Here is a 57,671-nt window from a genome sequence, read left to right as displayed (position 1 = left end):
ATAATGATTGGTTCGCGAAAAACCGTACCTCCTATTATATTACGGATAGTACCATTGGGAGATTTCCACATTTTTTTCAAACCGAACTCTTCAACACGCGCTTCGTCCGGAGTTATGGTAGCACACTTCACCGCTACATTGTATTTTTTTGTTGCTTCGGCACTATCTATCGTCACCTGATCGTTCGTTAGATCACGATTTTGAATACTAAGATCATAATATTTCAGATCTACATCAACGTATGGGAGAATAAGTTTTTCCTTGATGAATTCCCAGATTATACGAGTCATTTCATCACCATCCATCTCCACAATTGGATTTAGCACCTTTATCTTTGTCATAATATTCAATATTTACGATTATATAATCTTTGAGTTCTTCAAATATAGCAACAAACAGCCAAAACGACAAACAATCATTGATTTTTAGAACAAAAAGAACAAACACACAATAGAATTACTTCAAATTAGTCATTTATGTCATATTCATTGCTTTTTTGTATCTTTATAGCTTCAAAAAGCAAGAATATAAAATAAACAAAAATATATGAAAACAGTAGTTAGCGGAATCCGCTCAACCGGAGAATTACACTTAGGAAATTACTATGGTGCTTTACGCAATTTCGTAAAGATGCAAAACGAGAACAAATGCTTCTTCTTTATTGCAGACTACCATTCACTTACAACACATCCAGATCCATCACAGCTCCACACAAATGTCAAGAGCGTGTTGACTGAATATCTGGCTGCGGGTATCGACCCAGAGAAATCAACAATCTATGTACAAAGTGATGTACCGGAAGTATGCGAATTATACTTGCTTCTGAATATGCATGCTTATATGGGCGAGCTAGCAAAAACAGCTTCGTTCAAAGACAAGGCTCGTAAAAATCCTGAGAATGTAAATGCAGGTTTACTTACATATCCGACACTGATGGCTGCTGATATTTTGATGCACAATGCCGATCAGGTTCCTGTAGGAAAAGATCAGGAACAACACCTTGAAATGACTCGTAAATTCGCCCGTCGTTTCAATAATATATATGGAGAAGAAATATTCAAAGAACCTACCGTTTATCTTGAAGAAGGTCAAGAATTAATAAAGATCCCTGGATTGGATGGTAGCGGCAAGATGGGTAAATCGGAAGGCAATTGTATCTACTTGATAGATGAGCCGAAAGCTATAGAGAAAAAAGTAAAACGTGCTCTTACCGACGAAGGTCCGAAAGCTCCAAATTCAGAAAAGCCTGATTATATTGAGAATTTATTTACTCTACTAAAAGTGGTTTCGACTCAAGATGTCGTAGAACATTTCGAGGACAAATGGAACACATGTGATATCAGATATGGTGATCTAAAAAAACAGTTGGCTGAAGATATCATCAAAACGACATCACCTATACGCGAACGTATACTTGACATCCGTAACAATGAAGAATATCTAAGCAAGGTTACAAAAATGGGAGCAGAAAAAGCACGTGAAAGTGCTCGCAAAACGCTGGAAGAAGTTCGCCGAGTGATGGGCTTCCGAAAATTCTAAATCATTAACCCTAGAATAATAAAAAAGCACAGTTCAGGGACTGTGCTTTTATTTTATTGCTCAAACCTTATCTCTGAGACTTTTCTTTAATAATACGTCCGTCTGAGTCTTTGAAATTTCCTGTTATAATCATTATCAAGTCAATCAAAGCCCAAATACCACAACCTCCTCCGGTGAGCAATTGAATAACTCCAATTGCAATATGACCAGTATAGAATCGGTGAACTCCCAGACATCCAGTCAAAATAGCTAGTAACAGTGTAGTTAACCAATCTTTATCAGAATATATCTGATCATAATTTACATTTTGTGAGTAAGGTGCTGAATGTGGAGGCGGAGGAGGTGGTGTAGACACTACTTGAGGTTCACCGCAACCAGGGCAAATCGTAGCATCATTACTCATACTTTGTCCGCATTTTGGGCAATATTTTACTGTTCTCTCTTCCATAATATAATCTGTTATATAATTTTACTAATTGTTTCTTTATCTATTAGACGCACATAGACGAATAAAGTTACATTTATTTCCTACAATTATACATTTTACCATAAAAAAGTAGGAGTCCCTTTTAAAAAGGGACTCCTACTCATATTATCATAAGATACGATTATTCTACAGTATCAAAATCAACAACTGTTTTACGAGTTGCGTTCATACGATCGAAATCTTCTTTTGTTCCTACAATTAGTTTATCAAACTCACGCTGACCTGTTCCCGCTGGAATCAAGTGACCACAGATAACGTTTTCTTTCAAACCTTCTAGTCTATCAACTTTACCATTGATTGCAGCATCATTCAATACTTTTGTTGTTTCCTGGAACGAAGCAGCTGACATAAAGCTTGTCGTTTGAAGAGCAGCACGTGTAATACCTTGAAGTATCTGGCTAGCAGTTGCAGGAAGTGCATCACGTACTTCTACCGGACGTAAGTCGCGACGTTTCAACATTGAGTTTTCTTCTCTCAGTTTACGAGCTGTAACTATTTGTCCTGGCTCGAACACATTAGAGTCTCCAGCGTCGATAACGACTTTCTTACCCCAAATACGGTCATTTTCTTCCATTACATCGTATTTGTCAACAGTTTGTTGCTCTAAGAAACGAGTATCTCCCGGATCAACAACTTCAACTTTACGCATCATCTGACGAACAATTACCTCGAAGTGCTTATCATTGATCTTCACACCTTGCAGACGATATACATCTTGAACTTCGTTCACGATATATTCCTGAACAGCAGTTGGTCCCATGATCGATAGGATATCAGAAGGAGTAGTTGCTCCGTCTGACAACGGCATACCTGCACGAACGAAGTCGTTTTCTTGTACAAGCAATTGTTTAGATAGAGGAACTAGATATTTCTTAACTTCACCTAATTTTGAAGTTACTACTACTTCACGGTTACCTCTCTTAATCTTACCGAATGATACTTCACCGTCGATTTCAGATACTACAGCCGGATTAGATGGATTACGCGCCTCGAACAATTCAGTTACACGAGGCAAACCACCCGTAATGTCACCAGCTTTACCTACAGCACGTGGTATCTTAACAAGAGTCTCACCAGCAGCCATTGTATCTCCGTCGTTTTTCACTAAGTGGGCACCCAATGGTAAACTGTATGTCTTAACGATGTTACCTTTTTCGTCCAAAACTTGAGCTTCAGGAGCTTTCGTTTTATCACGAGATTCGATAATGATCTTTTCTTTCAATCCGGTTTGCTCATCCGACTCAACTTTGTAAGTTACCCCTTCGATAACATTTACAAATTTGATACGTCCTGCAGCTTCAGAAATAATAACCGCGTTAAATGGATCCCATTCACAGATAAGGTCATCTTTCTTAACTTTTGCTCCGTCTTTGAAATATAGTTTCGAACCGTAAGGTACGTTATGCGTTTGAAGTACAATCTTAGTATTAGGATCGACCAAGCGAAGCTCAACCAAACGGCTTACCACGATTTGAGTTTTCTTAGAAGATTCGTCTGCTACATCAACTACACGCAATTCGTCCATCTCGATGATACCATCATATTTTGCAGTAATGTTACTTTCCGCAGCAATATTCGAAGCGATACCCCCAACGTGGAAAGTACGTAGTGTCAACTGTGTACCCGGCTCACCGATTGACTGTGCAGCAATTACACCCACAGCTTCACCTTTCTGAACCATACGGCCTGTAGCCAAGTTACGTCCGTAACATTTAGCACAAACTCCTTTTTTAGACTCACAAGTCAATACTGAACGAATTTCAACGCGTTCGATTGGAGAATTTTGAATAGCTTTAGCTTCATCTTCTTTGATTTCTTCACCCGCTTGTACGATAATTTCGCCAGTCAACGGATGTTGAATATCGTGAACAGATACACGTCCTAAAATACGTTCGTATAGAGACGCAACTGTTTCTTCGTTATTCTTAAGCTCGGTAGCTACAAGTCCACGTAATGTTCCACAGTCTTCTTCGTTGATGATAACATCTTGAGAAACGTCAACAAGACGACGAGTCAAGTAACCGGCATCGGCTGTTTTCAAAGCAGTATCGGCAAGACCTTTACGCGCACCGTGGGTAGAGATAAAGTACTCTAGTACCGAAAGACCTTCCTTAAAGTTAGACAAGATCGGGTTCTCGATAATTTGTCCGCCTTCAGCACCACTCTTCTGAGGTTTAGCCATCAAACCACGCATACCAGACAACTGACGGATCTGTTCTTTCGAACCACGGGCTCCCGAATCCAACATCATATATACTGAGTTAAATCCTTGGTCGTCTTCTGTCAATTGTTTCATCAGGATATTAGACAATTTCGAGTTGATATGTGTCCATGTATCGATGATCTGATTGTAACGTTCGTTGTAAGTGATGAATCCCATATTATAGTTACCTATAATTTGTTCTACTTCATCATAACCTTGTTTTACCAAAGCTTCTTTTTCTTCCGGAATAATTACATCTTCAAGGTTGAACGACAGCCCTCCACGGAATGCCATTTGGTAACCTAGTTCTTTAATATCATCCAGACATTGAGCTGTTTTAGCAACTCCAGCTACTTTGATGATATGACCGATAATATCACGAAGTGATTTCTTAGAAAGGACTTCGTTGACATAACCTGCCTCGATTGGAATTCTTTCATTAACAATAACACGACCTACCGAAGTTTCGCGCATTACAGTTACTTCATTTCCATTTTCATCAAGGTCCTGAACATATACTTGTATCGGAGCATGAATATCTACTGCACCTTCGTTGTAAGCGATAATAGCTTCTTCAGGTCCGTAGAATCTTAGGCCTTCACCTTTTGCTCCTTTACGGATTTTTGTAATATAATACAATCCTAGAACCATGTCTTGAGAAGGGACCGTAATAGGTGCTCCATTAGCAGGGTTAAGGATGTTATGAGATCCAAGCATCAACAATTGCGCTTCAAGAATAGCGTCATTACCTAGCGGTAAGTGAACAGCCATCTGGTCACCGTCGAAGTCGGCATTGAACGCCGTACAAGCAAGTGGGTGCAATTGAATAGCTTTACCTTCAATCATTTTAGGTTGGAATGCCTGAATACCTAAACGGTGAAGAGTCGGAGCACGGTTGAGTAGTACCGGGTGTCCTTTCATTACATGTTCAAGGATATCCCATACAACTGGCTCTTTACGATCAACGATCTTCTTCGCCGATTTAACGGTTTTCACGATTCCACGCTCGATCAATTTACGAATAACGAACGGTTTGTAAAGCTCGGCTGCCATATCTTTAGGGATACCACATTCGTGCATTTTCAATTCCGGTCCAACGACAATTACCGAACGAGCTGAATAGTCAACACGTTTACCTAACAAGTTCTGACGGAAACGTCCTTGCTTACCTTTCAAGCTATCTGAAAGCGATTTCAATGGGCGGTTAGCATCTGTCTTAACTGCACTAGATTTACGTGAGTTATCGAATAGTGAATCGACAGCTTCCTGAAGCATACGTTTTTCGTTACGTAGAATTACTTCCGGAGCCTTGATATCGATTAGTCTTTTAAGACGGTTGTTACGTATAATAACACGACGATACAAGTCATTCAAATCCGAAGTTGCGAAACGACCGCCATCTAGTGGGACTAGCGGACGAAGTTCTGGTGGAATAACCGGAACGATCTTAACAACCATCCACTCTGGTTTATTCTTACCTTTCGAGCCACGGAAAGCTTCAACAACTTGAAGTTGTTTCAATGCTTCGTTTTTACGTTGTTGAGATGTATCAGTATTTGCCTTATGGCGAAGGTTATTAGCCAAAGAATCAAGATTGATACGAGCTAGCAAATCATAGATTGCTTCAGCACCCATCTTAGCGATAAACTTGTTAGGGTCTGTATCATCCAACATTTGGTTTTCTTTAGGAAGTGTATCTAATATTTTTAGATATTCTTCTTCAGTCAACAAATCTTTTTCTGCAATACCTTCTTCAGCTGCTAGACCCGATTGAATTACTACATAACGTTCGTAGTAAATAATTGTGTCTAGTTTTTTTGTTGGTATTCCTAACAAATAACCTATTTTATTAGGTAATGAACGGAAATACCAGATATGAGCAACAGGAACAACAAGGTGAATGTGTCCTGTACGTTCACGACGAACTTTTTTCTCAGTAACTTCAACACCGCATCGGTCACAAACGATTCCTTTATAACGGATACGCTTGTATTTACCACAGTGACACTCATAGTCTTTTACTGGACCGAAAATACGTTCACAGAAAAGGCCATCGCGCTCTGGTTTATAAGTACGGTAGTTGATAGTTTCGGGTTTTAGAACCTCACCATGTGAAGCCTCTAGAATTTCTTCTGGAGAAGCTAAGCTTACGGTGATTTTCGAAAAACTACTCTTTACTTTATTTTCTTTTCTAAAAGCCATCTTATATTGTTATATAAAGAGTTATTATATTTATAGTCGAGCCCTTTGAGGGGTTATATTAATTAAGTCATCAGCAGGATAGAATTCCTGCCGATAACTCTATAAAACTTTAATCAAGCGTTACACTTAATCCCAAACCACGCATTTCGTGAAGCAATACGTTAAGAGATTCAGGTATACCTGATTGTGGCATAGGTTCCCCTTTAACGATAGCTTCGTAGGTTTTCGAACGTCCCATTACGTCATCCGACTTAACAGTCAGAATTTCGCGAAGGATATTTGCTGCACCGAATGCTTCAAGTGCCCAAACCTCCATCTCTCCGAAACGTTGTCCCCCGAATTGAGCTTTACCTCCTAGAGGTTGTTGTGTAATCAACGAGTAAGGACCGATTGAACGAGCATGCATCTTATCTTCAACCATGTGACCAAGTTTCAGCATGTAGATAACACCTACTGTTGCGTGTTGGTCGAAGATTTCTCCTGTACCACCATCACACAAACGTACTTTACCATAACGAGGTACACCTGCTTTATCAGTCCATGCATTCAAGTCATCAAGGCTAGCACCGTCAAAGATCGGAGTCGCAAATTTCACTCCCAGCTCTTTTCCTGCCCATCCTAATACTGTCTCGAATATCTGTCCAAGGTTCATACGTGAAGGTACCCCTAGTGGGTTCAACACGATATCAACCGGCGTTCCATCAGGTAAGAACGGCATATCCTCTTGACGAACGATACGTGATACGATACCCTTGTTACCATGTCGACCTGCCATTTTATCCCCAACTTGTACTTTACGTTTCTTAGCAACATAAACTTTTGCAATTTGGATGATACCTGTTGGAAGCTCGTCACCGATAGTCAAGTCGAAACGTTTACGTTTCAATTCAGCATCAAGTTCTTTAAATTTACGTAGGAAGTTAACGATTACATCTTTGATCAATTCGTTTTTGTGTTCGTCTGTTGTCCATCCGCTCACTTGAACCGATTCGTAATCTAAGTTTTCTAGTACTCCTTTTGTAAATTTCGCACCTTTAGGGATAATATCTACATTCAGATAATCTTTTACTCCTTGCGAAGTTTTACCTTCAGTAAGTTTCAATAGTTTATCTACTAGAATTGTTTTTACAGCTGCAATTTTAGCATCATATTCTTCATCTAGTTTAGGCAATAATGCTTTAGCCGACAATTTAGTTTTTCCTTTCTTATTCGCTTTCGAGAACAAGTTAGTTCCAATAACCACACCTTTCAATGATGGAGAAGCTTTCAATGAAGCATCTTTCACGTCACCCGCTTTATCACCGAAGATTGCACGAAGCAGTTTTTCTTCAGGAGAAGGATCTGATTCACCTTTTGGTGTAATTTTACCGATAAGAATATCACCAGGACCTACGCGTGCACCGATACGTACTATACCTCTTTCGTCTAGATCTTTTGTAGCTTCTTCACTAACGTTAGGGATATCAGAAGTCAATTCTTCAACACCACGTTTTGTATCACGCACTTCAAGAGAGAACTCTTCTACGTGAATAGAAGTAAAGACATCTTCGCGAACGATACGTTCGTTTAATACGATAGCATCCTCAAAGTTATATCCTTTCCATGGCATGAATGCTACTTTCAAGTTTTTACCGATAGCAAGTTCACCATTTTCGGTTGAATAACCTTCTGTTAAGATTTCACCTTCTACAACACGTGCTCCTTTTTTACAAATAGGACGCAAGTCGATTGTAGTATTCTGGTTAGTCTTACGGAATTTAGGAATAACATATGTCTTAACTGCATCATCGAAGCTTACAAATTCTTCGTCTGGTGTACGGTCATATTTAATTTTGATTGTATCAGCATCTACATAAACAACCTCTCCTGCTCCTTCGGCAACAATTTGCGTACGAGAATCTTTGATCAATTGTCCTTCGATACCTGTACCTACGATCGGAGCTTCGGTACGAAGTAGTGGAACAGCCTGGCGCATCATGTTCGATCCCATCAGCGCACGGTTAGCGTCATCATGCTCTAGGAATGGAATCAACGAAGCTGCAATAGATGCAATTTGCGTAGGCGATACGTCCATCAATTCAACCTCTTCTGGAGCCACTACCGGATAGTCTGCATCCTGACGTGCTTTGACACGAGGGTTGATAAATGTTCCATCATCATTCAATGGTGCATTACCCTGTCCGATGATTTTATCTTCTTCTTCTTCAGCTGCAAGGTATACAATACCTTCTGGCGACAAATCTACTTTTGCGTTTTCTACTTTACGATATGGAGTTTCGATGAATCCAAGATCGTTAATTTTAGCATAAACACAAAGTGATGAAATCAAACCAATGTTTGGTCCTTCCGGAGTCTCGATTGGACACAGACGGCCATAGTGTGTATAGTGAACGTCACGCACCTCGAAACCTGCTCTTTCACGAGAAAGACCACCAGGTCCTAGTGCTGACATACGACGTTTATGAGTAATTTCAGCCAATGGATTTGTTTGGTCCATGAACTGAGATAAGGCATTTGTACCAAAGAATGTATTTACAACAGACGAAATAGTTTTCGCGTTGATCAAATCGATTGGTGTAAATACTTCATTATCGCGAACGTTCATACGCTCACGGATGATACGTGCCATACGGTTAAGACCTACTCCGAATTGGTTGTACAATTGTTCACCAACTGTACGTACACGACGGTTACTTAAGTGGTCTATATCGTCCACGATAGCCTTCGAGTTGATCAATTCGATCAAGTATTTAATGATCTCGATCATGTCTTCTTTTGTCAAGACACGAGTATCGATATCTGTAGTAAGTCCTAGTTTTTTATTCAATCTGTAACGACCTACTTCTCCTAAGTCATATCTTTTCTCAGAGAAGAACAAGTTGTTGATAACCTCACGAGCACTCGTATCATCTGCAGGTTCAGCACTACGCAATTGGCGGTAGATGTGACGAACTGCATCAATTTCAGAGTTACTAGGGTCTTTCTGCAATGTATTGTAAATAATTGCATAGTCAGACTGATTTTGAGTATCCTTATGTAGCAATATAGATTGGACACCCGACTCAAGAATCAAATCAAGGTGATCTTTTTCTAATACTGTCTCACGTTCAAGAATAACCTCGTTACGTTCAATAGATGTTACCTCACCAGTATCTTCATCAACGAAATCCTCCATCCATGTTCTCAGGATTCTAGCTGCAAGTTTACGATCAACAGCTTTCTTAATGCTAGTTTTCGTAACCTTAAACTCTTCTGCCAGGTCGAATATCTCAAGTATATCACGGTCACTTTCGTATCCAATGGCACGAAGTAATGTGGTAACTGGTAATTTCTTTTTACGGTCGATATATGCATACATCACATTGTTGATGTCTGTTGCAAATTCGATCCATGATCCTTTGAATGGTATAATACGTGCCGAATACAGCTTAGTTCTGTTGGCATGTAATGTCTGACCGAAGAATACACCAGGTGAACGGTGTAACTGTGAAACAACAACACGTTCGGCTCCGTTTATCACAAACGTACCTTTTTCAGTCATATACGGGATCAATCCCAAGTATACATCCTGAATTACAGTATCGAAGTCTTCATGATCTGGGTCAGTACAATATAGTTTTAGTTTCGCTTTAAGTGGTACACTATATGTCAATCCTCTTTCGATACACTCTTCGATGGTGTAGCGTGGCGGATCGATAAAATAGTCCAAAAATTCCAAAACGAAGTTATTGCGGGTGTCTGCTATCGGGAAGTTTTCAGCAAAAACTTCATAGAGACCTTCCTTTTTTCTTTTTTCGAGTGGTGTATCAAGCTGCAAAAAGTCCTTGAAAGACTTCAATTGCACTTCTAGAAAATCCGGATAAGGAAGTGGATTTTTTATCGTTGCAAAATTAACTCTTTGATTTGTATTTGTTGAAGACATGGAATAACCAATTATATTGAACTTATTATTTTTGACGCAAAAAGGTTAAGAAACCCTGCAAGGCAGGGTCCTTAACCATAATATCCTGGTTTATAGGATTATCACTTAAGTTCAACTTCTGCTCCAGCCTCTTCTAAAGATTTTTTCAACGCTTCAGCTTCTTCTTTTGATACTCCTTTTTTCAATTCGCTTGGAGCTGCATCAACTAGATCTTTAGCTTCTTTCAAGCCTAGACCTGCTGCTTCTTTAACAGCTTTAACTACTGCTAGTTTGTTAGCACCTGCTGCTTTAAGAATAACATCGAAAGATGTTTTTTCTTCAGCTGCTTCTGCTGCTGCTGGTCCTGCTGCAACTGCTACTGCTGCTGCTGCTGGTTCGATACCATATTCAGTTTTAAGAACTTCTGCAAGTTCGCTAACTTCTTTAACTGTTAAGTTTACTAGTTGTTCTGCAATAGCTTTGATATCTGCCATTTCTTTTAATATTAAAATTGTTACTTATTCGTTTATTTCTAATTATTTCTTTGATAGAGTTTCTAGTACTCCATGTATGGTGTTTCCACCAGATTGAAGAGCTGATACAACATTCTTGATTGGCGATTGAAGTAGTCCAATAACGTCTCCAAGAAGTTCTGTTTTGCTCTTGATGTTTACTAGTGCTGGCAATTGTTCTTTACCTATATAGAAACTTTCTTGTACATACGCAGCTTTCAATGCAGGTATTCCATCTTTACCAAAGTCTTTGATAACTTTAGCTGGAGCGTTAGCTACACTAGAAAACATTACTGCAGTATTACCTTTAAGCGATGAATAAAGTTCAGAATAATCTCCTTCTAGTTGTTCTAAAGCTTTTCTCAAAAGGGTGTTTTTAACCACCATCAATTTGATATCTTGCTTAGCACATTCACGACGAAGAGCTGTTGTTTTTTCAGCGTTTAAAGCTTCTATATTTGCAAGGTAAAAGTTGTCATATTGCTTTAGTGTTTCAGCAATAGTTTCTATGATTGCGCCTTTATCTTCCTTTCTCATAATTCCAATCGTTTTTTATTAATTTTCTACCGATTTAGGGTCAATTTTAATACCCGGACTCATAGTACTTGAAAGAGTAATGCTTTTTACATAGGTTCCTTTAGCCGAAGTTGGTTTCAATTTGATAAGTGTTGCAATGAATTCTTTTGCATTCTCGCGAATCTTATCAGCTTCGAAAGACACTTTACCTATTGAAGTATGTACGATACCAGTTTTATCAACTTTAAAGTCGATTTTACCTGATTTCACTTCCGCTACGGCTTTTGCTACATCTGGAGTTACAGTACCGCTCTTAGGGTTAGGCATCAAACCGCGAGGTCCTAGCACACGTCCTAAAGCACCAACTTTACCCATGATAGCAGGTTGTGTAATGATAACATCGATATCAGTCCAACCACCTTTAATTTTTTCTATATATTCGTCCAATCCTACATAGTCAGCTCCAGCTTCTTTCGCAGCTGTTTCTGCATCAGGGGAACATAGTACCAAAACTCTAACTTGCTTTCCTGTTCCGTGAGGCAATGTTACAACACCTCTCACCATTTGGTTAGCTTTACGAGGATCTACTCCAAGACGTACATCGATATCAACTGAAGAGTCGAATTTTGTCGATGTAATCTCTTTAACAAGAGTAGCAGCTTCTTCTAGAGTATATTGTTTCCCTGCTTCAATCTTGCTGAAAGCTAACTTTTGTTTTTTTGTAAGTTTACCCATTTCTCAATTGAAGTTTAAATTATTTAACATCAGGGAAATCACCTTTTACAGCAATACCCATACTTCTAGCTGTACCTGCAACCATTTTCATGGCTGATTCCATAGTAAAGCAGTTCAAGTCTGACATTTTTTCTTCTGCTATTGTTTTAACCTGATCCCAAGTTATCTCAGCAACTTTTTTACGGTTAGGTTCTGCTGAACCTTTCTTTTGTTTAGATGCTTCGATTAGCATAACTGCTACCGGTGGTTGTTTAACAATAAAATCAAAAGATTTGTCTACGTAGTAAGTAATTACTACTGGCAATACTTTTCCTGCCTTTTCTTGAGTTCTGGCATTGAATTGCTTACAGAAATCCATGATATTGATTCCTTTCGAACCTAAAGCTGGTCCTACTGGAGGTGATGGATTTGCTGCACCGCCTTTAATTTGTAATTTTAATTGTCCAGCAATTTCTTTAGCCATTTTCTTCTAATTTTTTCTGTTAAAAAAATTTGTTTTTAAGAACGTCAACCGCGTAACCAATTACTGTTCTTTTTCGACCTGCACATAGTTCAATTCGAGAGGAGTTTTCCTTCCGAATATTTTCACCATTACTTTGAGTTTTTTCTTCTCAGCATGTACTTCTTCAATAACTCCCGAAAATCCAGAGAATGGACCGTTTGTTACTTTCACATTTTCTCCGACATAATACTGAACATCCATTTCAGCATCTTGTCCCTCCAACTCATCCATTGTACCAAGCACTCTGTTTACTTCAGATTGACGCAATGGCTGTGGATTTTGAGTATCTGGCAAGAAGCCAGCTACAAAGTTTATGTTACGAAGCTCATGTATAACTTCTCCCGTTAGAGCTGCCTCTATAAGAATATAACCGGGAAGATAAGCTCTCTCTTTAAGAACTTTCTTTCCGTTACGCATCGTATAGGTTTTTTCTGTAGGGATAAGAACTTGAGAAACATACTTACCAAGCTCTCCTTTTCTCATTTCCACTTCGAGATATTCTTTCACCTTGGCCTCTTTGCCGCTCACCGCACGCAAAACATACCATTTTTTTTCGATTTCAGACATGACTCAAAGAGGATTTATAGATTGTAGAAAAGCTTGACAATAAACTCAAACAGAGAGTCAACACCCCAGACAATTAGTGCCATGATTATGGAAGCTATCATAACAATAACTGCGCTGCTAGTCAATTCTGCTCGCGTAGGCCAAGTTACCTTATATACTAATTCGCTATAAGAATCTTTTACGTAGTTGATAATTTTTTTCATTAATCCGCTTCTGATTATTCAGTTTTAAGACGTTGCACGGGTTGAGAGGCTCGAACTCCCGACACCTGGTTTTGGAGACCAGTGCTCTACCGACTGAGCTAAACCCGTATGATAAAGTCGGTGGTGTTTCACACCGACTTTTATTATCAAAGGATATTATCCTAGGATTTCTGTAATTTGTCCAGCACCTACTGTACGTCCACCTTCACGGATAGCGAAACGAAGACCTACGTTACATGCTACTGGATAGATCAAATCAACTGTAATAGTCAAGTTATCACCAGGCATAACCATATCTGTTCCTTCAGGAAGAGTAATTTCACCTGTTACGTCAAGCGTACGTAGGTAGAATTGAGGACGATATTTGTTATGGAATGGAGTGTGACGTCCACCTTCTTCTTTCTTAAGGATATACACCTCAGCTTTAATTTTAGTATGAGGAGTAATTTTTCCTGGGTGAGTGATAACCATACCACGTTTGATTTCTTCTTTATCGATACCACGAAGCAATAGACCTACGTTGTCACCAGCTTGACCTTCGTCAAGAATTTTACGGAACATTTCAACTCCTGTAACAACTGATTTTTTAGCTTCAGCACCAAGACCGATAATTTGAACCTCTTCACCAGTTTTGATAATACCAGTTTCGATACGACCTGTCGCTACTGTACCACGACCTGTGATCGAGAACACGTCTTCAACTGGCATAAGGAATGGCTTATCAACATCGCGTTGAGGAAGTGGAATCCAAGTATCAACAGCATTCATCAGCTCCATAACTTGCTCTACCCATTGTTCAACACCATTCAATGCTCCTAGAGCAGAACCGCGGATTACTGGAGTATTATCACCATCGAAATCATAGAATGAAAGTAGCTCACGCATTTCCATTTCTACCAACTCCAACATTTCTTCGTCATCAACGATATCACATTTATTCATGAAAACAACCAATCTTGGTACGTTTACCTGACGTGCAAGAAGGATGTGCTCACGAGTTTGAGGCATTGGTCCATCTGTTGCAGCAACCACGATGATAGCACCGTCCATTTGAGCAGCACCAGTAACCATGTTTTTCACATAGTCGGCGTGACCTGGACAGTCAACGTGTGCATAGTGACGATTATCCGTCTCATATTCGATATGAGAAGTATTAATAGTAATACCACGTTCTTTTTCTTCAGGAGCGTTATCGATTTGATCAAAAGATCTAGCTTCAGAGAATCCTTTATCTGACAACACTTTAGAAATAGCAGCTGTCAACGTTGTTTTACCGTGGTCAACGTGACCAATTGTACCGATGTTAACATGCGGTTTCGACCGGTTAAAATGTTCTTTTGCCATAATTTTATAATTTAGTTAGAATATATTAATAATCTTAATAAACGAATAAAAATAAAATAGAGCCCATGACGGGACTTGAACCCGTGACCTCTTCCTTACCAAGGAAGTGCTCTACCACTGAGCTACATTGGCTTATCAGGTTTTCAATTCACTATTTCAATTCTGAGCCTCTTGTCGGATTCGAACCAACGACCCCGAGATTACAAATCACGTGCTCTGGCCAACTGAGCTAAAGAGGCATAAATGACTACAAAAGTCTACTTTACAATATTTCGATAGCGAAACGGCGACAAAATTAGAAATTATTTTTTACAATAACAACACTTTCGTGATTTAATTTCATTCTTTTCCTATTTTGTCATTTTCGGCACATAACAATCGTATTATTTTCTCCGTACGCAATAGAACACCTCGCCTATTCATGTGATACCTAGTATCGTAAAAACACGATTTATCCATCACAAAATCTTCAGGAAAACCAAGCACATTTATATCCTTAGCTCTAATCAGACTATCCACCTGAGAAATATAGCCAATAGAGCTTTCATAATTTTTCTTTTCAAAAGCCGGATAAGATAAATACACAATCACTCCTTTTTTCTTTTGAGCTTGAATCCATCCATCCAAATAAGCCACTGATGCCATCTCCGGTCTTTCGGCAAGTGGCAACAACTCAATCTGACCTATATTTCTATCATCCCAGTGCGCCACAGCATCACCATATGCATTATATGCTGATTTAAGATAAGCAATAGGCCGACTTGCTCTTCGATAGAAATAGCTTGAAGGTAATAATTTTATCTTAATATAAGACGGAATTAAAGTCAAAATATACTTTGACTGCTCAAAATTAATAAGGCTTATTTTTTCAGGAGCAACATCAAACAACAGTTTAAGCAAATCCACATCTCCATAAAATACATTTAAATCATATTGCTCATACTCAGGGATCACAACAACAACATCGCCAGACTTCAGATATTGGGCAGCATTATCTAATACAAACTTCAAACCAAAACCTGCATGCAAACCTCCATTTACAGGATTAACACCCAAAGAGTCCTTTAACATCTGACTATCAACCGACATCCCGACATTAGAACCACCTAACAAGATCAAACGCGGGCCCTCTACATTTTGCATCAAGGAATCTTTATCTACCTGAACATAATGTAACGAATCATTCCATCTGGGAGGATCAGGTAATAGTACGACTAAAAACACTACTCCGATAAAGAATAGCAAAAACAGAAATATATTTTTAAACAATTTCACCATCTACAATCAAAACTGAAAGTAAATAAAATTAGATGCTTGATCACCAAACTCGCCACCTATATAAATAAGCAATAAAACGTAGACCACAAACCTGAATATCCGAGGGATAGATTTTCCGAAATTTTCTAAAGCGAATTGCTTATTTCGAGCAAACCACTCGAGAACAAAGACTACCATTATAACAAAAAAGACATCCCTATATTCCACCATTTTATTAAAAATCGCCATCAAATCGAATGAAGCATCAATAAATATCAACCTAAAATAATCAAGCGACATTCCTACCGATTCAGAACGAAAGAACACCCAAACCACAGTCACCAAAACAAAAGTCAAAAGAATTTGCGAAGCCTCCAGAACTGTTGGCAGGATTCTATTTTCTGCAATAACTTTCACATATCTTCTGTTTTTTCTCAAAACCACAGAAGGCAACATATAAACAGCATTCAATCCACCCCAAACTAGAAAAGTCCAATTTGCTCCATGCCAGAATCCCGTAATCAAGAAAACAACAATAATATTCCTGATCTGCTTAGCCATTCCCTCACGGCTTCCGCCTAGCGGTATATAAAGATAATCACGGAACCAGGAAGATAGAGATATATGCCAACGCCGCCAAAACTCAGCTATATTCCTCGAGAAATAAGGATAATTGAAATTTCGCAGCAATTTTATACCAAACATACGAGATACACCAATCGCAATATCTGAATAACCAGAGAAATCACAATAGATTTGGATCGCAAAGAAAAATGCTCCTAAAACAAGCATGAAAGAAGACATTTCTTGATAATTCGCAAAAATTGGATCCACAATTCGCGCACAGACATCTGCAACAGCCACTTTCTTGAAAAATCCCCAAAGGATTTGCTTTAAACCTTCAGTTACATTCAAATATGCAAACGATCGTTTTTCTTTCAACTGCGGCAACAAATGATTCGCCCTTTCAATAGGCCCAGCAACTAATAAAGGAAAATAGGAGATGAAAAGTGAATAATCAACAAAATTACGAGTCGGACTTATCTTTTTGTTATAAATATCAATAATATACGACAATCCATGAAAAGTATAAAACGATATCCCCAACGGAAGAATAATACTGAGAGAATGGAAATCAGCCTCAACACCAAAGACAGACAACAAAGAAGAAAATGATTCTAAAAAGAAATTGAAATATTTAAAATAAGCCAATACTCCTATATTCAGCAATAGTGCAATCAGTAAGTATTTCTTCTTTGAAGACGTTTTTTCAATACACAAACCCAAAATATAGTTTGAGACTATAGAAAAGAATAGCAGAAATAAAAATCGCCAATCCCATGATGCATAGAAAACACAACTCGCCAACAGCAGCAAAGCATTTTGCTGATTTTTATTCTTATCAAAAAAAATATAATACAGCAGAAAGACAATAGGAAGGAACAAAAGAAAGGCTACCGAAGCAAACTGCATAAGATCTGCACAAAAGTTTGTATTACAACAAAGAGCCTCCTTAAGCTTTAACCTTAAAGGAGGCCCTGCGATTTATTTATACGCAAAGAGGTTTATTCAACTACGTTCTTTTTCTTTAACTTTAACCACTTGTTTCTCCAATGCTTCAGCACAAAGGACTACTGCTTCTTCGAACGTATCTGCCACTTTACTTGCAAACAGCTCTCCATTTCGTATATTTAATTTTATCGATGCCTCTTTATTGTTAGACACTTCCGGCTTCACCACCTTAAGTATCACCTCAGCTTCCATAATAGCATCAGAGAACTTCGCTAGCTTATTGATCTTCTTTTCGATAAACTCTTTCAATTGAGTAGAAGCTTCAAAGTGAACTGATTGAATTTGAATGTTCATAACAATTTCCTCCTTTAATTTTCGCCCGCCCGAGGGTGAGCTTGTTTATAAATACTTTTTAATTCTTCGAACGAAGTATGTGTATACACCTCCGTTGAAGCCAAACTCGAATGACCTAACAATTCTTTAACGGCATTAAGATCAGCCCCATTATTCAGCATTCCAGTTGCAAACGAATGCCTCAAAACATGCGGACTGGTTTTAGATAGAGTTCCGACCGATTGCAGATGCTCATGAACCAAACGGTGAACAAACATCGGATAAAGCTGCTCGCCATCATCTTTCACGAACAAGTATCCTGAACGAAAAGTCAATTCCTCATTACGCACATCCATATACTGTTTTATCATTTTCAGCATAGGTTTACTTAATGGAATTAATCGTTGTTTATTACGCTTACCGGTTATCTGAACAGTCTCATTAAAGAAGTCTATATCTTCATCCTTTATCCCAATCAATTCTGCTCTGCGTATCCCTGTAGCATAGAATAATTCCAGAATAAGATGAGCCCTCATATCAGCAAAACTGCCTTCGAAATTACTATCATCCAACACACGATCCATTTCTTTCGAATTTACGAATGCCGGAATTGGCTTTTTCATTTTAGGACCAACAACCTTCTTCAACGGACTAGAAGCAACAACACCCATGCGCATTAAGTAGCGATAGAACGACTTCAGTGCGCTGAGCTTCCGATTTACCGATCGCCCGGAAATACCACTTTCCATCAACGACATGATCCACTGACGTACAATATCGGCATCAACTTTGTCGACAGATACCTCTTCCCCGAAACGTTTTTCGGTAAAGTCTGCAAACTGACGCAAGTCCTCTAAATAAGAAATCTCCGTACGTGGGGAATAATTCCTCTCGTATCGGAGACAACTCATATATTTCTCGATCAACTGCGTCATACAATCTCTTGTTAGTTATATAACGAAGTTAATCAATATTTTTTTACATGCAAACAGTTTTTATTCTTCTTCGCGACGTAATTGTTGTACATAAACTGCGTGTTGTCTAGCCTTTCTATTCACTACAGATGGCTTAAGGAAAGCTTGGCGACGACGTAGTTCTTTTACAACACCTGTTTTTTCGTATTTTCTTTTAAATTTTTTAAGAGCTCTTTCGATATTTTCGCCCTCTTTCAATGGTACAATAATCATTTTGATTCTATTTTATTTTGTTATTTTTTAATTTTCTTGCTTTAAGGTCACCTCTCTATCGACGAAGCGACATCATTTTTTATTCAAATAAATCGGATGTTTTGCTTATACAAATCTTTCGAACATCGCATCTACAGTACGACGTCTACATCTAACATTAATATGTATGTTCAAAAGATCATATAACCTCCTCTCTATTTTCGGGGTGCAAATATACCGGTTAATTTATTTATATCCAAGTTTTCAGCAAATAAATTCATCATATACACCACTTTGTAAACTTTATATATTTTCAATTAAACACCTATATCTATCAGCCATCAAATCATTCGATTTTATTTATATCGTTTTAATTTTGATTAATTATATCTATGATGCACTTTTGTAACGATCAGATTAAAAACATATTAATATTATCATCAATACAAAACAACAAAAAAAAGATGGAAACAAAAACACTAAAAATTGCAGACCTATTAGGCAAATTCGTTTCGTTCAACAATGGTTTAAAATTATTTCATTGGCATGTAACCGGTGATGGCAGTTATGCACAACATATGGCAATAGACGAGGCTTTAGAAAGTCTTTTGGATGCAGCCGACAGCTTAGTCGAGACACAATATGCTGTGCAAGGTGATCTTAACATCACAATCCCATCAACTAGTCTTCCTACAGACATTATCAAGTATATCGAAGATTTCTACAGCTATATTGATGTAAACCGCGAACTATTCGACGAGTCATTCACGCAAGGTATAATAGATAGCATCAAACAAACTCTTCAACAATTGCTATATCGTTTGAAGAGATTGAAATAACAGCAGTAATCAACACTTTTTTTCAAAGCACTTTCTCAAAATCACACATGAGGAGGTGCTTCCTTCTTAGATGAAGGCGGCATCATTATTTCATTTCCGTCTCGCTGAGCTACATAATGTGGCGATAGAATTTCTATACCTGCTTCATGGAGCTTATCCATGACAGATTCATTCAGATTGGAAGTAACACGCGCTAAGGTTTTCACATCTCTGGTATAGGCGTTAACCTGGTAGCTACAATAAAAATCATCCAGTTTAGGTATCAATACAAATGGCTTAGGATAAGCAACGATACCTTTAGCACCCAAAGCCGCTTCGACAAGTAGCTTTCTTATCAAATCTTTGTCAACCTCATACCCAACCGTCACATCCACAGTTACTACTATTGGTTGATACTCTATCGACATACTATAATTGATTGTCTGAGCCGACATAACAGCCGAATTAGGGATTGTCACTATTTCATTCTGACGAGTACGAATACGTGTTACAAAAGGTGTCTTCTCAATAACGACTCCCATGACATCATTCATCTTAATCTGGTCCCCAATTCTAAACGATCGCATATACGTAAGCACCATTCCCGCCATTAGGTTACCTATAACTGTTGTAGATCCCAATGAGATTACCAAGCCGACAAACACCGACACCCCTTGAAATATTGCTGAATCAGAATTTGGCAGCAAAGGCCAAATCATAATTACCATAAACGAATACAGTAAAAATCGGAAAATGTAATAAGTCGGATAAGCCCAATCGGAATAAAAGCCATTAATACTCAGCTTACCCGTAGCTATCTCATTAGTCACATACTTCAAGCCCTTATTCAGATAGCGAAAGCATATAAAAATCACAATGATCTTTATAAAATTAGGAAGATAACGGCCTATATTTTTCAAGATATCCCAAAACGGATCCCACACGTAAGAAAAGAGTGTGTAGGCAATATCTTTGGTCTCAGGGAAAATCGAAAACAGGATCGGAATACTTATAATCAGCTGAATCAGAATAACAAGCAAGCGAACTATATTCGAGAAGAACAACAACACCCTAGCTTGCTTACTGACATCCAGAAATTCATAATCTTTAATCTTGATCGGGCGCATTTTTGTACGCATAAACCCTACAATTTTTCGACGTATTTTTCGGAATAGCCTATTAGTAAGATATATCAAGCCAATCTGAAGAGCAATAACAAGGATAGAAAATAAAATTCCCTTAATCTTCATCATCAAACCATATTCAGCATGAAGTTCTTGTATTCGGTTTTCTATTATTGGCAAATATTCCTCAGCCAATTCTTGACGGGTCTTGTTTTGCCAAAGTCCATCTTGATCAGTCAAAGTTATAATGACATGTTCTCCGCACATTATATCTGTAACATATTCGCTCTCGAAAATAGACAACGAATCAACGTCCATAGTCAGACTCTTCCCTAATTTCAGTATCACTTCCTGAGCACGGCTTACTCGCTCTCTGGGTGAAACTCCTCCACGCTTTGTATACAACAAGAATAGTGTGTCGCTTTCAATCACCAAAGGGATACCATTAGTATGTCTTCGCAATGAATCTACTTGCGCTTTTTGCTTTGCTCTTTTGAGAGAATCAACCTCTGCGCTTTGTTTCAGACTTCGATCATACTCGGCAAGAATAAGGATTTCGTTAAGTTTCAGCTCTTGAATCTGCAATTTAAGATCCTCAATTTCCATTGAATCTTTTACCGACTTAGGCAAAGTATCTTTACTGGATTCTTCTATTAAAGAATTACCCGAAGCTCCAACCTCTGTGTTGTTTTGAGGAAAGATGGTTATTGATGAAAACATCAACAATATAATAATCAAAAAACTTATTCTAGGCATATGCTATACTTCTTGGTGTGTAAGTCTTATAAATCCAACAAAACGCAATTTAAGAAAAAAGTAACAAAAGTAACAAAATTTACAACTTTCACTTATTCTTTTATTATTGAATAAAATTCTTTGTTTCTACAATAAAAAATATCACTCTATAGATAAATTTCTTTCATTCTAAATAATGTGTACCTTTATAATACACAAATTGAATATAACCATGCAACAAAAAAATACAGACCCCACATGCGTGGATTGCGGCACGCAGAATTGCAAGTTCAAAACCCGAACTTATCCTGAATTTTGTCCTACAACCAACCTCGACAAAGCGGATCTAGAATGGGCTTTAGAGCGTTACGACGAAGGCAATAATCACTCGATAATGGTTGCAAGTGCCGAAGTAGAATACGAAGGTTATGGAAAACTTACCCGCGTTGAAGAAATCATGGAGTTCGCACGCAAGATAGGAGCTAAGAAAATAGGAATTGCTAATTGTATCGGCCTGATAAACGAGGCCCGTATTTTTGCAAAGATACTCCGGACTAACGGATTCGAAGCATACTCCATCATATGCAAGGTTGCAGGAGTTGACAAGTCGGCAGTAGGCATACCAAAAGAATGCGAAAGTATAGGTCCGGCTATGTGTAACCCTATATTACAAGCACGACTGATGAATCAAGAGAAGACTGATCTGAATGTAGTTATCGGACTATGTGTAGGTCACGATAGTTTGTTTTACAAATATTCGGATGCCTATGTAACGACACTTGTCACTAAAGATCGCGTAACGGGACACAATCCGGCCGCAGCATTATATACTGCAAATTCGTATTACAGCAAGAAACTATATCCTCAAGATCAATAGACAAAAGTTACGCACAGAAACCATCAATACAATAAAAAAAAGAGACTGATCTTCAATGAAAGAATCAGCCTCTTTTTTTAAACTGTTGTCCTACTAGGACTCGAACCCAGACAGACAGAACCAGAATCTGTAGTGCTACCATTACACCATAGGACAATTTTGCAGACGTAAAATTATAAAAAACACACGAACTAAAAAAGTTCAGGATAGATTTTTTCAGAAATACAGTGAGGCTGCGACTCTATCTCCTTATCAAGTATAGAAGACCAGCCTAATTTATCGAATTCAGATTCCAATAACGAACAAACTTCGAAGTCGTCTTCCGACACTTTATAAAGCTTTCCATCCTTACTGCCCGAAACCGACACCTCAAAACAATTATCCATCACCCAAACATGAACCTTCTTACCCCAAAGTTTGATATGCTGAGGTTGCTCCAAATCGGGATATTTCACGATTGTCACTTTCAGTTTATCCAACTCGTCAAACGAATACGATTTTGTAGGATCGAACGAAATAAAACCTTCCTCCAAAGGTGTAAGCATTATACCCATTTTCGACAATTTATCGATCAGTTCTTCTCTCCCATCATAAAGGAAATAAGCACAGAAAGAATCTCCCTCACAATTGTGCCCTCCGCGAGCACGCATATAATGAAAGTAGTTCAGGCTTTTCGCCCAACGTATTATTTCTTCTCTCGTATTATTTTGAAAAAGTCTTTCTTCTTCTATTTTAAAGCCCATTGTTCAATATTTTACTTCTTAATAAATCAACGAATACCTCTTCGGTTAAGTTCTGCACGATATTTAGCAGCATTGATATTATGCTGAGCCAAAGTTTTGGCAAAATTATGATACCCCGAAAAATCTTCCTTAGCACACATATAAAGATAGTCATGTTTTGTATAATTCAAAACACCATCTATTCCTTTTATCGATGGCACGCGTATAGGTCCCGGAGGTAAGCCTTCATATTTATATGTATTATAAGGGGAATCTACCTCGAGATGAGCATACAATATACGTTTCAAAGAAAAGTCGCCTACTGCAAATTTCACAGTAGGATCGGCTTGCAGTTTCTGACCTTTCTTTAGTCTATTTAGATACAAACCTGCCACTATAGGATATTCGTCCGAATAGGTACACTCCTCCTCAACTATGGCAGCCAAAGTAGATACTTCAACAGGAGTTAAACCAATAGCTGCCGCCTTAGACTTTCTATCATCAGTCCAAAACTTAACATACTCCTTATTCATCCGGCTTAGGAATTTATCAAGACTTATATCCCAATAAAACTCATACGTGTTAGGAATAAACATTGCGACTATCGTCTGCGTCGTGAATCCCAGGCTCTCACAAAAATTCTCATCATTCAGTTTGCGCTTCAGATCATCTGCTGTAATCATCAACTGCTCTGCCAAGCGTTCGCAAAGATCATCTTTCGTTCTTATATTATTAAAAGTAATTCTTACGGGTGTCTGTGCTCCGCTTCTCAAATTTCGAATTACATCAACAATATTCATATCAGGTTTAATAACATAATTACCAGTCCTAAGATTATCTTTATATTGCATTAAACCCGCTACAAGATCAAAATTATCGACAGATTCAACCTTCGCTTTTTCTTTTAGATCAGCCAACAGTTTATCATAATCTTTAGTGCTGTCTATTTGAATACTTATCTCTTTATCGATAGCAAAACCGGTATTAGCCACTCTATAGGCATAAATACCCAACGCAGCAGCTACTACTATTAGAACACAAAGAAGAGTTAATCCAATTTTTACTATTTTTTTCATAATCTGATAGATAAAATTAGTCGTTCAAAAGTAATGAACTATCGCCATAACTCAAAAAACGGAAATCATTATCCAATGCATAACTATAAACCTTCTTCCATTTATCGAAGTCAGGATTCAAAGCATTATTATCTCCAATAAAAGCAGAGATTAGCAACATCAATGTACTCTTAGGCTGATGGAAATTTGTAACCAAGGCATCAACAACTCGACAATTATAGCCGGGTTTAATCATAATCTGAGTCTCGGCAATCAAATTATTCAGTTTATGTTTATCCAGATAATCTACAATATTACGTAAAGCCTTTTGCACTGATATTTGATTACTTCCAACAGTATAAGCCTGCGATTGAGTCACTTTCAGATCATGAGTTTCTGGATCAGCTTCCAATATTTCACCAATGTAATATAGACTTTCTAAAGTTCTTATTGATGTTGTTCCAACAGCAACGATCTTATCTTTGGCGGATAACAGATGTTCTATTAAGCTTTTCCGAACAGAAATAAATTCGGAGTGCATTACATGCTCGGCAACAGATGATTTTACGGGGCGAAAAGTTCCCGCACCTACATGCAAAGTCACATAATCAAGCTCAACTCCCTTATCTTTCAATGCAGTCTGTACTTCTTCTGTAAAATGCAATCCTGCAGTAGGAGCTGCAACAGAACCTTTCACTTTCGAGTACACAGTCTGATAAGTCTCTTTATCCTGTTCCTCGGTATCACGATTCAGATACGGCGGAATAGGTAACTCGCCACTGGCATCCAATATATCGGCAAAAGTAACTGAATCAGAATTCCATTCGAATTCGACAATATGGCTTTCACCATGCGATTGCTTCAATCGAGCATGAATCTCAACATCTTCACCATTGATAGCAATCGTTTTTATAAGATCGCCTTCTTTCCATTTCTTCAGATTTCCGATGAGACACGCCCACGAACATTTTTGTGTCTGCTGAAATATCAATGCATAATCGTGCGGCTCATGTGGTTCGAGACAAAAAATCTCGATAATAGCTCCCGTCTGTTTCTGAAAATGCATACGTGCTTGAATGACTTTCGAGTCATTGAAAATCATCAAACTACCTGCAGGAATAAAATCCGGCAAGTGAAAGAATCTGCTTTCTTCTACTTCTCCATTCTTATAAACCAACAGCTTCGAGCTATCTCTTTTTGCTAAAGGGTATTTAGCAATACGATCATCCGGCAAAGGATAATCGTATTCAGCAATATCAACTTCACGGTCGATATTCTTTATATTCAATTTGTTTCTTTTAAACTCCATCTGATTATAGTGAAGCCTCATCGGCCAGACTTATTCGATTAATCATCATTATGTAGTAAATCAGGACGTAGCAGCTTTGTTCTCTCCATAGCTTGTTGCAATTTCCACTCGTCAATACGGGCCTGATGTCCCGACAACAACACATCCGGAACTCGCCATCCTTTGTATTCTGCAGGACGAGTATAAACCGGTGGAGCCAACAGATTATCTTGAAATGAATCAGACAAAGCCGATTGTTCATCCCCAATCACACCCGGTATAAGACGGACTACAGCATCAGCAATCATAGCAGCAGCCAATTCTCCTCCGGTCAATACAAAATCACCAATCGATATTTCGCGAGTAATCAAATGTTCGCGGATTCGGTAATCTATACCTTTATAGTGTCCGCAAAGGATGATAATATTTTCGTAAGAAGACATGTGATTCGCTATTGCCTGATCGAAAACTTCCCCATCGGGTGTTGTAAAAATAACTTCGTCATAGTCACGCTCACTCTTCAGAGCTGCTATTACATTATCTACGGGTTCGATCTGGATAACCATTCCGGCTTCGCCTCCAAAAGGATAATCATCTACACGACGATGTTTGTTGGTTGTATAATCGCGAAGATCGTGAACTACGATTTCGGCCAAACCTTTATCTTGTGCCCGTTTCAGTATCGAGCAGTTAAGCGGGCCTTCAAACATCTGCGGCAGTACGCTGATAATATCTATACGCATTGGGTAATTTTCTTAAAATCCGTATACAGAACTGTATATTTCTCTTTTGATTTCGGGGAACAATTCGTTCATATCTATTTTTCCCCATGTCATCAGATACATAGCCAAAGGATTATACCCCTCGATATAAGGCGGTTGCTGATAAGCCAGTTTATCCCAAAGACGGAAACCCAATCTCTGGTAGAAACCGATACGACGATCGGCAATATATGTAGTAGGCAACTCAACTTCGATGATGATAGGTTTATCTACACTACTCATAAAGTTGGTCATGGCTGCAGCCCCTACTCCACCATTTCGGGCTTCGGGCGTTATCGCAAAATGCTCGCCGAATACAAAATTCTCAAATTCCCAATAAGTAAATAATCCTATTGCTTTTCCGTCGTCTTTGATCGTATTGATGACAAATGACTTCTGAGGATCACTGTAAAAATCAATCATTAATTCGAAAGGACGCCTTTCACTCTGTGGGAAAGCCTCCATATAGACTTTCTCGATAAATGCTACCTCCTGCGAATCGTTGATATTTAAGTTTACCAGTTCAATCATTTATTGTTATGTATTTGCTATTAATATTTCTTTCAAATGTCCGTCTTCACATCTCAATATTTTGCCCGGATGCTTTTGCACCACAGCATAGTTGTGTGTCGACATGATAATTGCCGTACCTTCACTCGAAATCTTATGTAACAATTGTACAATCTGATTGCTAGTTTCGGGATCGAGATTTCCTGTCGGCTCGTCAGCTAATATTACCTTAGGCGAGTTTAGTAGAGCACGGGCAATAACTATACGTTGCTGCTCACCGCCCGACATTTCGTGAGGCATCTTATAGCCTTTATTCTGCATACCAACCTGAGTCAACACTTCATTTATACGGATTGAGATCAGCTCCGAGTTAGTCCAACCAGTAGCACGAAGTACAAATTCGAGATTCTTTTCGGCCGAACGATCGGTAAGTAATTGAAAATCCTGAAAAACGATTCCAACCTTGCGACGCAAGAAAGGTATGTCTTTCTTTTTGATCGTTCCAAGCTCATAATCCAAAGCTTTCGCATGTCCCGAAATAATAGGAACTTCGCGGTAAATACTTTTCAAGAAAGTACTTTTACCCGATCCTACTTTTCCGATAAGGTAAACAAAATCACCCTCGCAGATCGAAACATTTACTTCCGACAGCGTGGCCTGACCATCTCGACCTAGATCGACACCCGTATATTCTATTATTGCTTCCTTACCTTCCATAACGGATATTATTTATGTCTTTTTTTCAATTCACGAGCCAAATCTTCGATACTCAACCCTTTCGAAGTCAATAATACGATCAGGTGATAAATCATATCTGCCGATTCGTAGATCAGTCGGTCATCAGTACCATTACAAGCTTCAATAACCGATTCGATTGCTTCTTCGCCTACTTTCTGAGCCATACGGTTCACACCCGACTGAAACAAAGATGTAGTATATGAACCTTCGGGCATTTCGCTATTGCGCTTTTCGATAAAATGTTGAAGATGCTTCAAAAACATGATATCCTCAACATTCTTTTCTTCGAAACAAGTATCAGCTCCCGTATGACATACTGGCCCTACTGGATTAACTTTGATCAATAGAGTATCCTGATCGCAATCTTCTTTTATGCTGACAACATTCAAGAAATTTCCACTTTCTTCTCCTTTTGTCCAAAGCCTGTTTTTTGTTCTACTGAAGAATGTCACTTTGCCGTTTTTCTGGGTCAAAGCCAATGCTTCTTCATTCATATAGCCTAGCATCAGCACTTTGTTGGTTTCGTTATCCTGAATGATAGCAGGTATCAAACCTCCAACCTTATCAAAATCTAATTTCATATTTCTTATCTTTTTACTTAAAGTGACAGAAGTAACAAAAGTAACACTTTTTTCGCGGTTTTCAATTATTATGTTTTTCGATTTCGACAAGTCTTACTAATTAACATTCTTGACTTTAGTATACAGATAAACTTCGCAATAATCTTTCAGTTCAATAAAAACGGGAGACTACACACATCAATGCATAATCTCCCGATGACAGTTTGAATAAAAATCCAATAGAAAAGCACTTTATCGAACCGCACCAGCCATGGCCGTCAATTGTCCTTTTTGTCTCAGATTCTCCATTACAAACTCATCACTTTCTTCCATATCCATTATAGCATATTTACCCACTCCACAGATATGCATTTCATCGAGTATTTCCACCAAATTTCTATAAACCGACTTTTCTGTTGGCTTTATCATTACTGTAATTCCTTCGGGTAGAGCTTTTATTTTTTTCACTTGTTCCTGATACTCGTCTTTTGATATCGACTTAGATGTAAGCTGAGTCTTCAAATCTTTCAGACGGCCAACCAATGCCGAGTTTTTCTCGAGTAATACATCACGAACTTCACGATAAGAGGCCTCATGCAATTGCGTATAATCTTCATAGTTTGGCATACCATGATAGTAATATACCTTATCATTCTCTCCTAAGATGAGTGTCAACGATTTACTCTCGGGTGCAGGAGAACGATTTTCGGGATCATCGATAGGCATCACGATATCCATTACCTGCGGCATACTAAGTGTTGTCACAAACATAAAGAATGTGATCAGCAACATATTCATATCTACCATCGGAGTAAAATCAACGCGCAAATTATGTTTTTGTGGTTTATTTCTTTTTCCTCCACCACCTCCGCCTGTGTCTATATTTGCCATAATATTTATGTTTTAAAGGGTTAAACTTCTATTCCAATTTTCGGTTTATCTAATAGAGGTTCTTTTCCTTCAAATTCCATAAAAAGAGGGAGCATTTTTATGAAATACTCCCTTCATATCCTAATTTCAGACGTAATTAATTTATCTATTCAAATTTCCGATAGAAAGAATAATCTGCCAAAGCCAATAATTCTTTATCGCCAGACGAATCACCATAGGCATACATTTGCCAACTTTCTATGTCAGGGAAAACATCTTTCAAACGATTCACCTTCTCAACCCCATTACAATTATTACCTAAAAAATCTCCGGCAATCAAACCATCCTCAACCTTTAATCTTGTAGCAATAACTACAGCCACTCCTACCGAATCAGCCCAAGGCTTTATCCAGTTTTCGGGCGACGCACTATCAATCACAATTAGATGACCTTGTTGCCTATGCCACTCCATTCTCTTTAAGGCTAAAGGATTTACTATTTCGTTCACTCGCATACAATACCTTGCACAAACCTCATTGAAGCTTTCAATGTTTCTATTGCCAAAAAAATATCTTAGAAATGACTTTTTAGCTTTTTCTCCCGAAACAAGCCCCAGCTTATGCAAAATAAGAGTCGGAGAAACGAGAATTAACCCTGCAAAGAAACGAACATCTCCATAGTAGAATCGCGTAAAGTCGAACAATGTATCTTTGGTCGTTAGCGTACCATCGAAATCAAATACAGCTACAGTTTTTCGGGACAACACTTGTTCCATTTTTACGATTTATAGATAAGTGAAAACACGAGAAATGAGGCAACCCATCCAAGTAGTACAATGTGGATAAAAGTATCTTTCAGGAATATTTTAGTAGGATCGCCACCTTTACCTTCTACAAAAATGATCTGCAGGTATCGCATCAATCCTAGGATAACAAACAGTGAAGTTAGGTAGAGTTTATCCCCATTTCGATCCACGACTTCGGGCGAAATCGTGTACATGATATACGCTATAATTATGATCGCCGTAATTATTATTACTATAGCATTCAATAATTGAAGATTGTATCCATCAATATTTTTTCTTGATTTATCGCCCGTATTTTCGAAGATAATCACATCATCGCGACGCTTGCCCACTGCCAAGAGTAACGCAAGCAAGAATATCATTATAATCAACCAATTAGATATTAATATACCTGTTACTGCTCCCCCTATAAAGACACGAATCACAAAACCAATTGCAACAATCGTTATATCAACAATCGTTATATGCTTCAGTTTCAACGAATAGAAGACATTCAGAACAAAATACCCTCCTAAGAGCAATATCGCTGCAAAATCTTTCAGAATAATAGTATATATAGCAAATCCCGCCACTAACAACAGAGTTATCCCTACAAATGCTTCTTTCTTATTGATTTCTCCTGATGCTAAAGGTCTAAATCGTTTTTCGGGATGCGCTTTATCAGCTTCGATATCACACCAGTCATTGATTATATATATAGAACTAGCTACTAAAGAAAATCCGATGAATGCAAAAAGACATGGTACCAAAAGCGAGACTTCTGTAAAACGGAAAGAGAAGAATACTGGCAAGAAAACAAACAGGTTTTTAACCCATTGTTGCGGCCTCATTAGCTTCAAGTAAAGTTTAGCTTTTGTCATCATCTTGCAACAGAAAAATCAGTCTAAAGGAAATAGCTCGGCGGCTAAAGTTGTAAAGTTATATATATGGCTCATATTATTAACAACCAATGCCACAAACATACAACAAATTACGCAAAAAAGTAACTTCGAAACATATACGTTTTTGAAACTTTTGTACATCCAGCCTATCAATAAAGGCACACAGTAGAGCCAATGGGCTCCATAAATAAATGGATCGAACAGACCAAATCGCAAGATCAAATGCAAGAAGATATCGAAAGACAGCAACATAACGACCATTAACGCAAAACGATTCTTATAGTTTCTCAATATACCTACTATCACGAAGAACAACGTTAGAATACCCACTATATATTGCCATAAACTTTGATAAAGTTTAACTCCTAAAAAAAACTGTTCTTTACCGGTTTCCTTGTCAAGCCATCCATTCAATTGATAATCGGAGAAGAAAACAGGAATACTATAAAATTTATTATATACAAAGATCCACATATTAGACAAAAAATCGGGATCCGTAGTCCATGCATTTTGATGCACTAGAATAGAGATAAACAAATTCTTATCCAGGAAATAAAGTGATGCAAAATGAACTGCAAAGATTATAGCCAGAAAGACTAATCCCACAACGAATATTCGCTTTACAATAGTCCAGAACTTTTCTTTCAAAAACAGCATCGGTATAACACCCTTAGTCATGTTGGTTATTGTCATACCTCCGAGAAATACGTCCGCCAACAATACCGATGAGAACAATGATGGGGATTCCCCTCTCTTTATATATGCACTATAGTAGTAAACAGTAAAAGACAGCATCATTGCCGAGAAAGTAAAACTTTCGGGCGTAAATGCCAATATCAAATTCATAAAAAAGAAGGCATAGAATAAAGTAATCAGTAATGATATCTTTGATCGCAATTCGACAATCTCTTTCAGATATCTAAAAATATACACACAAGACATACTGATCGACGAGGCACTGATCAGTACAAACATCAGCGTTTTGGCTTTATAATCTATGAGGTAAGCCAAAAAATCGCCAATTAGCACAAGCGGGTAGCAGAATGCAAACATCAGAGGATGACCCGATATATTGGTTCGTCCATACCTTAATACAATCGGATTGTCGAAAGAAAAGTACAGATCTGTATCGAAAACCTTATGATCTATAGCATAACTATTAAATACAATAACTAACGAATAGGAAAGATAAAACAAAAGCAAACCTAGAAATACAGTGATTTCGGTTCGTCCTTTAGGTAAAGCTGTTCTAAAAATATCCTTTATATCCAGAATGAACGGAAGATTCTTTATCGTCATAAATTTCTGTATGTAGTCAAGAAACTCGGCAAAATTAGCTAAAAATAGTTTTGACATAAAGTTTTTCCGTATTTTTCTGTCATTGAGCGGTTTTATTCTCGATACATCTATTCAAAAAAAGGGAGCCGGACTTCTCCGACTCCCTACTTTCCATATCAATTTCAAATCAAGCTACTGTAGTTTATAAACAACCGGCAATGTGAAATAAACCGGAACATTACGTCCGTTCTGCTTACCCGGAATCCATTTTGGCATCATCTTCACAACTCGTATAGCCTCTTTGTCACAAGCCGGATCTATTCCTCTCAGCAATTGAACATCTGATATATCACCCGCAGCAGTAACTACAAATCGAATAATAACCCGTCCTTGTATATTTTGCTCCTGCGCAGTAACCGGATATCTTAGATTTTTCCCGATAAATGCATACATTTCAGATTCACCGCCTTTAAATTGAGGCATCACTTCAACCGAAACATGAGGAGGCTCCTCTTTTTCGGTATCATTACCGACAATTACTTTATGTTCTATCAACTCATCCATAGTTACTCCAGTAGTCAAATCACTTTGAATATCATGAGTCGATATACGGATATCAGTACTATTCAATTCATCCATCGACTTCATTTCATCTCCGTCCACAACTTTATCATCCGCTGTAATAAGCGGTGGGGTAAACTTTACCGAAGAAATCAATGGCGGTGGGGGTGGTGCCAATTCTTCTCGAATTATATTTTCTTCCGGAACTGGCAAATCTACTTCAACCTGAGATATCAAAACCTCTTCATCCATTGTGCCAAGTCCAGCCCCTCTATTAAGTTCTTTCACTGCCCCAATTACCTGAGGCAATAAAGAAACAAAAAGCATAACTACAAAGATAACCCCCAAGGCCACCATATGTCTCTTTGACGAGGTCTGCCTCAGTGCATAAGCACCATATTTTTTATTCTTATCTTTGAATACCATTTCGCACCATTCGGTCGAATCAATGTTAAATCCTTTTTTCATAGCTGTAATTTTAAAAAATTGATAATCTATTTGCTGTTTTCTACTTAATAGAGTATGCAAATTGAAAAATTCCATAAATGCTCTGAAAAAAAATATTTTTCAATGCTAAAACTCGCTAATCAACTTAATTAGTAGTATTTTTGCAGACGTAATTCAAACGCTCATGAAGTCAGACTCTTTAGTAATAATACCGACATATAACGAGAAGGAAAATATCGAGGCGATAATCAAGGCAGTATTCGGACTACCTAAGGCTTTCGACATACTCATTATTGACGATAACTCGCCAGACAAAACTGCCGATATTGTTCGTACAATGCAACCTAGCTATAGTGATCAACTATTTATGATAGAACGCAGCGGGAAACTGGGTTTAGGGACTGCATATATTGCCGGGTTCAAATGGGCATTGGATCGTGACTACGAATATATATTCGAAATGGATGCTGACTTTTCACACAATCCAGAAGATCTTCCCCGACTATACGAAGCTTGTGCCAATGAAGGTGCTGATGTTGCTGTCGGATCGCGCTATTCGCACGGAGTAAATGTTGTGAACTGGCCAATGGGACGTGTCTTGATGTCTTACTTCGCATCTATATACGTGAAAGTAATTACACGCATGAAAGTTTCGGACACCACAGCCGGATTCGTATGTTATACCCGTCGGGTTCTTGAGACCATTGATCTTGACAATATAAAATTCAAGGGTTATGCATTTCAGGTAGAAATGAAATACACGGCATATACACTTGGCTTCAATATAAAAGAAGTATCCATCATCTTCGTAAATCGTGTTTTAGGTACATCAAAAATGAGTTCTGGCATCTTCCGCGAGGGTGTCGTAGGAGTCATATCGATGCGTATCCGCAAAATGTTCGGTAAAATCAAGCCGCGCAAAAAGTAAAAAACACTATCTTTGTGCCTTATTATTAATCAGTAAGGCATTATTCATATGAAAATTATTTGCGTAGGTCATAACTACAATGCGCATAACAAGGAAATGAACCGCGAAGCACTATCGTCGGCCAGTGACCCTGTACTGTTTATGAAGCCCGATTCGGCAATCCTTCACAACGATAAAAACCAATTCTACCTCCCCGATTTTAGCGAAAACATTCACTACGAATTGGAAGTAGTCATTAAAATCGACAAAATGGGGAAAAATATCGCTGAACGATTTGCTCACCGCTACTACAACGAGATTACCATAGGTATAGATTTTACCGCGCGCGATCTGCAAGACAAACTGAAAGCTAAAGGCTTGCCTTGGGAAATATCGAAAGGATTCGACAATTCGGCTGCACTTGGAACTTTTGTTCCGAAAGATAAATTTGGCAAAGCAATGGACGATCTGGATTTCACACTCCTAAAAAATGGAGAACAAGTACAGATTGGCAATACAAAAGACATGATCCACTCGATAGATAAAATCGTAGCATATGCCAGCCAGTTTTTCACTTTGAAAACCGGCGACCTCATCTTCACCGGAACACCGGCAGGTGTAGGCAGAGTCGACATAGGCGATACCCTGATAGGGAAGCTAGAAGGAGAAGATTTACTGAATGTATTGGTTTGTTAAGTATTTAATGTTAAAATAAAGGCTAGCGACAATAAATACAGAGATTATCAGTTTTAATCTATAATACACATAATAAAGAATCATAAGAAATTAAAAAATCAAGAAATACTACATGAAAAGAGTAATTTTCTCAACTTTATTGGCTTCTGTCCTGACTCTATCGACAGTTAGTCTTACTGCACAAACAAACACAGAAAAATTCAATCCTATCCAAACCGCTGTTCCATCTTTGGGTATTGCACCTGATGCACGCGGAGGAGGTATGGGAGATGCCGGTGTTGCTACTGCACCCGATGTATATTCACAATACTGGAATCCTGCAAAATATGCATTCGCACCTAACAAAGCCGGAGCAGGTATGAGCTTCACTCCATGGCTAAGCAATATTGTTGACGATATATACCTTGCATACGGAGTAGGATATTACAAAATCGGATCGGGCGACAATCAAGCATTGAGTGCTTCATTCCGCTATTTTTCGATCGGCGATGTTCACCTGAACGGGAGCAATGGGCTTGAATTTGCAGTCTTTTCTCCATACGAAATGGCATTCGACATCAGTTATTCAAGAAAACTAACCGAAACATTCTCACTAGCAGCTACACTACGTTATATTCGTTCCGACTATAATGCTCCCACTCCTGATGACGAAGGAGGTTCGGCAGACAATACATTTGCAGCCGATATCGCGGGTTACAACGAATCATATATCAATATAGGACAATCGGAAAGCTTACTTAGCTTTGGATTCAACCTATCAAACATAGGAGGTAAACTTTCGAACAACAGCGGAGCACATGGTGTTAGAGATAATTTCCTCCCTGCAAATATGCGTATCGGAGCTTCATTGATGTATCCTGTAAGCAGTGTTAGTACACTCTCATTCAGTTTAGACATCAATAAGCCTCTAGTTCCGACACCACCAATTGTAAAGGATGGAGAAACTAGCGAGAGTGAAAGTTACCAAAAACGATTAGACGACTACTATTCAACAAGCGGTATCGCAGGAGTATTCAAATCATTTGGATCTGAAGATGGTGGTTTTTCAGAAAAACTAAAAGAAATAACTTACTCGGCAGGGGTTGAATACGATTATAACGATCAATTCAGAGTACGTACAGGTTATTTCCACGAGAACAAGATGAAAGGTAATCGTCGTTACTTCACATTTGGTGCAGGATTCAAATTTAAATCAGTTCAGCTGGATGCTTCATATCTACTGTCAACTGTAAGTCAGAATCCGCTAGACAAAACTCTACGAGTTTCATTAGCTTATAATTTTGCTTCAAAATAAATATGAAAATACGTGTAGGATTTGGCTACGACATGCACCGATTGGTTGAAGGTAAAGACCTTTGGATGGGCGGAGTCAAAATAGACTATAAAAAAGGATTATTAGGACATTCTGATGCGGATGTCCTAATTCATGCTATATGCGATGCCTTGCTAGGCGCCGCCAATATGCGCGACATAGGCTTTCATTTTCCGGATACAGCAGCCGAGTATAAGAATGTAGACAGCAAGTTGTTACTTGCCGAGGTTCGCAAACTTCTAGCCGGCAAAGGCTATTCGATCGGCAATATCGACTCGACTATCTGTGCCGAAATGCCAAAGATGAATCCGCATATTCCTGCTATGCAAAAAGTAATGTCCGAAATATTACAGATCGACATTGATGATATTTCGATCAAAGCTACGACTTCCGAAAGGATGGGTTTCGTAGGTCGCGAAGAAGGTATTACTGCTTATGCAACTGTACTGATCGAAAAGAAAGACTAAAAAATTATTCCTGATATGAGAACTAAGATTGAAACAACGGCCGATGGTTCTCACACACTCTTTGTACCCGAGCTAGACGAACACTATCATTCGGTCAATGGCGCGGTACAAGAGTCGATGCATATTTTCATACGAACCGGCTTGCATCATCATCCCGAACGTGAGCTTAACATCTTCGAAATAGGATTCGGCACCGGACTGAATGCCTATCTGACAGCTATAGATGCAGAACAAAATAACCGTCTTATACGTTATACATCCATCGAAGCTTATCCGGTAGACCAAGAATTAGCCTCACAGCTCAATTATCCATCACAAGCAGGACAGCGAAGCGATTTATTCGCAAGCCTTCATGTGGCCGAATGGGATACTCCGATCAGGATAAACGACAACTTTATTCTCCATAAGATCGAAGCTGATTTTACGAAATTCGATTTCAGCCGTATCGAAAAAATAGACATCGTCTATTTCGATGCATTCGCGCCCGAGAAGCAATCGGATATGTGGTCACAAGAACTATTCGATAATCTGTATCGTGTGATGAACAATGGAGGGATACTTGTCACCTATTGTGCTAAAGGAGTAGTCCGCCGTATGATGCAACAATCGGGCTTTATGGTCGAACGACTTCCCGGTCCGCCTGGTAAGCGGGAAATGCTCCGCGCTACGAAAATCTGAACAAAACACTCAATTTTCGAGCCGGCGATTAATTAATATTTGATAGAAACCGTACTCAAAAACAAAAATGAAAATAGGTAATATTCAGTTCCCTGACAAAGCGTTATTTCTTGCTCCGATGGAAGATGTAACCGATATGGGATTCCGACTACGTTGCAAACACTTTGGCGCCGATATGGTTTATACCGAATTCGTATCGAGCGATGCTCTAATACGTGGTGTAAACAAAACCGAAGCTAAAATAGCCATCAGCGAACAAGAACGCCCCGTAGCTATTCAGATATACGGACGCGAAGTAGACGCAATGGTAGAGGCAGCTAAGATTTGTGCAGAAGCAAATCCTGACATCTTAGACATCAATTTCGGCTGTCCCGTAAAGAAAGTAGCAGGCAAAGGAGCCGGATCGGGCATGATGCGCACCCCCGAACTGATGGTTGAAATCACCCGCGAGGTAGTAAAAGCCGTAAATATACCCGTTACCGTTAAAACCCGCCTCGGATGGGACGATAACTCGAAAATAATAGTCGATCTAGCCGAAGAATTGCAAGATACCGGCATACAAGCCTTGACTCTTCATGGACGTACCCGAGCGCAGATGTACACCGGGCAAGCTGATTGGTCATTGATAGGCGCAGTAAAAAATAATCCTCGTATGCATATCCCTATTATAGGTAACGGCGATGTTACAACGCCCGAAATCTGCAAGCAACGTTTCGACGAGACAGGGGTGGATGCTATAATGATTGGTCGAGGAAGTATAGGTAGTCCTTGGATTTTCGAAGAAATAAAACATTATCTTTCTACGGGAGAAAAACTTTCGCCGAAAAGTTTTATTGAGTATCTTAACGTCTTGAAAGAAATGGTCAACGCCAACGTAGCTAATGCAGGAGAAAGAGGTGGTATACTTCACAGTCGTCGTCATTTGGCAGCTACTCCCGTATTCAAAGGAATTGCCGATTTCAAAAAAACACGTGTTGCCATGCTTCGGGCCGAAACTGTTGAAGAATTATTTTCGATTATGGACGACATCCCGAATAGTTACGAAGTAGAATAAGAAACCTGATAAATAATCCAACAAATTGCCTAATACCTCGAATCCTCAGAAAAATATATGGAAAAAGTTACAAGCTTTTTTCGGAGTAAGAAAACGGAGTAAAAAAGTTTACTTCGTTTCAGGTATGTGCAATCCATGCTCGGTTTTCGACAATATAGTTCTACCCGAGGGTTACGAAAAAGTTTACATCGAATGGCTCATCCCAAAAGAAGATGAACTGCTTGAAGCCTATGCTATACGTATGGCCGAAACAATTGACAAGTCCGAGCCATTTATCCTCATCGGCTATTCATTCGGCGGCATTATCGTACAACTGATGAATGCTTTTCTCGATCCAACGAAGACGATCATCATATCTTCAATGAAAAGCGAGAAAGAAATACCACAGTTATTCAAATTTGCAAAAACATCACACTTCTTCAAGTACGTACCTAAGTCGGTATACGGCTCAACAAATTTCGTTACCGATATATTTACCCGCTACCTGTACGAACTTCCGACTGAAGAAGTTCGCCAGCTAATGACCATAACCGATCCCGTATATGTAAGATGGTCTATCGAACAAATCACACACTGGACTCCTAAAATAAAGTGTGAGAATTTGTATCACATACACGGAACCAAAGATCAAATTTTTCCGTTCCGGCAAATCGACAATGTTTACGGCGTAATTAACGGCGATCATCTGATGGTTATTCACCGAGCTGAAGAAATAAGTGCACTCATCGATCATATTATTCTCGAAAAATAAGCTTCTTATCATCTGATTAGCTTGTTTTGAATAAATTAATGTAAATTTGTACCTCCAATTATCAGATATATAAACATGCAGAAATTATCTATTTACAATACGCTTTCACGCGAAAAAGAAGTATTCGAACCGATTCATGCTCCGCACGTGGGGATGTATGTCTGCGGACCAACAGTATATGGCGATGCACACTTGGGACATGCCCGCCCTGCAATCACATTCGATTTACTATTCAGATACCTTACTCATATAGGTTACAAAGTACGCTATGTACGTAACATTACCGACGTAGGCCATCTGGAAAACGATGCTGATGAAGGTGAAGATAAAATTGCAAAAAAAGCCCGTCTCGAGCAACTTGAACCAATGGAGGTCGTACAATTCTATAAGAATCGTTACCATCGCGCAATGGATGCGTTGAATGTACTTCAACCAAGTATCGAACCGCACGCATCGGGCCATATTATCGAACAAATTGAATGTATTAAGAAAATTATCGAAAACGGATACGCTTACGTGAGCGACGGATCGGTATATTTCGATGTACAGAAATACAATAAAGATTATAACTACGGAATCCTTTCGCACCGCAATATCGAAGAGATGCTGAATACTACTCGCGATTTGGACGGACAAGACGAAAAAAGAAGCAAAGTGGACTTTGCCCTTTGGAAGAAAGCTGCACCTGAACACATCATGCGATGGCCTTCACCATGGAGCGATGGTTTCCCTGGATGGCATATCGAATGTTCGACAATGAGTATTAAATATCTTGGTCACAATTTCGACATTCATGGTGGAGGATTGGACTTGATGTTCCCTCATCACGAATGTGAGATCGCTCAGAATACAGCTCTTGAAAAGGAACGTGTTGTAAAATATTGGATGCACAACAACATGATCACAATCGGTGGTCAAAAAATGGGTAAATCGCTAGGAAATTTCATCACTCTTGACGAATTTTTCGAAGGATCGCACAAAATGCTTACTCAGGCATACACTGCGATGACTATCCGTTTCTTTATTTTGCAAGCACACTATCGCAGCACAGTCGATTTCAGCAACGAAGCTTTGCAAGCCTCAGAAAAAGGTTTATCCCGTCTATTGGATGCTTATGCAAAGATTGATAAACTTCAAGCATCAACAGAATCGACGGCAGACGTAAAAAGTCTTCGTCAGAAATGTTACGATGCAATGAATGATGATCTGAACTCGGCAATCGTTATTTCTCACTTGTTCGAAGCTGCTACAACAATCAATGCGACAGCTGATGGCAAACAGAAATTGACACAAGAAGACATCAACGAACTGAAAGCTGTTTTCGACCTATTCCTATTCGACATTCTGGGAATGGTAGACGAATCGAAAGCCGGAGGAAATACCAACTACGAAGCTTTCGGCAAAGCTGTCGATCTATTGCTGGAAATCAGAGCGAAAGCTAAAGCAAACAAAGACTGGGCAACATCTGACCAGATTCGCGATGAGCTCGCTAAAGCGGGATTCGAAGTAAAAGACGGAAAAGATGGCTCGGAGTGGAAATTGAAATAACGAGACTTTATCTATAATTGAGAAGTTCTCTACAAAATACAAGTGACAGTAATATAAGCAATATAAAACTGTCACTTTTGTTACTTTTTTAAGGTCAAGACTATGACAGCAAAGGACATACAATTAGAACTAACAGAATACTCGACTCCTCAAAAAAAGGAGTTCCTACCCTACTTTTTCAAGACTGGGGAAGGGCAATATGGCGAAGGCGATAAGTTCTTGGGAGTAGTTGTTCCTGACACTCGGAAAGTAGCAAAGAAATACAAAGAGTTACCTTTCTCCGAAATTGAGAATCTTCTCAACAACGAATATCACGAATGCCGTCTGTGCGCATTGCTCATCTTGGTCGAACGATTCAAAAAGGCCTCAGAAGAGGATCGTAAAAAGATTTTCGAGTTCTATCTGGCACATACCAACCGCATCAACAACTGGGATCTTGTCGATCTCAGCGCAAAAGATATCGTAGGAGAATATCTGATCGACAAAGATCGATCGGTTTTATACGATCTTGTAAAAAGCCAATTATTGTGGGAGCAGCGTATAGCAATCGTATCTACATATGCATTTATCCGTCGAGGCGATTTGTACGACACATTTCTATTATCCGAGAAGCTGCTTGATCACAAACACGACTTGATGCACAAAGCTGCCGGATGGATGCTGCGCGAAATGGGTAAGAAAGATCTGAATATGTTACGGGCATTTCTTGACAACCATCATAAACAAATGCCAAGAACAATGCTGCGCTATTCTATCGAGAAATTGGACAAAAGTGAACGCGCACATTACATGAAGAAATAAACAAAATGATATATCAATCACATATACTGGAAAACGGACTCCGAATAATACACGTACCGACTGGCGGGAATGTACTATACTGCGGCTTCTATATAAATGCCGGAACCCGTGACGAATCTGAAAATGAGCATGGTATTGCCCACTTCGTAGAGCATATGCTTTTCAAAGGAACTAAAAAGCGTCGAGCACACCACATCGTTAATCGCATGGAAAATGTAGGTGGCGAGTTAAATGCTTATACCAATAAGGAAGAAACTGTTATCTATTCAATATTTCTGAAAGAACACTTCGAAAGAGCTTTCGAATTACTAACAGACATTACATTTCATTCGCAGTTTCCGCAACGCGAGATGGACAAAGAAAAGCATGTCATCATCGACGAAATAGACTCATACGAAGACAGCCCTTCGGAACTGATATATGATGACTTCGAGAATATACTGTTCGAAGGATCGGGATTAGGGCATAACATATTAGGTGATCCGGAAACTCTGGAAAATTTTACGTCTGCAGATTTAAAAGCCTTTGTAAGCAGAAACTACAAAGCCAATAACATCGTATTCTTCTCACTAGGACAATACGATTTTAAGAAGATAATTCGCTACGCCGAAAAATATTTAGCCGAAATCCCAGCTGGTTCAGACACGCTAAACAGATTGGATGTATCCAATATAGATGCTGTTTCAAAGAAACTGATAAAAGACACCTCACAAGTACATGCTCTGATAGGTGGACGTGGCTACAATATAAAAGACCCTAAAAGAAAAGCTTTCAGCTTACTGAATAATATCCTAGGAGGCCCTGGAATGAATAGCCGTCTGAATATAGAGCTTCGCGAAAAGAGGGGCTATGTATACGGAGTAGAATCTTCGGCAACAGCCTATAGCAATACAGGCATGTTTTCAATTTATTTTGGAACTGGTCATCGCAACGAGCAAAAGTGCATTGATATCATCCATCGTGAATTGAAGAAAATGAAAACAAACAAACTCAGTGCAACACAACTTGCAGCAGCAAAAAAACAAATGATGGGACAAATGGCTGTAGCCAGAGACAATAGAGAAAGTCTTACCTTATCGTTAGGACGAAGTTTTTTTCACTTCAATCACATCAATTCATTAGAAGAATCATTCGCCTTTATTGAGAATATAACTTCTATCGATTTATTGGAAGTTGCAAACGAAATATTTGACGAAAGTAATCTATTTCAATTGGTATATAATTAATTATTGTATTTTTGCAGAATACGAATTGAGAATATGAAAGTTATACTAAAGACTCTACTTATAATTCTATGCTTTGTATGTGTATCAGATATAGATGCACAAATCGGATTGAGACGTAAATTATTCCACGAATTCCGCATGGGATTAAATTCTTCGGAAATGGATATAAAAGGGGCAAACCGAGACAAAAAAGTCAAAAAGGGTTTTCATTTCGGCTATGTTGGCACCTATAAATTCATGGAACCTTTTCAAGTTCAAACCGGAATATTTCTGACCAAGAAAGGTATGAAGCAATCCATAGATCGACGTACCGAGTCGGCTATTGGAACAGATATCACATATGAAAGAACCCGATATGAAATAGATGCCAATTATGTGCAAATTCCATTAATGATAGGCTGGGAAACCGATTACGACAAAGAATGGGTATTCAATATCAATGCTGGTGTGTATGGCGCATGGGGATTCAAAGGCCGCACTAAAAAGAACATGCGGATAGAAGAAATTATCGGAGAAGGATACGAGCCAGCCATTACATATGAGAACTCCAACATAAGAACTTTCACAAAATCGGTATTGAAAAAATTTGATTATGGAGTTCTGATTAATGCCGGAGTAATATACGATGTATACCTACTCAATGTTTCATACGAATATGGCCTATATAATGTATCGCAAGTAGATCCTGAATTACGAAATAGGAATCTTACACTATCCATCGGGCTTAGATTCTGATTAAATCAAGAAAGGAATATATCACAGAAAAATTACATATACTTCAGTCTTAAATTAGAGAATATTCTAAAACTATAGCATTATGGAAAATTTGGTTAATAGATTACGCGACGAAGCCGACTTGACAGAAGAGCAGGCTATAAAAGTGCTTTCCATAGTAAAAGACTACATGGACAACAATGATGTCAAGATAGATTGGAATAAATTCTTCAAAGGTAAACTAGATGAATTCTCTCTGAGATTCCATGAACTATCGAACAAAGTAAACGAGAAAGCAGAACCTTATGTAGACAAGGTATCGGAGGCAGTAGACGACTTCGTTGCAAAGGCTAAAAGAAGTGCCCACGATCTGAGTATGAAAGCAGCAGACTTCTTCGAAGAAGAAAAGAAATAACAAGAATACTTTCTTAGAATTCAGAGACTGTGGTAGTAAAGTTATCTATCACAGTTTTTTTATTATCTAACACATTAAACTCTAATAACTTTTCCTATTCTGAAAAGAAGTCGTATTTTTGTCCCCAAGCAAAAAATTCTGATGCTTCGATTGAAAGAAAAGCATTAATAACAATTTGCAACTAATTAAATATATTAAAAAACAAATCGATGAATTTTGTTGAAGAACTGAAATGGAGAGGTATGATCCAGGAAATCATGCCAGGAACTGAAGAACAATTACAAAAAGAATTAACTTCGGGTTATGTAGGTATTGATCCAACTGCAGACTCGTTACACATCGGACACTTAGTAAGTGTTATGATTCTTAAACATTTTCAGCGCGCCGGACACCGCCCGATTGCCCTAATAGGTGGAGCAACAGGTATGATTGGTGATCCATCGATGAAATCGCAAGAACGAAAACTATTGGACGAAGAAACGCTTCGCCACAATCAAAATGCTATCAAGAAGCAACTTGCAAAATTTCTTGATTTCGAATCAGACAAACCAAATGCAGCAGTACTAGTAAATAACTACGATTGGATGAAAGACTTTTCATTCCTTGAGTTTATTCGCGACATTGGCAAACACATCACTGTAAATTACATGATGGCTAAAGATTCTGTAAAAAAACGCCTTAACGGAGAATCATCAGAAGGTATGTCATTTACAGAGTTCTCGTACCAGCTACTTCAAGGATATGACTTCCTTCATCTATACCAAAGCCATGGTGTACGCATCCAAATGGGTGGGTCTGACCAATGGGGTAACATCACAACCGGCACCGAACTTATTCGTCGAAAAATTGGAGGTGAAGCTTTCGGATTGGTATGCCCGTTGATCACAAAGGCTGATGGTGGTAAATTCGGAAAGACAGAATCAGGCAATGTGTGGCTTGATCGTAGATATACTTCACCATACAAATTCTACCAATTCTGGTTGAATGTAAGTGATGCTGATGCGGAGAAATATATCAAAATATTTACAGCTCTATCAAAAGACGAAATAGAAGCTCTTGTTGAAGAGCAAAAAGCTGCGGCTCATCTTCGCCCACTTCAAAAGCGTTTAGCTAAAGAAGTAACCATAATGGTGCATTCGGAAGAAGATTACAATACAGCAGTTGAAGCTTCTGAAATTCTGTTTGGAAATGCAACTGCCGAAGCTTTGAAGAAATTGGATGAAGAAACCTTCTTGCAAGTATTCGATGGCGTTCCAACTTTTGAAATTTCAAAGGAAGAATTAGCCGGCGGAATCAAAGCTGTTGACCTTCTAACTGAGAAAGCTGCCGTTTTCCCTTCAAAAGGAGAGATGCGCAAGACTGTTCAGGCAGGTGGAGTACAGATAAACAAAGAAAAAGTTGCGGATACTGACTTATTGGTAGATTCATCATATCTCATTGCCGGTAAATACATTATAGCACAACGTGGCAAGAAGAACTACTTTGTGTTAGTAATAAAGTAATAAAATCATGTGCGAAAATTTGGAAGTTAAATAAACTTCACGTATTTTTGCACTGCTTTTTCAAAGAAGCGTCGGATTGTCTCATGGTGTAATGGTAACACAACTGATTTTGGTTCAGTCGTTCAAGGTTCGAATCCTTGTGAGACAACGCTACAAAAGACTAATTATTCTAATGGATAATTAGTCTTTTCTATTTCGGGGAAGAACTAGGGGAATAATAAAATACGTTACAGATTAAGAGAGAAGTGCCCTCCATTTATTACTTATTTCTTTTTATTTCTTTGTGAGCTTTTTTCGTTCAATAAAACATCATCTATTTCGTCATCCTAGTAAGATAAAAGATAGAGGTTAGAGTATTTTAGCATACTTGCGTAGTATAGGTTAAATATTTGTATTAAAAGAGATGATGAGCTAATCATTATTTCCGTTATATATATTTACAACTTCCTCAAATTCCAACACAATATTTCTCAAATCATCAATTTCATTTGAGACCTCGGAGCTTGCTCCGAGGTTATTCATTAACTATATATCAACAATATTTTGTCTGTAAAAGACATACAACTATAAGTCAAAACTTCTCAAGTTATAACCATAGGCTAGAATACAGAATACAAAATCAGACATTCTCTGGTTATATCCACTCCTTGAAGCTATGAGATAAATATATTCTTTTTTTAAAGATGAAACAGAGAAAGGAGCTATATTGGTTTCGCAACCTATAGCTCCTTTCAAAAAGCAGTGTTTGTATAAAAGTCTATTCTAAGATAGATTAATTTTTATATGGATAGGATACCATTGATTTGGACAAGGTATATGAGTTATTCGGATTGGACTTGTCAGTTATTGTAATATATTGAGGTTTATCTGGATTATCTGCTGCAATAGTGTAGTTTTTCTCTGAAGAACCTAAGCCTGCAATATAGTAATTAAAGCCATAGCTATTATAAAATGCAATACCATTAGCATCGCCATCCCAAACAAATTTCAGCTTTACTTCATCCTCACTAATCACTTCAGTATCATAGTAAAGTGAACCTGAATAATTAGAGGCGTTAGCGTGGAATCCAAATCTTCCATTACGTATTCCTAAGTATGCGTAATATAGCTCAAAGCCTCTCTGACCATATAATATTGTGTATGCATTTTGCCAATATAACTTCCCAAGATCACCCATATTACTATATGAAAAATACCATGATGATTGCAAGAACTGTTGCATCAAAGGTAAAATCTGAACTACAAATCTAGCACCACTCCCATTTACATCTTCAAAATACTTAAGTTCCCCTTCATCTTTATAAATCATTTCCGATACTTCGACACCATCGATATTAAATGGTTCGTAAAAACGAATTCCATCTAGCGTGAAGATATATGGAAGAACTTCTTGTATAATCTTACCATCTTCTCCGGCATAAGTAATGATAAATGTATTGTATGATACATTGGCCGAATATTGTTTATCATTGACTTGATATTCTAGCATTTCCCACTGCATTTTATAGACAGCATCTTGGTATTTAGTCATTAGTTCCGTCCAATTTTCATCAGCTCCGATAGGTGTCAGATAATTTATATTTCCGGTTTTGGTTCCTTTTAGTTTAATACGATCTTTAGTAGCTTCTAATATGATAAAATCATAATCACCACCTAGGCCAGTATCGTATGCTCCAACACCTTTGTTCGGTCCTGAGAAGAAATGTATCAAACTATTATTATCACTAAATGATAATACCGGACCCGACGAAGCTTTCAACTCCCATTCACTCTCTTCAGTATAGCTCGGATCGCTTAGTTCAGATGCAGCTTTAACAACTTCTTTATTAAAGTCCAAGAACAAAGTATATCCTCCATAATCTCTCGTTTTACTTGGAAACATATCCATTCGCCATCCGTTTTCGGCATTCGTTAGGATTTCCATTGCATTATCTAGAGCCTCCTGCATCCTCTCTGGCGAACTCTTATCGAATACATCATCTTGATCTTTAAGACATGATGTGAATAGCAATGGAATAGTTAATAATAATGTGTATATATATTTCATAGCTTAATATTTTTAATTAAGGGTATCTAAATCTAAGTCAAGTATTTCCGACTGACGACGAAGAACTATCTTGCGTAGTGAATCCATATCCAGCTTCCATGTACCTTCTATATAATTGGTAACAATATCCAATTTATTATTGATAATAAGAGCTCCACTATCTTTAGCCTGAACTAATTTATTCTTCCACTCCTCTTCCGTTGATGTAATATACACAGAATACAATTCAACAAAATCTTCATCTTGAGACTTAGACGCATAGGCTGTTATAAAACCATCTAACAATGGAGACTTATTCTCATACTTTTTATTCCAGCTATCTTGTACATACGAAGCACCCGAAATCTCTTTGAATGAAGGTGAATATGGCTTTGTTTGGTGTAAAATATGAGCAAATTCGTGATGCAAAGTCTTAAAATAATACGTATTAAATTGAACAATGTCAGCTTCTGTAAGATCTGTAAGAGGAATATAATTTACATTATTAATCGTTATTTTATATCCATTTTCAGCAGTAGCTAGTTGTATTGTTCCATTATTATTATAAGCCGGTGATCCAACCATGAAAAGTATTTTAGGATAATAAGTTCTTATAAAATCACGACTACCTGTATGCTCGTCATAAGTACCCAGAATCAAATGTTGAATCATTTTAGCCATTCGTATTGCTTTTTTCTTGTTTGCCGGCTCCAGATTGTAATTCATATCGGACTCTTTATCATCAAAACGATATTTAAAATCAATATTATAGGGTATGATGTAATTTGCTTCGATCCATTTGTCGAATTCATTCTTCTCTGATTTATCATCAGGGATAACACTTGTACTGCTAAGATCATCTTCGGAGCATGAAAATTGCATAGCGATGAATAATCCGAGGCACAGTATATAATATATATATTTTTTCATATTCATTTATTTAAAATGTTTATAATCGATAGGAGTGCATTAGCGTGGGTTAGGTTCTATTCCTGCCTCTAGGATATCAGATGGAATTTGTATCGCACGTCTTGGATCTCGTACTTCTAAAGGATTTGGAAATACTTCTGCGATCTTGCCACTCAAAATAAGGCGACGATGAACAACTATTCCGTATCGTTTTAGGTCAAACCATCTTAGACCAGTATGAAGTGTTTCATATCGTCTCATGAACAAGAGTAGATGGATCATATTTTCCTGAAGCCCTTTCTCTACCAAAAATTCAGGATTCAATTCCTTCATAGGTGTAGGGTTTTTAGGCGTATAATAACCTCCTGTTACGCCTACCCATGAATTAATTTCTTCTGGATTTTCAATTTGATAGCCTGACTTGTGAGTAGATTTTATCCAGATATTCATATCATCTACAGCTTTTTTGTACTCTTTTTTCAAAATATAAGCTTCAGCTCTTACCAATAAGGTCTCTTCTGCTGTAAATGCTGCGTATACTGTTCTACGATATCCTTTCAATGCAACCGGATCGGTGTATTCGAAAAGGTAAGGAAAACGAGGTAATAAAATTTTATTTAAATTTGCTCCTTCATATATAAATGGTCTTAAATAATACAAATCATATGTACCCCATGGACCAGGGAAAGTAATAGATTCCGTTTTAGCTGTTTCTGAGGCGTGGTTAAATCTGGATCCAGTATAAAATGCTCCGTAAATTAACCCCAGAGCCGATTTATTCGTCATCAATAATAAATTCCCTTTTTGTCTATGATGAATATATTCGGTAGATACTTTTTCCATCGGATCTCGGGGAATATCTGCTATAGCTGCGTTATCTCTCATCATATTCAGTGGTGCTGATCCAAGGACTTTACTTGCATATTCTATTGCCTTATCAAAGTCTTGATAGTATAGATAGAATCTAGCCGCAAAAGCATTTGCTGCATTTACATTGAAGTGATATTTAGGCACAGTATAGTACTCATCACTAACTAATGGAAGTGCTATTTGTAGGTCTCTGTCTATTTTCTCATAAACATCAGCAACAGTTCCTCTTTCATATTTAGGATTTAATGTCTTTTCTGGTTTTTCGGTAAATGGAATTCCTAAATCGGTTGCTCCAAACTCTTTTGTATAATGCTGGCAGAATACATTTACCAAAACAAAATGTCCATATGCACGCGCCAATAGAGCTTCGGCTCTTTCGGCGTTTAAATCCTCCGGAAATCCTTGTTTTTCAATCGCTTCAAGTGCATGATTGGCAGCGGAAATAGCACTATAACAAGCTTCCCAAACAGCCACAGAGGATTCATTGTCAGTCTGGTCAGTATCACTCCATTCGAAAACTTCTTTAGTAAATCGTTCGAAGTACGGATTATTAACTCCTCCAATGTCATCTGTATTATCTGAATATAATTCAGCTATCAGAGAAAATGTTCTTTCAGGATATGCAGATACTAAGAGCTTCTGTATATCTTTTTTAGTTTTCACTTCGGCTCTCTGGTCGGGCATTTCGTCCAATTTATCGTTACATGAACTGAAAAATATCAAGTTTAGGGCCAGTAGTGAAAGCAATATTATATTAAACTTTTTCATAAGCGTGTATTTTATTAAAGACCTAATCTAAGTGTTAAAGTAAATTGACGAGGAACCGGAGAAGCAACTCCTCCTGTATTGAAGAATTCAGGATCCTGACCATTCAATTTCTTATCAGCATACAAAAGGAAAAGGTTTGTCGCCTGAAGTTTAAGAGACATGTTGCTTAGTTTTAAAGTTTTTAGTACTTTCTCGTCAAAATTATATGTGAGCGATACTTCTTTCAATCTAATAAAGTCTCCTTTTGCTATTCGGGCAGTCGAATAATTGTATGCATTATATGCTGTTTCTAATTCTCTATCATTTTTTACTTGACGAGCACTTGCTATAACAGGAACATTTGTATATCTCTCGTCTCCCGGGACTGTCCATCTATTTTTAAATTCTCGTGGCATAGCTGTCAAGTCTGTATAACTGTCTTTGAACACTGGATCTAGTCTTACAACGTTGCCCCATGAATAGGTAAGGAAGAAGTTGAAGTTGAAATTCTTATAACGGAATGTATTTCCCAAGCTACCAAAATCTGTAGGGTCCGCAGTTCCCGAATAAACCAGATGATCTAGGTTGTCTATTTCTTGGAAATTAATATTACTTGTAGCTTCTTTGCCTTCTTCGTTGATCACGATAGGGAACCCTTCTTCAGATAGTCCTACAAATTGGTACGAAAATATTGAACGATGAGAATAACCTTCTCGAGCAAAACCTGTTCCCGAGACAAGATCTATAGCTCTTTTGCGACTCATCAAATCTGTCACCTTATTTTTAGTATGAGAATAGATGAAATCTGTTGACCAAGAGAAGTCTTTTGTTGTAATATTTTTTGTGGAAATACTTAATTCCAATCCATCCGATTCCATCTCTGCTACGTTGCCATACTTAAGAGACTCTCCACCTACTCCTTGCGAAAACATATAACCTATCAAGTCATAGTTGTTTCTCTTATACCAAGATACTTCGGTGTTGATCCGATTGTTCAAGAATCCGATATTAAGACCAATATTGAATTCATGTTTCTTTTCATAAGTCAAATCACTATTTTCTAGATACTGAATGTAAGTGCCTGATTCTCCAACATCAGCAAATGGGCGCCAAGGAGTAAAGCTTCTGATGACAGCTCTCGAGTTAGTTACAAAGTCAGGACCTCTATCGCCGGTCAAGCTATATGAAGATTTAAGAGATAAATGCGATAAAGTTGGTTCTAATGCTTTAAAAAAACTCTCTTCATGTATATTCCAAACTGCACCAATATTCCAAGTAGGCAACCATCTCGCAGAGCTTGATTTTCCAAGCTTGTTAGTCCCTTCGTATCTCAGCGTTCCATTCAAAGTGTAACGACCTTTGTATGAATATGTAGCAACACCAAAAAAAGCAACTTGGTTGTTTAAAATATTTTTCATTTCATAGTACTGATTATTATCTTCTCGTCCTTTTTTAAATACTTGGTATGCATAATATGGGACTTCTCCTAACGAATATTGCATTCCCCAACCACGGAACCATGTTTGGCGACGTTGAGATGTGTTGTATTCCATACCTCCATCGAGATTTAATATATGGGTCTCATCAAAAACCTTACTATAATTTGCTGTAGCTCTAAAGTCATATGCTAGTAATCTACGATCTGTGCGTTTATAAATACCTCCTTCTGGTAGAATCGATATAGGTATTGCATATGGATTATCCGGATCGGTGTATAAAAGAGGATTTTTATCTCTTATTATAGTAGTCGGCATAGCTCTGTATGCAGATGCTTGATTCGAATCGTCCAAGATGTGATGTTCTTCAGTGTTAGCCGAATAACGTACCGATCCCAACACAGATAGATTCAGACCTGTTATTGGTCTCCAATTTAATTGACCTTGAAAACGGATATCTGTTACATTCAAGTCTAAGTAATTATTATCCAATTCATGAAGGATATTAAAATCTGCATATGAACGTTTATAAAACGTGTTCAAATCTAATGCTCTTGATGTATTCAACGCATATGAATATGGGTTGATATCAAAATCACGTCTGATTTCTCCACTTACAGGGTCTAGTTCACTACCTAATGTTCCGGGTGCTCTTTGTTTACGATATGAACCGCTTGTAATGAGGTTAAATGATAGATTGTCGAATATATTGTATGTTGCATTAAGATTAGCCGTATATAGTTTAACTGAACTTTGTTTTGTCCAACCTTGATCCTGTAAAGTGCTTATTGATGCATAATAGTTTGATTTATCTGTTCCTGAAGTAAGACTGACGGTATGTTTATGCATAACATTGTCATTGAACAGATTTTTGAACCAATTCGTATTTCGATATTCGGCTTGACGCAAATATTCTTTTTTCGCATCATAAGTATTGAGTAATTCTCCTCGATTTATAAGTTCAAACATTTTTCCGTAAACACCGCTACTCGAGGCATTAGAGATCTCAGCGTGATTTAACCAGCCTTTTTCATACATTTCTTGATAAATACCCATTTGTTCTTGCGAGTTTGTAATATTAAACTCATTGTATAATGGTTTCACTCGGTATGTAAATTCGCCGGTATAGTTAATCTTGCTATGACCTGCTCGCCCTTTTTTGGTGGTAACAACAATAACTCCAGCCATGGCTCTGGCACCATATACTGATGTAGCTGATCCATCTTTCAGGATATCAAAGCTTTCAATATCCTCGGCATTTAACCCTGCAATGGCAGAACTAATTAACGTTTCTGCATTTCCTGACGATAAATCATCTGCACTAACATCCATTACATCTTCAATTATAACTCCATCAACTACCCAAAGAGGTTTTGAATTACCAAAGATAGATGTTGCTCCACGTACACGGATTTTAGGTGCTGTACCAAACGTACCTGTTACGTTCTGAACCGAAACTCCGGCTGATCGCCCTTCTAATGAGCGGCTTACATCAGTAATCCCGTCCAACATAATTTTGTCAGCACTAAGCTTATCTGCCGAACCTGTAAATAGTCTTTTGTCAGTGCGTGTTATACCTGTTACAACTATTTCATCCAGCTGTTGCGATGAAGGCTTTAATGTTATTCTCATATTCTGCTTAACAGCAACATCTTGGGTTTCATACCCTATAAAAGAGAAAGTTAAAGTTTTAACATTAGAAGGAATATTAATACTAAATTCTCCATCTGCATCTGTTAATGTGCCAGTCGTAGACCCTTTTACCGAGACGGTAGCCCCAATTATTGGTTCATTATTTTCATCTAAGACTAATCCTTTTATGTTCTGAGTCTGAGCAAAGGCATACCCTAAGCTGAGCAAAAAACATAAAATGGTAAATACTACTTTTTTTTTCATAAGCTACTTAGTTAAGATTAACAACTAGAAATATTCTTTTTTTCATTCGATAGTATTGTATAAATAATCACAATGTGTTTAAAGCTATAATTAACTATTTAGATGAGTGAGCCATCTCAGAGAGATCATCTAAACCGTATTTTAAGGTCTTCTAATTATCTATAATATACTTTTGATATTGACAGTATCGATTCTATTTATTTCCTTTTATTTCCGTAAATGTATGTGCAATAACTATTTTGGAATGAAATACTATTAATTATTCTTTTTCACTCTCCAATTGAAATTCTGAGATTCAAAATGATTAATACGAACAAGCTCTTTTAGTTATTTTATCATTAGGTCATTCCATTTGCTAATATATTATAAATTTTCTTAATCCAAGTGTATATATTAATGTTACACAACATACAAACAACAAGTCCTCTACGAAAATTATTCATAGTTAAAAATAATTTAAAGAGTCTGCTTGTACATAATCTTATATATCAGCAAATAGATTTCAGTTATCTTGAATAAAAAGTGAAGCTACATTTTTATTTTCTCCCATTTGTATCCTTTTTTCTTTGTTCCTCTGAGGTTCTGTGCAAAACGTGTATAAAAAGATATTTAGATAGGTGTCGGAATTCTTTGTTTAGTATATTAGGGGAGTTGTTTAGTCGTGATACATATCATAATGTTTACGGGTTTATAGATTAATCGCTTGAGTGTTTTGATAGGAAAAATGATTATATTTATTCACGGTCAAAACTAAAGATTATGGCCAAGGCAACAACAAGCAGTGCCAAAACTCAGGCACGTAATACTACCGGTCAATTTATCAAGGAGATTCGTCGTAACACTGCAAAAATCTATACCTCTGAGCAAAAGATCCTAATTGATCTGGAAGCTATGTGTGCAGAGCTTTCCGTTTTGTGCCCAGTAATCATCATAATTGATATAACTGATACTCCTTCTAAGAATGCATTCGTTGCAAAAGATCTTCTTGCAGTATGTGCTGTTACTAAATCATATTTGCAGATGATCTTTTCTATTTTTCCATTGTCTTTCGCCTTTTTCTCTTTTCAGTATATATAGCTTCATTAATCTCTACCAATTTTGCTACTTCTTTATTGAATATTTGACTACTTGGTACTTTGGGCAAATCATTTTTATATTTATCTAAAATTTTAAGCACTTTCCAGTGTATAGGAATGCAGACCTTATCTCGTATTTTCTATGTGATAATATCAATAATGCCATCCATTGTAATATTTTCAGAGCTAAGGCGATATAGGTCAGAATATCGTAGTCCTGTATATGAAGCTATCAAAAACAAGTCTCTTACCTTGTCAAGTCTCAAATTCGTACTCAGATCAAGTCTGTATACTCGCTTTAATTCTACTTCATTAAGATAAATGAACGAAGCTTATAGCTTTGATTTACGACCAAACCACTTTCTGAAGCGTTTCTCAGAAATGTTTTTAGATTCTTTATCCTACATCCTATTGTATTGGGAGCATATGATTTATTTTCTAAAAAGGCAATGAAAACACGATAAAAATCCAAGTCAATATCTATAAAGATCAAAGTATAAAACCATCTAAAACCTCTTTTCTTCGAAGCACACTAAAAACTTTTAGATTCAACCTTGAGGCTTTCACAAATAATAAGGCTAAACAATCCTAAAACCAACATTATCCACATTAGATCGAAGAGCACGCGTTTAACAAATATCTTTCAAAACAAAAATCAAACTTATTTAAAAGAAAAGAAATAAACACATTTATGGTTTCGTAATAATTTCTATCTTTATTGTATTGAAAAGACTAAAACTATTATTAGATATATTATATTCTGATAATTGAGATAATATAATTTTACAAAAAAAATAAAGTCATACATGCTTCACAGCTCATATGACTTCCATTAACACAAACTTTACAAAACTACACAATATATCTTTATTTGTATACAATTTACTTTTTTATCGAATCAACACTAACAATTTTCTCTTATTGATTACGACACAAAAGTACGTTATTGAAGTCAAAAAAACGAGCAAAAAATATTTTTTTAATCCCAATTTAGTTTCTATTTAACAACAACAATAACACACAAGTCTCGTTTTGGCAATAATGTTAATAAATTAACGAAATAATTGTTACAAAATCAACCACACCGCTTATAAGTAGTACTGAGTCAAAATAAAAGCATCCAAATTTGCACTTCTAGATTTACCAAAGCGGAAAAATGCATTTTTTATATTTAATAATTTTGCCATTTAAGCAAAATGTTATAATTTTGCACCCCAGATAAGGACCGATCAACTAAAACTCTAACATTAGGGAAGAGAATAGGGAGTTTTAGTATCCTTTTGCAATCAGAAATTTTGCATACCCTAATAATTTAACATCATTAATTAAATTATTTGACTCATGAGCAAAACTAAGATTTTCCTTATACTTCTAATTATAGGGACTGCATTCTGGGGAATATCATTCCCGTTATCAAAAGAAGCTTACACATCAATTACTCCGTACACGTTCATGTTCTATCGTTTTCTGATTGCAGCGATAGCACTAGCTATCATATTCTACAAACAGATTCTAAACATTAATAAATCAACATTCAAAAAAGGAATAATATCTGGGATATTTCTTTTTATGGGAATCTGTTGGCAAGCAGTTGGGCTAAAATACACAAGCGCATCTAACGCATCGTTCATCGCTGGAATAGAGGTTGTGATGATACCTCTTTTCGCATTCATCTTTATGAAAAAATCGATACAGCCAAAGATATGGGCTGCATGTATACTGGCACTAGGAGGGCTATACACTATAGCAATGTCATCAGGATTATCTAATTTTAAGATTGGAGACTTAATGGTATTTGTCGGCTCAATATTTTATTCAACATATGTACTATATGTCGGAAAAATCAGCCAAGAAAAGCAATCTTCAGAATCTAAATTAGACGCAAAAGCACTAGTAATAATGCAGCTATTCGTCTGTGCTATAGCTAGTGGAATTGTTACAACCATACAAGGTGGACTTAGCGCCATAGCATTACCAATGTCAGCTAAAATATGGGAATCGCTTCTTTTTGTAGGAATATTTTCAACAGGTTATATGTATTGTATTCAAAATATAGCACAGAAATACATAGCTCCAGAGAAAATTGCCCTCACATACTTATGTGAGCCTATATTTGCAACAATCTTTGCATATTTTATGCTAAATGAAGCAATTACTACAACAACTGTAGCAGGAGGATCATTGATATTGATCTCGATGTTTATCTCTGAGGCTAATATTCCTAAGCTATTCAAATCACTGCAACGTATAGCAGTCCCCGTTAAAATAAAACACCGAGACTAAGTACAAAATTTCTCATATAAATAAAAAGAGCGGCTCTCATTTCGAGGCCGCTCTTTTCATTTATTATATACTTTATGATCGGATGTTTTATTTCAACAATGCCTCGGGGTTCAGATTCTCTTTCTCAATATCCTTAAAGTAGTTGTAAGTACCCACCTTCAAGTCGAAACAAGCCATCTCATCACACACGATAATCGCATGCTGATGCATCTGCAGTGCAGTAATTGTCCATTGCTGACTGACAGCACCCTCTACCACTTCATGAAGCGCACGTGCCTTGTTGTGACCATTGACCATGATCAATACTTCTTTAGCATCCATCACCGTACCAACACCTACCGTTACCGATGTCTTAGGCACTTTGTTGATATCGTTATCAAAGAAACGTGAGTTGGCAATGATTGTATCCTGAGTCAGTGTCTTGATACGTGTACGCGATGTCAGTGATGATCCCGGCTCGTTGAAAGCGATATGTCCGTCTGGACCGATACCTCCAAGAAACAGATCAACACCTCCAACTGCTTTCATCTTCGCTTCGTAAGCTTCGCATTCTGCTGTCAGGTCTTCTGCGTTACCATTGAGAATGTTTACATTCTCTGCTTTGATATCCACGTGGTTGAAGAAGTTGTTCCACATAAACGAGTAGTAACTCTGCGGATGATCTTGGGCTAAGCCCACGTATTCATCCATATTGAAGGTAATAACATCTGCAAAGGAAACACGCCCTGCCTTGTAGTGTTCGATCAAAGCCTTGTACATACCCATCGGCGATGAACCGGTTGGCAGTCCCAGTACAAAGTGTTTCTTTCCTTTAGCCTTAGCTTCGTTGATACGGCTTACGACATAATTGGCTGCCCATTGCGACAACTGAGCGTAGTCAGGCTGAATGATTAGTCTCATTGTATTTTCTGTATTTTTATACTTTTATGTATTTTATGCTTTTACTTTCTTTATTATAAAGGTCTGTACTGAACAAATGCTTCGATAGCCTCGTAGCTAGCCAAGCCTAACTTGTGATAAAGTTCTGCTGTTGCTTTGTTACGGTCTTCCGAACGTTGCCAGAACAAACGTTCGTCATCTCCTAAGAATGGAGCACTTTCCATTTGCGATTGGTGTTTCAGAATCGAGTTGCGTTTCGAACGGAGTTCTTCCGGTGAGATAGGAACTGCCATCTCAATATGGTCGATCTCCCATTCTGCCCATGCACCGCGGTACATCCAGATACGGCAGTCTTCCAGCCATTTCTCGCCTTTGAGTTCATCAATAGCTGCAAGGATAGCATCCAGACAAACACGGTGTGTACCATGTGGATCGGCTAAGTCTCCGGCTACGAAGATCTGGTTAGGTT

General features: G+C 37.8%; 53 protein-coding genes, 5 tRNA genes and 1 pseudogene (1 of these 59 running past the window's edge). 19 read left to right on the top strand and 40 right to left on the bottom strand.

The genetic code is table 11. The annotated features are described in order from the left end of the window. Window positions 1-341: the beginning of an isocitrate dehydrogenase (NADP(+)) gene (locus C1A06_RS07230; protein ID WP_101689577.1), read on the bottom strand. It extends 886 nt beyond the left edge of the window; the window shows 341 of its 1,227 coding nt (coding positions 1-341); it begins with the start codon at window positions 339-341; its stop codon lies beyond the left edge, outside the window. Between the two features lie 205 nt (window positions 342-546). Here C1A06_RS07230 and trpS point away from each other — a divergent pair, with 205 nt between their 5' ends. Further along, on the top strand, window positions 547-1,539 hold the full coding sequence (trpS, locus tag C1A06_RS07225) for a tryptophan--tRNA ligase (protein ID WP_101689576.1): 993 nt from the start codon (window positions 547-549) through the stop codon (window positions 1,537-1,539). A gap of 67 nt (window positions 1,540-1,606) precedes the next feature. Here trpS and C1A06_RS07220 read toward each other — a convergent pair whose 3' ends face one another. The 18 genes from C1A06_RS07220 to rpsU all read right to left on the bottom strand — a co-directional run bounded on the left by C1A06_RS07220 (window position 1,607) and on the right by rpsU (window position 19,000). Further along, complete coding sequence (locus tag C1A06_RS07220; protein WP_145996361.1) at window positions 1,607-1,987, bottom strand: TM2 domain-containing protein; 381 nt, start codon at window positions 1,985-1,987, stop codon at window positions 1,607-1,609. Between the two features lie 160 nt (window positions 1,988-2,147). Then, complete coding sequence (gene rpoC / locus C1A06_RS07215; protein WP_101689575.1) at window positions 2,148-6,431, bottom strand: DNA-directed RNA polymerase subunit beta'; 4,284 nt, start codon at window positions 6,429-6,431, stop codon at window positions 2,148-2,150. 109 nt (window positions 6,432-6,540) lie between these two features. Beyond that, complete coding sequence (rpoB, locus tag C1A06_RS07210) at window positions 6,541-10,353, bottom strand: DNA-directed RNA polymerase subunit beta (protein ID WP_101689574.1); 3,813 nt, start codon at window positions 10,351-10,353, stop codon at window positions 6,541-6,543. Between the two features lie 101 nt (window positions 10,354-10,454). Further along, window positions 10,455-10,826 carry a 50S ribosomal protein L7/L12 gene (rplL, locus tag C1A06_RS07205; RefSeq protein ID WP_101689573.1) on the bottom strand — a complete coding sequence of 124 codons (372 nt, stop codon included), beginning with the start codon at window positions 10,824-10,826 and terminating at the stop codon, window positions 10,455-10,457. 42 nt (window positions 10,827-10,868) lie between these two features. Further along, on the bottom strand, window positions 10,869-11,381 hold the full coding sequence (gene rplJ / locus C1A06_RS07200) for a 50S ribosomal protein L10 (protein WP_101689572.1): 513 nt from the start codon (window positions 11,379-11,381) through the stop codon (window positions 10,869-10,871). An 18-nt stretch (window positions 11,382-11,399) separates the two neighbouring features. Beyond that, entirely contained in the window at window positions 11,400-12,095 is a 696-nt protein-coding gene (gene rplA / locus C1A06_RS07195) for a 50S ribosomal protein L1 (protein WP_101689571.1), read from the bottom strand. 19 nt (window positions 12,096-12,114) lie between these two features. After that, window positions 12,115-12,558 (bottom strand): 50S ribosomal protein L11, encoded by a 444-nt coding sequence (rplK, locus tag C1A06_RS07190; RefSeq protein WP_101689570.1) that lies wholly within the window; start codon window positions 12,556-12,558, stop codon window positions 12,115-12,117. Between the two features lie 60 nt (window positions 12,559-12,618). After that, a complete protein-coding gene (gene nusG, locus C1A06_RS07185; RefSeq protein ID WP_101689569.1) occupies window positions 12,619-13,164 on the bottom strand; it encodes a transcription termination/antitermination protein NusG in 546 nt (181 codons plus the stop codon). Between the two features lie 14 nt (window positions 13,165-13,178). Then, entirely contained in the window at window positions 13,179-13,367 is a 189-nt protein-coding gene (gene secE, locus C1A06_RS07180) for a preprotein translocase subunit SecE (RefSeq protein WP_101689568.1), read from the bottom strand. A gap of 35 nt (window positions 13,368-13,402) precedes the next feature. Beyond that, window positions 13,403-13,475, bottom strand: a tRNA-Trp gene (locus tag C1A06_RS07175). Between the two features lie 48 nt (window positions 13,476-13,523). Then, window positions 13,524-14,711: an elongation factor Tu gene (gene tuf, locus C1A06_RS07170; protein WP_101689567.1), complete on the bottom strand. Its 1,188-nt coding sequence runs from the start codon at window positions 14,709-14,711 to the stop codon at window positions 13,524-13,526. 60 nt (window positions 14,712-14,771) lie between these two features. Continuing rightward, a tRNA-Thr gene (locus C1A06_RS07165) sits at window positions 14,772-14,843 on the bottom strand. 33 nt (window positions 14,844-14,876) lie between these two features. After that, window positions 14,877-14,950 (bottom strand) — tRNA-Thr (locus tag C1A06_RS07160). Window positions 14,951-15,050: 100 nt separating this feature from the next. Beyond that, window positions 15,051-15,989 carry a hypothetical protein gene (locus C1A06_RS07155; protein WP_101689566.1) on the bottom strand — a complete coding sequence of 313 codons (939 nt, stop codon included), beginning with the start codon at window positions 15,987-15,989 and terminating at the stop codon, window positions 15,051-15,053. 6 nt (window positions 15,990-15,995) lie between these two features. Next, on the bottom strand, window positions 15,996-17,249 hold the full coding sequence (locus tag C1A06_RS07150) for an MBOAT family O-acyltransferase (protein WP_245872024.1): 1,254 nt from the start codon (window positions 17,247-17,249) through the stop codon (window positions 15,996-15,998). A 288-nt stretch (window positions 17,250-17,537) separates the two neighbouring features. Beyond that, the gene (gene hpf / locus C1A06_RS07145; RefSeq protein ID WP_101689564.1) at window positions 17,538-17,834 is read right to left on the bottom strand and encodes a ribosome hibernation-promoting factor, HPF/YfiA family; all 297 of its coding nucleotides are present in this window, start codon (window positions 17,832-17,834) and stop codon (window positions 17,538-17,540) included. A 14-nt stretch (window positions 17,835-17,848) separates the two neighbouring features. After that, the gene (locus tag C1A06_RS07140; protein WP_101689563.1) at window positions 17,849-18,748 is read right to left on the bottom strand and encodes a tyrosine-type recombinase/integrase; all 900 of its coding nucleotides are present in this window, start codon (window positions 18,746-18,748) and stop codon (window positions 17,849-17,851) included. Between the two features lie 60 nt (window positions 18,749-18,808). After that, window positions 18,809-19,000 (bottom strand): 30S ribosomal protein S21, encoded by a 192-nt coding sequence (gene rpsU / locus C1A06_RS07135; protein WP_101689562.1) that lies wholly within the window; start codon window positions 18,998-19,000, stop codon window positions 18,809-18,811. 443 nt (window positions 19,001-19,443) lie between these two features. Between rpsU and C1A06_RS07130 the strand changes: the two genes are divergently transcribed. Then, complete coding sequence (locus tag C1A06_RS07130) at window positions 19,444-19,818, top strand: DUF5856 family protein (RefSeq protein ID WP_101689740.1); 375 nt, start codon at window positions 19,444-19,446, stop codon at window positions 19,816-19,818. A 41-nt stretch (window positions 19,819-19,859) separates the two neighbouring features. Here C1A06_RS07130 and C1A06_RS07125 read toward each other — a convergent pair whose 3' ends face one another. Then, the gene (locus C1A06_RS07125) at window positions 19,860-21,677 is read right to left on the bottom strand and encodes a mechanosensitive ion channel family protein (protein ID WP_101689561.1); all 1,818 of its coding nucleotides are present in this window, start codon (window positions 21,675-21,677) and stop codon (window positions 19,860-19,862) included. Between the two features lie 211 nt (window positions 21,678-21,888). Here C1A06_RS07125 and C1A06_RS07120 point away from each other — a divergent pair, with 211 nt between their 5' ends. After that, complete coding sequence (locus tag C1A06_RS07120; RefSeq protein ID WP_101689560.1) at window positions 21,889-22,533, top strand: DUF1847 domain-containing protein; 645 nt, start codon at window positions 21,889-21,891, stop codon at window positions 22,531-22,533. Window positions 22,534-22,618: 85 nt separating this feature from the next. Here the strand turns inward: C1A06_RS07120 and C1A06_RS07115 are convergent. The 13 genes from C1A06_RS07115 to C1A06_RS07055 all read right to left on the bottom strand — a co-directional run bounded on the left by C1A06_RS07115 (window position 22,619) and on the right by C1A06_RS07055 (window position 33,030). Then, window positions 22,619-22,689 (bottom strand) — tRNA-Gln (locus C1A06_RS07115). 35 nt (window positions 22,690-22,724) lie between these two features. Then, window positions 22,725-23,276 (bottom strand): hypothetical protein, encoded by a 552-nt coding sequence (locus tag C1A06_RS07110; RefSeq protein ID WP_101689559.1) that lies wholly within the window; start codon window positions 23,274-23,276, stop codon window positions 22,725-22,727. Window positions 23,277-23,302: 26 nt separating this feature from the next. Continuing rightward, window positions 23,303-24,331, bottom strand: a complete 1,029-nt coding sequence (mltG, locus tag C1A06_RS07105) for an endolytic transglycosylase MltG (RefSeq protein ID WP_101689558.1) — start codon at window positions 24,329-24,331, stop codon at window positions 23,303-23,305. A gap of 16 nt (window positions 24,332-24,347) precedes the next feature. Further along, a complete protein-coding gene (locus tag C1A06_RS07100; protein WP_101689739.1) occupies window positions 24,348-25,619 on the bottom strand; it encodes an S-adenosylmethionine:tRNA ribosyltransferase-isomerase in 1,272 nt (423 codons plus the stop codon). Window positions 25,620-25,657: 38 nt separating this feature from the next. After that, window positions 25,658-26,341: a tRNA (guanosine(37)-N1)-methyltransferase TrmD gene (gene trmD, locus C1A06_RS07095; RefSeq protein WP_101689557.1), complete on the bottom strand. Its 684-nt coding sequence runs from the start codon at window positions 26,339-26,341 to the stop codon at window positions 25,658-25,660. A 12-nt stretch (window positions 26,342-26,353) separates the two neighbouring features. After that, window positions 26,354-26,890 carry a GNAT family N-acetyltransferase gene (locus tag C1A06_RS07090; RefSeq protein WP_245872023.1) on the bottom strand — a complete coding sequence of 179 codons (537 nt, stop codon included), beginning with the start codon at window positions 26,888-26,890 and terminating at the stop codon, window positions 26,354-26,356. A gap of 6 nt (window positions 26,891-26,896) precedes the next feature. Beyond that, entirely contained in the window at window positions 26,897-27,586 is a 690-nt protein-coding gene (locus tag C1A06_RS07085; protein ID WP_101689556.1) for a cell division ATP-binding protein FtsE, read from the bottom strand. An 8-nt stretch (window positions 27,587-27,594) separates the two neighbouring features. Next, entirely contained in the window at window positions 27,595-28,188 is a 594-nt protein-coding gene (gene hisIE, locus C1A06_RS07080; RefSeq protein ID WP_101689555.1) for a bifunctional phosphoribosyl-AMP cyclohydrolase/phosphoribosyl-ATP diphosphatase HisIE, read from the bottom strand. A 231-nt stretch (window positions 28,189-28,419) separates the two neighbouring features. Further along, a complete protein-coding gene (locus C1A06_RS07075) occupies window positions 28,420-29,058 on the bottom strand; it encodes an ExbD/TolR family protein (protein WP_101689554.1) in 639 nt (212 codons plus the stop codon). Between the two features lie 145 nt (window positions 29,059-29,203). Then, window positions 29,204-29,812: an HAD-IB family hydrolase gene (locus tag C1A06_RS07070; protein WP_101689553.1), complete on the bottom strand. Its 609-nt coding sequence runs from the start codon at window positions 29,810-29,812 to the stop codon at window positions 29,204-29,206. 2 nt (window positions 29,813-29,814) lie between these two features. Further along, window positions 29,815-30,702 (bottom strand): decaprenyl-phosphate phosphoribosyltransferase, encoded by an 888-nt coding sequence (locus tag C1A06_RS07065; RefSeq protein ID WP_101689737.1) that lies wholly within the window; start codon window positions 30,700-30,702, stop codon window positions 29,815-29,817. A gap of 18 nt (window positions 30,703-30,720) precedes the next feature. Beyond that, window positions 30,721-32,079: a DUF6080 domain-containing protein gene (locus C1A06_RS07060; protein WP_145996360.1), complete on the bottom strand. Its 1,359-nt coding sequence runs from the start codon at window positions 32,077-32,079 to the stop codon at window positions 30,721-30,723. A gap of 114 nt (window positions 32,080-32,193) precedes the next feature. Next, on the bottom strand, window positions 32,194-33,030 hold the full coding sequence (locus C1A06_RS07055; protein WP_101689736.1) for an energy transducer TonB: 837 nt from the start codon (window positions 33,028-33,030) through the stop codon (window positions 32,194-32,196). Between the two features lie 163 nt (window positions 33,031-33,193). Here C1A06_RS07055 and C1A06_RS07050 point away from each other — a divergent pair, with 163 nt between their 5' ends. The 14 genes from C1A06_RS07050 to C1A06_RS06985 all read left to right on the top strand — a co-directional run bounded on the left by C1A06_RS07050 (window position 33,194) and on the right by C1A06_RS06985 (window position 45,228). After that, complete coding sequence (locus tag C1A06_RS07050) at window positions 33,194-33,937, top strand: polyprenol monophosphomannose synthase (RefSeq protein ID WP_101689551.1); 744 nt, start codon at window positions 33,194-33,196, stop codon at window positions 33,935-33,937. 48 nt (window positions 33,938-33,985) lie between these two features. After that, a complete protein-coding gene (locus C1A06_RS07045; RefSeq protein ID WP_101689550.1) occupies window positions 33,986-34,612 on the top strand; it encodes a fumarylacetoacetate hydrolase family protein in 627 nt (208 codons plus the stop codon). 112 nt (window positions 34,613-34,724) lie between these two features. Further along, window positions 34,725-35,906 carry a type IX secretion system outer membrane channel protein PorV gene (gene porV / locus C1A06_RS07040; protein ID WP_101689549.1) on the top strand — a complete coding sequence of 394 codons (1,182 nt, stop codon included), beginning with the start codon at window positions 34,725-34,727 and terminating at the stop codon, window positions 35,904-35,906. 2 nt (window positions 35,907-35,908) lie between these two features. Then, the gene (gene ispF / locus C1A06_RS07035) at window positions 35,909-36,391 is read left to right on the top strand and encodes a 2-C-methyl-D-erythritol 2,4-cyclodiphosphate synthase (protein WP_101689548.1); all 483 of its coding nucleotides are present in this window, start codon (window positions 35,909-35,911) and stop codon (window positions 36,389-36,391) included. Between the two features lie 15 nt (window positions 36,392-36,406). Continuing rightward, window positions 36,407-37,069 (top strand): tRNA (5-methylaminomethyl-2-thiouridine)(34)-methyltransferase MnmC2, encoded by a 663-nt coding sequence (gene mnmC2, locus C1A06_RS07030; RefSeq protein WP_101689547.1) that lies wholly within the window; start codon window positions 36,407-36,409, stop codon window positions 37,067-37,069. Between the two features lie 67 nt (window positions 37,070-37,136). Continuing rightward, entirely contained in the window at window positions 37,137-38,123 is a 987-nt protein-coding gene (gene dusB, locus C1A06_RS07025; protein WP_101689546.1) for a tRNA dihydrouridine synthase DusB, read from the top strand. Window positions 38,124-38,148: 25 nt separating this feature from the next. Beyond that, window positions 38,149-38,874 (top strand): alpha/beta hydrolase, encoded by a 726-nt coding sequence (locus C1A06_RS07020; protein ID WP_145996359.1) that lies wholly within the window; start codon window positions 38,149-38,151, stop codon window positions 38,872-38,874. 75 nt (window positions 38,875-38,949) lie between these two features. Next, on the top strand, window positions 38,950-40,422 hold the full coding sequence (gene cysS / locus C1A06_RS07015) for a cysteine--tRNA ligase (RefSeq protein ID WP_101689544.1): 1,473 nt from the start codon (window positions 38,950-38,952) through the stop codon (window positions 40,420-40,422). 102 nt (window positions 40,423-40,524) lie between these two features. Then, window positions 40,525-41,223, top strand: coding sequence for a DNA alkylation repair protein (locus C1A06_RS07010; RefSeq protein WP_101689543.1), 699 nt, complete (start codon window positions 40,525-40,527; stop codon window positions 41,221-41,223). Window positions 41,224-41,228: 5 nt separating this feature from the next. Then, window positions 41,229-42,449, top strand: a complete 1,221-nt coding sequence (locus tag C1A06_RS07005) for a M16 family metallopeptidase (RefSeq protein WP_101689542.1) — start codon at window positions 41,229-41,231, stop codon at window positions 42,447-42,449. A gap of 33 nt (window positions 42,450-42,482) precedes the next feature. After that, window positions 42,483-43,184: a porin family protein gene (locus C1A06_RS07000; RefSeq protein ID WP_101689541.1), complete on the top strand. Its 702-nt coding sequence runs from the start codon at window positions 42,483-42,485 to the stop codon at window positions 43,182-43,184. Between the two features lie 82 nt (window positions 43,185-43,266). Continuing rightward, entirely contained in the window at window positions 43,267-43,578 is a 312-nt protein-coding gene (locus tag C1A06_RS06995) for a hypothetical protein (RefSeq protein WP_101689540.1), read from the top strand. A gap of 209 nt (window positions 43,579-43,787) precedes the next feature. Further along, window positions 43,788-45,080 (top strand): tyrosine--tRNA ligase, encoded by a 1,293-nt coding sequence (gene tyrS, locus C1A06_RS06990; RefSeq protein ID WP_101689539.1) that lies wholly within the window; start codon window positions 43,788-43,790, stop codon window positions 45,078-45,080. A 77-nt stretch (window positions 45,081-45,157) separates the two neighbouring features. Further along, window positions 45,158-45,228, top strand: a tRNA-Gln gene (locus C1A06_RS06985). A 624-nt stretch (window positions 45,229-45,852) separates the two neighbouring features. On the opposite strand, the gene C1A06_RS06980 is transcribed toward C1A06_RS06985, so the two are convergent. The 4 genes from C1A06_RS06980 to C1A06_RS06965 are packed head-to-tail and all read right to left on the bottom strand — an operon-like array spanning window position 45,853 to window position 52,964. Continuing rightward, the gene (locus tag C1A06_RS06980; RefSeq protein ID WP_101689538.1) at window positions 45,853-47,127 is read right to left on the bottom strand and encodes a DUF4302 domain-containing protein; all 1,275 of its coding nucleotides are present in this window, start codon (window positions 47,125-47,127) and stop codon (window positions 45,853-45,855) included. Between the two features lie 12 nt (window positions 47,128-47,139). After that, on the bottom strand, window positions 47,140-48,036 hold the full coding sequence (locus tag C1A06_RS06975; RefSeq protein ID WP_101689735.1) for a zinc-binding metallopeptidase: 897 nt from the start codon (window positions 48,034-48,036) through the stop codon (window positions 47,140-47,142). A gap of 39 nt (window positions 48,037-48,075) precedes the next feature. Continuing rightward, complete coding sequence (locus C1A06_RS06970) at window positions 48,076-49,653, bottom strand: RagB/SusD family nutrient uptake outer membrane protein (protein WP_101689537.1); 1,578 nt, start codon at window positions 49,651-49,653, stop codon at window positions 48,076-48,078. Window positions 49,654-49,667: 14 nt separating this feature from the next. Continuing rightward, complete coding sequence (locus C1A06_RS06965) at window positions 49,668-52,964, bottom strand: SusC/RagA family TonB-linked outer membrane protein (protein WP_101689536.1); 3,297 nt, start codon at window positions 52,962-52,964, stop codon at window positions 49,668-49,670. Window positions 52,965-53,723: 759 nt separating this feature from the next. Here C1A06_RS06965 and C1A06_RS06960 point away from each other — a divergent pair. Further along, on the top strand, window positions 53,724-54,041 hold the full coding sequence (locus C1A06_RS06960; protein WP_101689535.1) for a hypothetical protein: 318 nt from the start codon (window positions 53,724-53,726) through the stop codon (window positions 54,039-54,041). A gap of 303 nt (window positions 54,042-54,344) precedes the next feature. On the opposite strand, the gene C1A06_RS15345 is transcribed toward C1A06_RS06960, so the two are convergent. Further along, window positions 54,345-54,533 carry a phage integrase SAM-like domain-containing protein gene (locus tag C1A06_RS15345; protein ID WP_159461390.1) on the bottom strand — a complete coding sequence of 63 codons (189 nt, stop codon included), beginning with the start codon at window positions 54,531-54,533 and terminating at the stop codon, window positions 54,345-54,347. Window positions 54,534-55,381: 848 nt separating this feature from the next. Between C1A06_RS15345 and C1A06_RS06955 the strand changes: the two genes are divergently transcribed. Continuing rightward, a complete protein-coding gene (locus C1A06_RS06955; RefSeq protein ID WP_101689534.1) occupies window positions 55,382-56,323 on the top strand; it encodes a DMT family transporter in 942 nt (313 codons plus the stop codon). Between the two features lie 87 nt (window positions 56,324-56,410). Here the strand turns inward: C1A06_RS06955 and nagB are convergent, their stop codons facing one another. Both nagB and C1A06_RS06945 read right to left on the bottom strand, forming a co-directional pair. Next, the gene (gene nagB / locus C1A06_RS06950) at window positions 56,411-57,223 is read right to left on the bottom strand and encodes a glucosamine-6-phosphate deaminase (protein ID WP_101689533.1); all 813 of its coding nucleotides are present in this window, start codon (window positions 57,221-57,223) and stop codon (window positions 56,411-56,413) included. 53 nt (window positions 57,224-57,276) lie between these two features. Next, a pseudogene (locus tag C1A06_RS06945) lies at window positions 57,277-57,671 on the bottom strand (glucosamine-6-phosphate deaminase); the annotation flags it as partial.

Source organism: Dysgonomonas massiliensis (assembly GCF_900240225.1).
Taxonomy (GTDB): Bacteria; Bacteroidota; Bacteroidia; order Bacteroidales; family Dysgonomonadaceae; genus Dysgonomonas; species Dysgonomonas massiliensis.
The sequence above is the reverse complement of the archived record's forward strand: the minus strand, read 5'-3'. Positions and strand labels throughout refer to the sequence as shown.

Excerpts from the sequence above, each read along its gene's own strand:
- trpS (WP_101689576.1), top strand. The coding sequence starts at position 547 with ATGAAAACAGTAGTTAGCGGAATCCGCTCAACCGGAGAATTACACTTA.
- C1A06_RS07220 (WP_145996361.1), bottom strand. The coding sequence starts at position 1,987 with ATGGAAGAGAGAACAGTAAAATATTGCCCAAAATGCGGACAAAGTATG.
- rpoC (WP_101689575.1), bottom strand. The coding sequence starts at position 6,431 with ATGGCTTTTAGAAAAGAAAATAAAGTAAAGAGTAGTTTTTCGAAAATC.
- rpoB (WP_101689574.1), bottom strand. The coding sequence starts at position 10,353 with ATGTCTTCAACAAATACAAATCAAAGAGTTAATTTTGCAACGATAAAA.
- rplL (WP_101689573.1), bottom strand. The coding sequence starts at position 10,826 with ATGGCAGATATCAAAGCTATTGCAGAACAACTAGTAAACTTAACAGTT.
- rplJ (WP_101689572.1), bottom strand. The coding sequence starts at position 11,381 with ATGAGAAAGGAAGATAAAGGCGCAATCATAGAAACTATTGCTGAAACA.
- rplA (WP_101689571.1), bottom strand. The coding sequence starts at position 12,095 with ATGGGTAAACTTACAAAAAAACAAAAGTTAGCTTTCAGCAAGATTGAA.
- rplK (WP_101689570.1), bottom strand. The coding sequence starts at position 12,558 with ATGGCTAAAGAAATTGCTGGACAATTAAAATTACAAATTAAAGGCGGT.
- nusG (WP_101689569.1), bottom strand. The coding sequence starts at position 13,164 with ATGTCTGAAATCGAAAAAAAATGGTATGTTTTGCGTGCGGTGAGCGGC.
- secE (WP_101689568.1), bottom strand. The coding sequence starts at position 13,367 with ATGAAAAAAATTATCAACTACGTAAAAGATTCTTATAGCGAATTAGTA.
- tuf (WP_101689567.1), bottom strand. The coding sequence starts at position 14,711 with ATGGCAAAAGAACATTTTAACCGGTCGAAACCGCATGTTAACATCGGT.
- C1A06_RS07155 (WP_101689566.1), bottom strand. The coding sequence starts at position 15,989 with ATGGTGAAATTGTTTAAAAATATATTTCTGTTTTTGCTATTCTTTATC.
- hpf (WP_101689564.1), bottom strand. The coding sequence starts at position 17,834 with ATGAACATTCAAATTCAATCAGTTCACTTTGAAGCTTCTACTCAATTG.
- C1A06_RS07140 (WP_101689563.1), bottom strand. The coding sequence starts at position 18,748 with ATGACGCAGTTGATCGAGAAATATATGAGTTGTCTCCGATACGAGAGG.
- rpsU (WP_101689562.1), bottom strand. The coding sequence starts at position 19,000 with ATGATTATTGTACCATTGAAAGAGGGCGAAAATATCGAAAGAGCTCTT.
- C1A06_RS07130 (WP_101689740.1), top strand. The coding sequence starts at position 19,444 with ATGGAAACAAAAACACTAAAAATTGCAGACCTATTAGGCAAATTCGTT.
- C1A06_RS07125 (WP_101689561.1), bottom strand. The coding sequence starts at position 21,677 with ATGCCTAGAATAAGTTTTTTGATTATTATATTGTTGATGTTTTCATCA.
- C1A06_RS07120 (WP_101689560.1), top strand. The coding sequence starts at position 21,889 with ATGCAACAAAAAAATACAGACCCCACATGCGTGGATTGCGGCACGCAG.
- C1A06_RS07110 (WP_101689559.1), bottom strand. The coding sequence starts at position 23,276 with ATGGGCTTTAAAATAGAAGAAGAAAGACTTTTTCAAAATAATACGAGA.
- mltG (WP_101689558.1), bottom strand. The coding sequence starts at position 24,331 with ATGAAAAAAATAGTAAAAATTGGATTAACTCTTCTTTGTGTTCTAATA.
- C1A06_RS07100 (WP_101689739.1), bottom strand. The coding sequence starts at position 25,619 with ATGGAGTTTAAAAGAAACAAATTGAATATAAAGAATATCGACCGTGAA.
- trmD (WP_101689557.1), bottom strand. The coding sequence starts at position 26,341 with ATGCGTATAGATATTATCAGCGTACTGCCGCAGATGTTTGAAGGCCCG.
- C1A06_RS07090 (WP_245872023.1), bottom strand. The coding sequence starts at position 26,890 with ATGATTGAACTGGTAAACTTAAATATCAACGATTCGCAGGAGGTAGCA.
- C1A06_RS07085 (WP_101689556.1), bottom strand. The coding sequence starts at position 27,586 with ATGGAAGGTAAGGAAGCAATAATAGAATATACGGGTGTCGATCTAGGT.
- hisIE (WP_101689555.1), bottom strand. The coding sequence starts at position 28,188 with ATGAAATTAGATTTTGATAAGGTTGGAGGTTTGATACCTGCTATCATT.
- C1A06_RS07075 (WP_101689554.1), bottom strand. The coding sequence starts at position 29,058 with ATGGCAAATATAGACACAGGCGGAGGTGGTGGAGGAAAAAGAAATAAA.
- C1A06_RS07070 (WP_101689553.1), bottom strand. The coding sequence starts at position 29,812 with ATGGAACAAGTGTTGTCCCGAAAAACTGTAGCTGTATTTGATTTCGAT.
- C1A06_RS07065 (WP_101689737.1), bottom strand. The coding sequence starts at position 30,702 with ATGACAAAAGCTAAACTTTACTTGAAGCTAATGAGGCCGCAACAATGG.
- C1A06_RS07060 (WP_145996360.1), bottom strand. The coding sequence starts at position 32,079 with ATGTCAAAACTATTTTTAGCTAATTTTGCCGAGTTTCTTGACTACATA.
- C1A06_RS07055 (WP_101689736.1), bottom strand. The coding sequence starts at position 33,030 with ATGAAAAAAGGATTTAACATTGATTCGACCGAATGGTGCGAAATGGTA.
- C1A06_RS07050 (WP_101689551.1), top strand. The coding sequence starts at position 33,194 with ATGAAGTCAGACTCTTTAGTAATAATACCGACATATAACGAGAAGGAA.
- C1A06_RS07045 (WP_101689550.1), top strand. The coding sequence starts at position 33,986 with ATGAAAATTATTTGCGTAGGTCATAACTACAATGCGCATAACAAGGAA.
- porV (WP_101689549.1), top strand. The coding sequence starts at position 34,725 with ATGAAAAGAGTAATTTTCTCAACTTTATTGGCTTCTGTCCTGACTCTA.
- ispF (WP_101689548.1), top strand. The coding sequence starts at position 35,909 with ATGAAAATACGTGTAGGATTTGGCTACGACATGCACCGATTGGTTGAA.
- mnmC2 (WP_101689547.1), top strand. The coding sequence starts at position 36,407 with ATGAGAACTAAGATTGAAACAACGGCCGATGGTTCTCACACACTCTTT.
- dusB (WP_101689546.1), top strand. The coding sequence starts at position 37,137 with ATGAAAATAGGTAATATTCAGTTCCCTGACAAAGCGTTATTTCTTGCT.
- cysS (WP_101689544.1), top strand. The coding sequence starts at position 38,950 with ATGCAGAAATTATCTATTTACAATACGCTTTCACGCGAAAAAGAAGTA.
- C1A06_RS07010 (WP_101689543.1), top strand. The coding sequence starts at position 40,525 with ATGACAGCAAAGGACATACAATTAGAACTAACAGAATACTCGACTCCT.
- C1A06_RS07005 (WP_101689542.1), top strand. The coding sequence starts at position 41,229 with ATGATATATCAATCACATATACTGGAAAACGGACTCCGAATAATACAC.
- C1A06_RS07000 (WP_101689541.1), top strand. The coding sequence starts at position 42,483 with ATGAAAGTTATACTAAAGACTCTACTTATAATTCTATGCTTTGTATGT.
- C1A06_RS06995 (WP_101689540.1), top strand. The coding sequence starts at position 43,267 with ATGGAAAATTTGGTTAATAGATTACGCGACGAAGCCGACTTGACAGAA.
- tyrS (WP_101689539.1), top strand. The coding sequence starts at position 43,788 with ATGAATTTTGTTGAAGAACTGAAATGGAGAGGTATGATCCAGGAAATC.
- C1A06_RS06980 (WP_101689538.1), bottom strand. The coding sequence starts at position 47,127 with ATGAAATATATATACACATTATTATTAACTATTCCATTGCTATTCACA.
- C1A06_RS06975 (WP_101689735.1), bottom strand. The coding sequence starts at position 48,036 with ATGAAAAAATATATATATTATATACTGTGCCTCGGATTATTCATCGCT.
- C1A06_RS06970 (WP_101689537.1), bottom strand. The coding sequence starts at position 49,653 with ATGAAAAAGTTTAATATAATATTGCTTTCACTACTGGCCCTAAACTTG.
- C1A06_RS06965 (WP_101689536.1), bottom strand. The coding sequence starts at position 52,964 with ATGAAAAAAAAAGTAGTATTTACCATTTTATGTTTTTTGCTCAGCTTA.
- C1A06_RS06960 (WP_101689535.1), top strand. The coding sequence starts at position 53,724 with ATGGCCAAGGCAACAACAAGCAGTGCCAAAACTCAGGCACGTAATACT.
- C1A06_RS06955 (WP_101689534.1), top strand. The coding sequence starts at position 55,382 with ATGAGCAAAACTAAGATTTTCCTTATACTTCTAATTATAGGGACTGCA.
- nagB (WP_101689533.1), bottom strand. The coding sequence starts at position 57,223 with ATGAGACTAATCATTCAGCCTGACTACGCTCAGTTGTCGCAATGGGCA.